The 57671-nt window shown below is 36.8% G+C and carries 58 protein-coding genes, 2 tRNA genes and 1 rRNA gene (1 of these 61 running past the window's edge); 26 read left to right on the top strand and 35 right to left on the bottom strand.

Features of this window, described 5'->3' with window-relative positions:
* Positions 1-620: 620 nt before the first annotated feature.
* The 3 genes from B1R93_RS07900 to comGA all read right to left on the bottom strand — a co-directional run bounded on the left by B1R93_RS07900 (position 621) and on the right by comGA (position 4504).
* A 16S ribosomal RNA gene (locus B1R93_RS07900) occupies positions 621-2171 on the bottom strand.
* Positions 2172-2447: 276 nt separating this feature from the next.
* Positions 2448-3488: a competence type IV pilus assembly protein ComGB gene (gene comGB / locus B1R93_RS07905; RefSeq protein WP_088103446.1), complete on the bottom strand. Its 1041-nt coding sequence runs from the start codon at positions 3486-3488 to the stop codon at positions 2448-2450.
* Positions 3488-4504 carry a competence type IV pilus ATPase ComGA gene (gene comGA, locus B1R93_RS07910; RefSeq protein WP_088103447.1) on the bottom strand — a complete coding sequence of 339 codons (1017 nt, stop codon included), beginning with the start codon at positions 4502-4504 and terminating at the stop codon, positions 3488-3490. The genes comGB and comGA overlap by 1 nt, the downstream gene beginning before the upstream one ends.
* Positions 4505-4621: 117 nt before the next feature.
* Between comGA and B1R93_RS07915 the strand changes: the two genes are divergently transcribed.
* The 3 genes from B1R93_RS07915 to mscL all read left to right on the top strand — a co-directional run bounded on the left by B1R93_RS07915 (position 4622) and on the right by mscL (position 5480).
* Positions 4622-4693 (top strand) — tRNA-Gln (locus tag B1R93_RS07915).
* Between the two features lie 106 nt (positions 4694-4799).
* Positions 4800-4871: transfer RNA gene (locus tag B1R93_RS07920), tRNA-Gln, on the top strand.
* Positions 4872-4970: 99 nt separating this feature from the next.
* Entirely contained in the window at positions 4971-5480 is a 510-nt protein-coding gene (gene mscL / locus B1R93_RS07925; protein WP_207634138.1) for a large conductance mechanosensitive channel protein MscL, read from the top strand.
* A 232-nt stretch (positions 5481-5712) separates the two neighbouring features.
* Here mscL and B1R93_RS07930 read toward each other — a convergent pair whose 3' ends face one another.
* A complete protein-coding gene (locus tag B1R93_RS07930; protein WP_088103448.1) occupies positions 5713-6612 on the bottom strand; it encodes an MBL fold metallo-hydrolase in 900 nt (299 codons plus the stop codon).
* Positions 6609-6785, bottom strand: a complete 177-nt coding sequence (locus B1R93_RS22950) for a hypothetical protein (RefSeq protein WP_165763764.1) — start codon at positions 6783-6785, stop codon at positions 6609-6611. The genes B1R93_RS07930 and B1R93_RS22950 overlap by 4 nt, the downstream gene beginning before the upstream one ends.
* Before the next feature lie 150 nt (positions 6786-6935).
* Between B1R93_RS22950 and B1R93_RS07940 the strand changes: the two genes are divergently transcribed.
* Positions 6936-9299: a UvrD-helicase domain-containing protein gene (locus tag B1R93_RS07940; protein WP_088103450.1), complete on the top strand. Its 2364-nt coding sequence runs from the start codon at positions 6936-6938 to the stop codon at positions 9297-9299.
* Complete coding sequence (locus B1R93_RS07945) at positions 9277-9915, top strand: HD domain-containing protein (RefSeq protein WP_088103451.1); 639 nt, start codon at positions 9277-9279, stop codon at positions 9913-9915. Before B1R93_RS07940 ends, B1R93_RS07945 begins: the two co-directional genes overlap by 23 nt.
* Positions 9916-10170: 255 nt before the next feature.
* On the opposite strand, the gene B1R93_RS07950 is transcribed toward B1R93_RS07945, so the two are convergent.
* Both B1R93_RS07950 and B1R93_RS07955 read right to left on the bottom strand, forming a co-directional pair.
* Positions 10171-11574, bottom strand: coding sequence for an N-acetylmuramoyl-L-alanine amidase (locus B1R93_RS07950; protein ID WP_088103452.1), 1404 nt, complete (start codon positions 11572-11574; stop codon positions 10171-10173).
* Positions 11575-12020: 446 nt separating this feature from the next.
* Complete coding sequence (locus B1R93_RS07955; protein ID WP_088103453.1) at positions 12021-12668, bottom strand: hypothetical protein; 648 nt, start codon at positions 12666-12668, stop codon at positions 12021-12023.
* 191 nt (positions 12669-12859) lie between these two features.
* Here B1R93_RS07955 and B1R93_RS07960 point away from each other — a divergent pair, with 191 nt between their 5' ends.
* The 3 genes from B1R93_RS07960 to B1R93_RS07970 all read left to right on the top strand — a co-directional run bounded on the left by B1R93_RS07960 (position 12860) and on the right by B1R93_RS07970 (position 15338).
* Complete coding sequence (locus B1R93_RS07960) at positions 12860-13537, top strand: BMQ_0737 family morphogenetic spore coat protein (protein WP_088103454.1); 678 nt, start codon at positions 12860-12862, stop codon at positions 13535-13537.
* A 113-nt stretch (positions 13538-13650) separates the two neighbouring features.
* Complete coding sequence (locus B1R93_RS07965) at positions 13651-14346, top strand: hypothetical protein (RefSeq protein WP_088103455.1); 696 nt, start codon at positions 13651-13653, stop codon at positions 14344-14346.
* A gap of 26 nt (positions 14347-14372) precedes the next feature.
* On the top strand, positions 14373-15338 hold the full coding sequence (locus B1R93_RS07970) for a CgeB family protein (RefSeq protein ID WP_088103456.1): 966 nt from the start codon (positions 14373-14375) through the stop codon (positions 15336-15338).
* Between the two features lie 353 nt (positions 15339-15691).
* On the opposite strand, the gene B1R93_RS07975 is transcribed toward B1R93_RS07970, so the two are convergent.
* Positions 15692-16987, bottom strand: a complete 1296-nt coding sequence (locus B1R93_RS07975) for a glycosyltransferase (RefSeq protein WP_088103457.1) — start codon at positions 16985-16987, stop codon at positions 15692-15694.
* Between the two features lie 181 nt (positions 16988-17168).
* Between B1R93_RS07975 and B1R93_RS07980 the strand changes: the two genes are divergently transcribed.
* On the top strand, positions 17169-18245 hold the full coding sequence (locus tag B1R93_RS07980; protein ID WP_088103458.1) for a glycosyltransferase family 4 protein: 1077 nt from the start codon (positions 17169-17171) through the stop codon (positions 18243-18245).
* 23 nt (positions 18246-18268) lie between these two features.
* Complete coding sequence (locus tag B1R93_RS07985; protein ID WP_088103459.1) at positions 18269-18988, top strand: sulfotransferase domain-containing protein; 720 nt, start codon at positions 18269-18271, stop codon at positions 18986-18988.
* Positions 18989-19040: 52 nt separating this feature from the next.
* Here B1R93_RS07985 and B1R93_RS07990 read toward each other — a convergent pair whose 3' ends face one another.
* The 11 genes from B1R93_RS07990 to wecB form a co-directional block, all read right to left on the bottom strand.
* Entirely contained in the window at positions 19041-19895 is an 855-nt protein-coding gene (locus tag B1R93_RS07990) for a sulfotransferase family 2 domain-containing protein (protein WP_245308240.1), read from the bottom strand.
* Between the two features lie 41 nt (positions 19896-19936).
* Positions 19937-20686: a sulfotransferase family 2 domain-containing protein gene (locus B1R93_RS07995; RefSeq protein ID WP_088103460.1), complete on the bottom strand. Its 750-nt coding sequence runs from the start codon at positions 20684-20686 to the stop codon at positions 19937-19939.
* Positions 20687-20715: 29 nt separating this feature from the next.
* Complete coding sequence (locus B1R93_RS08000) at positions 20716-22314, bottom strand: S8 family serine peptidase (RefSeq protein ID WP_165763765.1); 1599 nt, start codon at positions 22312-22314, stop codon at positions 20716-20718.
* Positions 22315-22444: 130 nt separating this feature from the next.
* Entirely contained in the window at positions 22445-23197 is a 753-nt protein-coding gene (locus tag B1R93_RS08005) for a sulfotransferase domain-containing protein (protein WP_088103462.1), read from the bottom strand.
* A 17-nt stretch (positions 23198-23214) separates the two neighbouring features.
* Complete coding sequence (locus tag B1R93_RS08010; protein WP_088103463.1) at positions 23215-23979, bottom strand: sulfotransferase domain-containing protein; 765 nt, start codon at positions 23977-23979, stop codon at positions 23215-23217.
* A gap of 5 nt (positions 23980-23984) precedes the next feature.
* Positions 23985-25199, bottom strand: coding sequence for a glycosyltransferase family 2 protein (locus B1R93_RS08015; RefSeq protein WP_088103464.1), 1215 nt, complete (start codon positions 25197-25199; stop codon positions 23985-23987).
* Between the two features lie 27 nt (positions 25200-25226).
* Positions 25227-25937, bottom strand: a complete 711-nt coding sequence (locus B1R93_RS08020) for a glycosyltransferase (protein WP_088103465.1) — start codon at positions 25935-25937, stop codon at positions 25227-25229.
* A gap of 4 nt (positions 25938-25941) precedes the next feature.
* Complete coding sequence (locus B1R93_RS08025; RefSeq protein WP_088103466.1) at positions 25942-26847, bottom strand: NAD-dependent epimerase/dehydratase family protein; 906 nt, start codon at positions 26845-26847, stop codon at positions 25942-25944.
* Positions 26837-27670 carry an SDR family oxidoreductase gene (locus B1R93_RS08030; protein ID WP_088103467.1) on the bottom strand — a complete coding sequence of 278 codons (834 nt, stop codon included), beginning with the start codon at positions 27668-27670 and terminating at the stop codon, positions 26837-26839. The genes B1R93_RS08025 and B1R93_RS08030 overlap by 11 nt, the downstream gene beginning before the upstream one ends.
* Positions 27670-28656, bottom strand: a complete 987-nt coding sequence (locus tag B1R93_RS08035; RefSeq protein ID WP_088103468.1) for a polysaccharide biosynthesis protein — start codon at positions 28654-28656, stop codon at positions 27670-27672. The genes B1R93_RS08030 and B1R93_RS08035 overlap by 1 nt, the downstream gene beginning before the upstream one ends.
* Complete coding sequence (gene wecB, locus B1R93_RS08040; protein ID WP_088103469.1) at positions 28643-29740, bottom strand: non-hydrolyzing UDP-N-acetylglucosamine 2-epimerase; 1098 nt, start codon at positions 29738-29740, stop codon at positions 28643-28645. Before wecB ends, B1R93_RS08035 begins: the two co-directional genes overlap by 14 nt.
* Positions 29741-30039: 299 nt before the next feature.
* Between wecB and B1R93_RS08045 the strand changes: the two genes are divergently transcribed.
* From B1R93_RS08045 to B1R93_RS08075, 8 genes are all read left to right on the top strand, one after another.
* A complete protein-coding gene (locus B1R93_RS08045; RefSeq protein WP_088103470.1) occupies positions 30040-31101 on the top strand; it encodes a glycosyltransferase family 4 protein in 1062 nt (353 codons plus the stop codon).
* Between the two features lie 186 nt (positions 31102-31287).
* A complete protein-coding gene (locus B1R93_RS22955) occupies positions 31288-31434 on the top strand; it encodes a hypothetical protein (RefSeq protein WP_165763766.1) in 147 nt (48 codons plus the stop codon).
* 36 nt (positions 31435-31470) lie between these two features.
* The gene (locus B1R93_RS08050; RefSeq protein ID WP_088103471.1) at positions 31471-31662 is read left to right on the top strand and encodes a hypothetical protein; all 192 of its coding nucleotides are present in this window, start codon (positions 31471-31473) and stop codon (positions 31660-31662) included.
* Positions 31663-32025: 363 nt separating this feature from the next.
* Positions 32026-33789: an SLC13 family permease gene (locus B1R93_RS08055; protein WP_088103472.1), complete on the top strand. Its 1764-nt coding sequence runs from the start codon at positions 32026-32028 to the stop codon at positions 33787-33789.
* 104 nt (positions 33790-33893) lie between these two features.
* Complete coding sequence (gene sat / locus B1R93_RS08060; RefSeq protein WP_088103473.1) at positions 33894-35024, top strand: sulfate adenylyltransferase; 1131 nt, start codon at positions 33894-33896, stop codon at positions 35022-35024.
* Between the two features lie 129 nt (positions 35025-35153).
* A complete protein-coding gene (locus tag B1R93_RS08065; protein ID WP_088103474.1) occupies positions 35154-35915 on the top strand; it encodes a sulfotransferase family 2 domain-containing protein in 762 nt (253 codons plus the stop codon).
* A 16-nt stretch (positions 35916-35931) separates the two neighbouring features.
* Positions 35932-36705 carry a sulfotransferase family 2 domain-containing protein gene (locus B1R93_RS08070; RefSeq protein WP_165763767.1) on the top strand — a complete coding sequence of 258 codons (774 nt, stop codon included), beginning with the start codon at positions 35932-35934 and terminating at the stop codon, positions 36703-36705.
* Between the two features lie 314 nt (positions 36706-37019).
* Positions 37020-37589, top strand: a complete 570-nt coding sequence (locus tag B1R93_RS08075; RefSeq protein ID WP_088103476.1) for a sulfotransferase family protein — start codon at positions 37020-37022, stop codon at positions 37587-37589.
* Between the two features lie 119 nt (positions 37590-37708).
* On the opposite strand, the gene B1R93_RS08080 is transcribed toward B1R93_RS08075, so the two are convergent.
* The 6 genes from B1R93_RS08080 to B1R93_RS08105 all read right to left on the bottom strand — a co-directional run bounded on the left by B1R93_RS08080 (position 37709) and on the right by B1R93_RS08105 (position 41474).
* A complete protein-coding gene (locus tag B1R93_RS08080; protein WP_088103477.1) occupies positions 37709-38164 on the bottom strand; it encodes a dTDP-4-dehydrorhamnose 3,5-epimerase family protein in 456 nt (151 codons plus the stop codon).
* Positions 38161-39012 (bottom strand): dTDP-4-dehydrorhamnose reductase, encoded by an 852-nt coding sequence (rfbD, locus tag B1R93_RS08085; protein WP_088103478.1) that lies wholly within the window; start codon positions 39010-39012, stop codon positions 38161-38163. The genes B1R93_RS08080 and rfbD overlap by 4 nt, the downstream gene beginning before the upstream one ends.
* Positions 39009-39965 carry a dTDP-glucose 4,6-dehydratase gene (gene rfbB, locus B1R93_RS08090; RefSeq protein WP_088103479.1) on the bottom strand — a complete coding sequence of 319 codons (957 nt, stop codon included), beginning with the start codon at positions 39963-39965 and terminating at the stop codon, positions 39009-39011. The genes rfbD and rfbB overlap by 4 nt, the downstream gene beginning before the upstream one ends.
* On the bottom strand, positions 39966-40706 hold the full coding sequence (locus B1R93_RS08095) for a sugar phosphate nucleotidyltransferase (RefSeq protein WP_088103480.1): 741 nt from the start codon (positions 40704-40706) through the stop codon (positions 39966-39968). It lies immediately after the preceding gene.
* A gap of 16 nt (positions 40707-40722) precedes the next feature.
* Positions 40723-41073, bottom strand: coding sequence for a DUF1360 domain-containing protein (locus B1R93_RS08100; protein WP_088103481.1), 351 nt, complete (start codon positions 41071-41073; stop codon positions 40723-40725).
* Positions 41074-41258: 185 nt separating this feature from the next.
* Positions 41259-41474: a hypothetical protein gene (locus B1R93_RS08105; RefSeq protein ID WP_088103482.1), complete on the bottom strand. Its 216-nt coding sequence runs from the start codon at positions 41472-41474 to the stop codon at positions 41259-41261.
* Between the two features lie 174 nt (positions 41475-41648).
* Between B1R93_RS08105 and B1R93_RS08110 the strand changes: the two genes are divergently transcribed.
* Entirely contained in the window at positions 41649-41981 is a 333-nt protein-coding gene (locus tag B1R93_RS08110) for a hypothetical protein (protein ID WP_088103483.1), read from the top strand.
* Positions 41982-42135: 154 nt separating this feature from the next.
* The gene (locus B1R93_RS23915) at positions 42136-42516 is read left to right on the top strand and encodes a hypothetical protein (protein ID WP_088103484.1); all 381 of its coding nucleotides are present in this window, start codon (positions 42136-42138) and stop codon (positions 42514-42516) included.
* Positions 42517-42570: 54 nt separating this feature from the next.
* Here B1R93_RS23915 and fabI read toward each other — a convergent pair whose 3' ends face one another.
* From fabI to B1R93_RS08135, 4 genes are all read right to left on the bottom strand, one after another.
* Positions 42571-43350, bottom strand: a complete 780-nt coding sequence (gene fabI, locus B1R93_RS08120) for an enoyl-ACP reductase FabI (protein ID WP_165763823.1) — start codon at positions 43348-43350, stop codon at positions 42571-42573.
* 108 nt (positions 43351-43458) lie between these two features.
* The gene (locus tag B1R93_RS22960) at positions 43459-43602 is read right to left on the bottom strand and encodes a hypothetical protein (RefSeq protein WP_088103486.1); all 144 of its coding nucleotides are present in this window, start codon (positions 43600-43602) and stop codon (positions 43459-43461) included.
* Between the two features lie 64 nt (positions 43603-43666).
* Positions 43667-45730 (bottom strand): cation:proton antiporter, encoded by a 2064-nt coding sequence (locus B1R93_RS08130; RefSeq protein ID WP_088103487.1) that lies wholly within the window; start codon positions 45728-45730, stop codon positions 43667-43669.
* Between the two features lie 94 nt (positions 45731-45824).
* Complete coding sequence (locus B1R93_RS08135; RefSeq protein ID WP_088103488.1) at positions 45825-47666, bottom strand: monovalent cation:proton antiporter family protein; 1842 nt, start codon at positions 47664-47666, stop codon at positions 45825-45827.
* A gap of 119 nt (positions 47667-47785) precedes the next feature.
* Between B1R93_RS08135 and prpE the strand changes: the two genes are divergently transcribed.
* Positions 47786-48523 (top strand): bis(5'-nucleosyl)-tetraphosphatase PrpE, encoded by a 738-nt coding sequence (prpE, locus tag B1R93_RS08140; protein WP_088103489.1) that lies wholly within the window; start codon positions 47786-47788, stop codon positions 48521-48523.
* Positions 48524-48544: 21 nt separating this feature from the next.
* Here prpE and B1R93_RS08145 read toward each other — a convergent pair whose 3' ends face one another.
* Genes B1R93_RS08145 through B1R93_RS08160 form a run of 4 tightly spaced genes read right to left on the bottom strand, consistent with a single transcriptional unit; the run spans position 48545 to position 51314 of the window.
* Positions 48545-49462, bottom strand: a complete 918-nt coding sequence (locus B1R93_RS08145; protein ID WP_088103490.1) for an RluA family pseudouridine synthase — start codon at positions 49460-49462, stop codon at positions 48545-48547.
* Positions 49452-50252 (bottom strand): NAD kinase, encoded by an 801-nt coding sequence (locus tag B1R93_RS08150; protein WP_088104622.1) that lies wholly within the window; start codon positions 50250-50252, stop codon positions 49452-49454. Before B1R93_RS08150 ends, B1R93_RS08145 begins: the two co-directional genes overlap by 11 nt.
* Positions 50253-50271: 19 nt before the next feature.
* Entirely contained in the window at positions 50272-50904 is a 633-nt protein-coding gene (yjbM, locus tag B1R93_RS08155) for a GTP diphosphokinase (protein WP_088103491.1), read from the bottom strand.
* A gap of 32 nt (positions 50905-50936) precedes the next feature.
* Entirely contained in the window at positions 50937-51314 is a 378-nt protein-coding gene (locus B1R93_RS08160) for a UPF0738 family protein (RefSeq protein WP_088103492.1), read from the bottom strand.
* Between the two features lie 305 nt (positions 51315-51619).
* On the opposite strand from B1R93_RS08160, the gene B1R93_RS08165 reads away from it, so the two are divergent.
* The 5 genes from B1R93_RS08165 (at position 51620) to B1R93_RS08185 (ending at position 54777) form a co-directional block, all read left to right on the top strand.
* Positions 51620-52195 (top strand): CYTH domain-containing protein, encoded by a 576-nt coding sequence (locus tag B1R93_RS08165; protein ID WP_088103493.1) that lies wholly within the window; start codon positions 51620-51622, stop codon positions 52193-52195.
* Between the two features lie 84 nt (positions 52196-52279).
* A complete protein-coding gene (locus tag B1R93_RS23640; protein WP_088103494.1) occupies positions 52280-52942 on the top strand; it encodes a lytic transglycosylase domain-containing protein in 663 nt (220 codons plus the stop codon).
* Between the two features lie 209 nt (positions 52943-53151).
* Complete coding sequence (locus B1R93_RS08175; RefSeq protein ID WP_088103495.1) at positions 53152-53541, top strand: globin domain-containing protein; 390 nt, start codon at positions 53152-53154, stop codon at positions 53539-53541.
* Between the two features lie 18 nt (positions 53542-53559).
* Positions 53560-54477: a ClpXP adapter SpxH family protein gene (locus B1R93_RS08180; RefSeq protein WP_088103496.1), complete on the top strand. Its 918-nt coding sequence runs from the start codon at positions 53560-53562 to the stop codon at positions 54475-54477.
* A 105-nt stretch (positions 54478-54582) separates the two neighbouring features.
* Positions 54583-54777, top strand: coding sequence for a hypothetical protein (locus B1R93_RS08185; protein ID WP_088103497.1), 195 nt, complete (start codon positions 54583-54585; stop codon positions 54775-54777).
* A 70-nt stretch (positions 54778-54847) separates the two neighbouring features.
* Here B1R93_RS08185 and pepF read toward each other — a convergent pair whose 3' ends face one another.
* Entirely contained in the window at positions 54848-56653 is a 1806-nt protein-coding gene (gene pepF / locus B1R93_RS08190; RefSeq protein ID WP_088103498.1) for an oligoendopeptidase F, read from the bottom strand.
* A gap of 100 nt (positions 56654-56753) precedes the next feature.
* On the bottom strand, positions 56754-57671 hold the 3' portion of the coding sequence (locus B1R93_RS08195) for a competence protein CoiA (protein WP_088103499.1). The gene runs 285 nt beyond the window's last position; the window shows 918 of its 1203 coding nt (coding positions 286-1203); its start codon lies beyond the right edge, outside the window; its stop codon occupies positions 56754-56756.

Below are 57671 nucleotides of genomic sequence, written 5' to 3' on the forward strand. Positions count from 1 at the left end.
CGGATGTACGCTCCATTCCTCGAACACTTGCTTCCTCGATTTACTCGGTTCTCTTTGCAATTACTTTTGGCTTCAGATAACCTTCGAATTTCTTCGTCAACTGCATGTTCTTCGGTCATGTCACGTATGAAATACGCTCCATTCCTCAGCCACTTGTTTCCTCGAACTTCTCGGTTCTCTTTGCCAAAAACGTCTTATTTAAAAAAGTCGTTTTTGAATTCTTGACATGCTCGTTCAAACAAAGTCAGTTAAGACTCCGGTGAACAAAACATTGTTTACATTCATTATCTAGTTTTCAAAGAACCATATTTACGGCTAGGTTATTTACTATAACAGTAGACACAAATTATTGAAAGGAGTAAATCCTTCCAATTAATATTGAGAGTTTTGAGTTCTCTCAAAACTGAACAAGGCTACTGATTTCAATTACATCATGTAACACTTCTCAGTGATGCTTCACGCTGCCTTGCGACGAGGAATCATGCTTCGTAGCATAGCTCGTAGACGCAGGAGCAAAAGCATTTATTATAATTGAGAGTTTTGAGTTCTCTCAAAACTGAACAAATAGCACAAGCGTCAAACAACCGAAGTTGTCTGTCGACTAGAGTTAAACTCCATAGAAAGGAGGTGATCCAGCCGCACCTTCCGATACGGCTACCTTGTTACGACTTCACCCCAATCATCTGTCCCACCTTAGGCGGCTGGCTCCAAAAGGTTACCCCACCGACTTCGGGTGTTACAAACTCTCGTGGTGTGACGGGCGGTGTGTACAAGGCCCGGGAACGTATTCACCGCGGCATGCTGATCCGCGATTACTAGCAATTCCGGCTTCATGTAGGCGAGTTGCAGCCTACAATCCGAACTGAGAATGGCTTTATGGGATTGGCTCCACCTCGCGGCTTCGCTACCCTTTGTACCATCCATTGTAGCACGTGTGTAGCCCAGGTCATAAGGGGCATGATGATTTGACGTCATCCCCACCTTCCTCCGGTTTGTCACCGGCAGTCACCTTAGAGTGCCCAACTAAATGCTGGCAACTAAGATCAAGGGTTGCGCTCGTTGCGGGACTTAACCCAACATCTCACGACACGAGCTGACGACAACCATGCACCACCTGTCACTTATGTCCCCGAAGGGAAATCCCTATCTCTAGGGAGGGCATAAGGATGTCAAGACCTGGTAAGGTTCTTCGCGTTGCTTCGAATTAAACCACATGCTCCACTGCTTGTGCGGGCCCCCGTCAATTCCTTTGAGTTTCAGCCTTGCGGCCGTACTCCCCAGGCGGAGTGCTTAATGTGTTAACGTCGGCACTAAGGGCATCGAAACCCCTAACACCTAGCACTCATCGTTTACGGCGTGGACTACCAGGGTATCTAATCCTGTTTGCTCCCCACGCTTTCGCGCCTCAGCGTCAGTTACAGACCAGAGAGTCGCCTTCGCCACTGGTGTTCCTCCACATATCTACGCATTTCACCGCTACACGTGGAATTCCACTCTCCTCTTCTGCACTCAAGTCTCCCAGTTTCCAATGACCCTCCCCGGTTGAGCCGGGGGCTTTCACATCAGACTTAAAAGACCGCCTGCGCGCGCTTTACGCCCAATAATTCCGGACAACGCTTGCCACCTACGTATTACCGCGGCTGCTGGCACGTAGTTAGCCGTGGCTTTCTGGTTAGGTACCGTCAAGGTGCCGCCCTATTCGAACGGCACGTGTTCTTCCCTAACAACAGAGTTTTACGAACCGAAATCCTTCATCACTCACGCGGCGTTGCTCCGTCAGACTTTCGTCCATTGCGGAAGATTCCCTACTGCTGCCTCCCGTAGGAGTCTGGGCCGTGTCTCAGTCCCAGTGTGGCCGATCACCCTCTCAGGTCGGCTACGCATCGTCGCCTTGGTAAGCCGTTACCTTACCAACTAGCTAATGCGCCGCGGGCCCATCCTGTAGTGATAGCCGAAGCCATCTTTTATCCTAACGTCATGAGACCTTAGAAATTATCCGGTATTAGCACCGATTTCTCGATGTTATCCCGATCTACAGGGCAGGTTGCCCACGTGTTACTCACCCGTCCGCCGCTAACTTCCAGGAGCAAGCTCCCTTCAGTCCGCTCGACTTGCATGTATTAGGCACGCCGCCAGCGTTCGTCCTGAGCCAGGATCAAACTCTCCATAAAAATGGTGAGCTGATTAGCTCGAATAAATAATAAATTGACGAGATTGGTTTAAATGAAAAGAACATTTAAACTGTATCTCTTTTCGCTTGGCTTTTGTTCAGTTTTCAAAGAACTCGTTGTCGCTCAGCGGCGACGTTTAATAATATAACATACTCTTTTTATTTAACGCAAGCCTTTTTACAAAAAAAATTATTGGATTGTTTTACCTTATAAAAAAATCGTTCAAAACATTAAGGATTAAGGATAATATACGTTTTGAACGATTCTTCATTAATTTTAATGTAAAGATCCTATCATCTGAAACATCGGGAGCATCACAGTCAAAAACAAAATAAATATAGCTACACCCATTAAAAGAAAAAAAAGTGGCTGAAACAAAGTAATCATCTTTTGAATGGACTCCTCCACCTCTGTAAATAACATTTCACTATAGTATTGCAAATCCCCTCCCAAATTTCCAGTTCGTTCACCATTCTCTATCACAAATACAAGCTGCTTAAGAAAATAGTTCCCTTCATTCACAACTTGATGCAAAGACTCACCCTCAATAAGTTCTTTTTTTAGACGGGTTGCCTCCAATTGAAAGAAGCTTAAGTATTCTTGTTGTTCAAAAATAGATAACGCATATTGTAAAGACATTCCAGCACCAAGTAATCGACCAAACTGTAATGAAAAATAATAAGTAAGAACTTGTCTCGTTAACTTTTTACATATTGGAATTCCTAAAAGAATGTTGATTTTTCGTTTCGTTTCCCACTGTTTAATAACTAGTAAATAGTAAAAAGCGCAAAGAATGAATAGAACGAAAATACTAATTGAGAGATAAGGTAAGTAATACAGAAAACTGAAAACGAAATTTGTTAAGAAAGGAGGAGAAGTTTTGAGTGTATCGAAGAGGGCATTAAAATGTGGAACAATAAATTGATGCAATAAAATTAACAACATGACACAAAACCAAGTTAATACAATGGGATAACGAAGTACTTTTCGAATTTCTTTTTTCGTCATTTCCTTTTTTTCGTAGAGATACCCCGCGTGGACAAATCCCAATGCTACTTCACCACGTTGTTCATAAAAATAAAGAAACGATAATATATCATTTGAGATGTTTGTATAAGAAAAAGCTTCATGAACCCCTTTTCCATTTCTTAATTCTGACTGAACGATGCTTAACTTTTCATTAATAGGAACATCTACATGGAGTTTAATAAAATCGAGAGCTGAATCCATCGTATAGCCTTGCTCAAGTAATTGACCAAATGTACCTAAATACCTTTCAAGATTCGTATCTTTTTTTATAAACTTAATCACGTTCATTATTCAAACTCCTTTAGAGAATCTGTTGTAATAAATCCTAGACACCAAGCTTTTCTCGCTTCATCAAAAAGAGTTCGATATTTAATACGCTCACTTGTTAAAATAGCTCGGCTTAATTGTTCGCCTACTAACCACTCAAATAGTGCTGAACGATTACGTTTTATAATATCCATTTCGTAATATCTAGGTGTGTGTACAAGTCTTTGAGAAACTATCATTTGGCACGCTTCGTTTAAATCAAATTTTGAAACACCATAATCCAGCATTCTTAAAACCGCTTGATAGCAATTTTTAGAATGTAGGGTTGCAAGTACAAGATGTCCTGTTAGCGAAGCTCGGATGGCAAGAGCAGCTGTTTCTTCATCCCTTATTTCACCAACCATAATGACATCTGGATCATGTCTCAGAGCTGCACGTAAACAATTTGCAAAAGTAAGCCCAGCTTTATGATTTATTTCTACTTGAATGGTTCTTTCAATTGTACGTTCAATTGGATCTTCAATCGTAATAATCGTTCGATTTTTTTCCTCAAGGATTTTTTCTAACATGGCGTATAGGGTTGTCGTTTTCCCCGATCCGGTTGGTCCTGTAATAAGACAAAGGCCTTGCGTTAATTGGGTACTCGTCTCTAATTGGTGAAGGTGTTTCATAAATAAAGGGAGCTCTTCAAGAGAATTATACTGATTTTGAGGTATTATGCGAATAGCTAAACTTTCCATCAGGCGAGTAGGAAGTGTTGAGATTCGAAGGTCATAACGAACATTATTGAGATCGATTTTCATCGAAGTGCTTTGGGGCTTTCTTCGTTCGCTTATATCCATTCCGGATTGATACTTAAAATGACTGACTAGCCTTTCTGCAATATAAGAATCAAGCTTCTCCTGATGACTTGTGTTTCCCATTATCCGATACTGAATAAAATAACCACTTTCATCCGGAATAAAATGAACATCAGTTGCACCATGTCCGATAGCATCTGCAATCATACTTTTACTTTTTGATTCAATTTCGTACAAATTCCTATCCCCCTTTAATCGTGTTAAATAAATAATTCGACAGTTTCATTTCGAATTCCTTTCAAATTTATTTGAATAAAAATAACTCAAGCGGTTATAGTAATGTGTGTAGCGCGATGGGCTATAGCCAAGCGGTAAGGCAACGGACTTTGACTCCGTTATGCGTTGGTTCGAATCCAGCTAGCCCAGTCTTGTCTTGAGTCTGAATCACATTCATTTATTCAGACTCCCTATTAAAAATCCTAAATCATTTGAATAATATCCATGAACTTGGTTATTATAAGTTTATTATCGATGGGCTATAGCCAAGCGGTAAGGCAACGGACTTTGACTCCGTCATGCGTTGGTTCGAATCCAGCTAGCCCAGTTCTAACCTGAGTGAATGATCACTCAGGTTTTTTTATTCATATAAACTAATTGTTTACGCATAGGCTTGTATAGATATTATGAATAAGCGGGTGTTCTTTTGAAAATACTTGAGGAGTTTAAAACATTTGCGGTCCGTGGTAATGTGATTGATATGAGTATTGGTGTAATTATTGGCACAACGTTTGCCAAAATTGTCGAGTCGCTAGTTGATGATATTCTCATGCCTCCCTTTGGTTTGATGTTTGGCCAAGTTGATTTTTCAAACTTATATTTAAATCTATCCAATCGGAAGTTCGAGACATTCTCTGATGCTGAACAAGCAGGCATTCCGATGATTAATTACGGAATGTTCCTCAACCATCTCGTTCATTTTTTAATTATTGCTTTCGTTTTATTTTTATTTGTGAGACAGATGAATCGAATTCGCAGCCCAGGAGAAGATCCTTTAATTGAAATGAAAACGAAGACATGTCCATATTGTTTTAAAAGCATCGCTTATAAAGCAACAAGATGCCCACATTGCACTTCAACCATCATTCAAAACAATGACGAAAAAACATCAAACAACAAGGACACAGTCATTCGTTTTAGAGAAAAATCATCTTGATGGCTTTCCTCCTCCTTTGATTTCTTTGTTTGAACCATCGTTTGCGCCGGTTGCTTGCGAATTCATTTAATAAAGGAGTTAATCTTGCATCCTGGCGTAAACCCTCTAGTAGTTTAAATGAATCGCTAAGGTGCACACTTCCTTTATTCTCTACTTCATGACGGCCACAAAATTCACATCGTGATGGCACTGAAAATGGGTGGGTTTCCCTTTTTCAGTGCCCTCTTTTCCTTCATAATCCTACAATGAACATTTGATTATTATCTACTATTAAACTTGCCTTCTGTTCATCCACTAGTTGTTTGACAAAGGCCATTATAGCTGTTCGGTATAATAGATAGGATCCTAGATTTTTCGTACGAATTCCCCGTTCATCACAAATAACCTTAATGAGGGTCTCAACTGGTACCTTATAACCAAACCGTTTTAAACAGACCATTAACTCTTGAATCAGTTGCTCATGATGTTGAAGTTGAAACTGTACAGTCGTCTGAAACCTCTCTTCGTAATGCCCATGTCCGGGAACTGCCCCCTTAAGCTTCATACTTAGTAATTTTTCTAGCGTTTTTTTCGTCTGAGTAGCGTCAACTTGAAACGGAATACTATGTTTTTTTACCGTCTCTATTGAGAAATAGCTATCTGAAGCAAATAAAATCCCTTCCCACTCAAGACCATATTGCTCATGACTATGACCTGGAAATGAATGCAAGATAACCTCAATTGAATCAATTTCTTGTCTACCTTCTGTCAGGATTTCATTTACCTCAATGGAGCGACCTTCTAAAAATTTCGTACGTAATTCATCTAAAGGTTCATTTCCTTGAAATAAGTAGATTGGTTCAAGCTTTGGATATTTCATGATAGCTTCCTCAAATGGAGGAGCGTACGTTTTAAGCTGCGGGATTTGATTTTGCAAGTAAGCTGCACCACCAAAGTGATCAGCATGAGCATGTGTTATAAACAATGAAGTTAACGGCAATTCGTGCTTCACTAAAAATTGATAAACCTTCTTGGCCGCAGCTTGGTCAATTCCGCTATCAATTAAGATTCCTGATTTTCCTTGATGAATATAACCGATATTCACCGCCCCAGAAAAATAGCCACACTGTTCTGTAATCGGTTGATAGGTCAAGTTGCTTCCTCCCTTTCCTGTTTTAGACGAGCAAAGGCAATAAAAATAAAATTAATTCCGATTACCGTTGCGATAAATGGACCGAACAAAAATTCACCTTTTATAAATCCGTAAACAAACACGACAAGTGCACTTATTGTAATAATAATCCCTAATGTGATAAATGATTTCATAGTAAACACCTCTAATTTCTTTAATAGCTTTTCAATCCCCTCTTTTTCACACGACATTTTATTTATTTATCAAAAAAATCTCATCATATTTAAGAAAATCTGATACGATAGAATTTGATAATTTTCGAGCGTGTGAACGGAGGAACAAACGTGCAAACAGCGATTCATCGAGAAAAAATCATCTATTTACCAAAGCACGAACGAAGTGAATGGCAAACCCTATACACTGCTAGTATTCGCGAAGAGGTTACATGTATGCACTGTGGTGAAGCTGTTCGACTTCAGTTAGGCATTCATCAGCCTCCTTATTTTGTTCATCCCCCTACAACATTTGATTGTGTTTCAATCATTGATGCTTACGAAAAAAAAATGGTTCAAGAAAAAAAGAAAGTAAGACTAGATGAACCGGTCTCAACAGAAGGTTTTCGACTTCCAAAAGGAAGAGCAATTGAATCGAATCCAGCGGAAGATATATATTGGAAAGAACCTGAGATGGCAAGAGCTATACCCACTTTCAAACCTTTAACAAAAACTGAGGCTCAAAATAGTGAAAGGTACCGTGACATCTTAAAAGATAACGGAATTTATTTAGATGACTCACAATGGTCTGCTGTTAAAACAACAGAAGGTCCTCTCCTTTTACTCGCCGGGGCAGGAAGCGGAAAAACGAGAGTGTTGACAGCAAGAGCCGCTTACATGCTTACAGAGAAAGAAATACCTGAACAAGAAATGATTCTCGTTACATTTACTGCGAAGGCGGCTCGAGAAATGAAGGAACGAATGAAAATATATCCTGGCATTCACGAAAAAACCCTTCAAAGACTTATGATTGGAACGTTCCATAGTATTTTTTACAAAATGCTTCTTCACCATGAACCGGATCGTTGGAATGGTGAAAACCTATTAAAGTGGGATTGGCAACGGGAGCAAATGATTAAAGAAGCAGGACGTGAAATTGACTTAGATGAAAAGGAATTTGCATACGACCAAGCGTTAACCCAAATTAGCTGGTGGAAAAACCACCTCCTCTTCCCTCATCATTTAAAGGCAAAGGATGTGTGGGAAGAAAGAGTCGCTTATTTATACAAACGCTACGAGGAAATGCGGCTGCAAAAAGGAATGTTTGATTTTGATGATATGTTAATCGGTTGTTACGAGTTTTTACTTAATCACCCGCAATTATTGAAAAAATATCAACAACGATTTAAATATGTGTCAATTGATGAGTTTCAGGATATTAATAAAGTACAGGTCGAGCTAATCTCAATGCTAACTGACAAATCTAGAAACCTCTGTGTTGTTGGCGATGATGACCAGTCAATATATGCCTTTCGCGGAAGTGATCCGGAGTATATTTTACATTTTAATAAGACGTACCCTGAAGCAGCGACGATTGTTTTAAATCAAAATTATCGTTCGAATCATTCAATTGTTTCAGTCGCGAACAATGTCATTGCTTCAAATCGGACACGCTTTCCAAAGCAACTAGAAGCTCAATATGCATCAGAGAACATTCCTTTTCTCTTTTTTCCATATGATGAGGAAGAAGAAGCGACAATGATAATTACGGATATAAAGGAACAAATCAAAGCTGGGGCTACCCCTTCCGATTTTGCGATACTTTATCGCACAAATGTTACGGCACGAGCATTATTTGAACGATTTGTTGCCTCAAATATCCCTTTTGTTTATGACCAGGACGGTGAATCCTTTTATCGTCGAAAAACCGTTCGTAAAGTAATCGCTTATTTGCGATTAGCTTTGCAACCAGACGATATCCAAGCAATTAAGGATCTAATAGGAGCATTGTTTTTAAAACAAACAATCATTCAAGACCTAAAGGCATTAAGCATTACGATGGATTGTGCCCTTGTTGAAACGTTGCAGCATATTAATGGCTTACAACCATTTCAGGTACGTAAACTGAAGGCATTACCGGAACAGTTTAAGAAGCTAAAAGTGTTCACACCTGAACAAGCAATAACGTTTATTGAGCAGGAAATGGGTTTAAAGGATTATCTTAAAAAACAAGGAAATGAAGGAAATAAAATGGATCGTGGATCAGATGACGTCCGTGATTTAAAGGTCGCAGCTAGGCAGTACCAAACGATAGAGGATTTTCTAAATCACATTGACCATATCATTGCAAAGCAAGATGAATTACGAAGGCTCCCGTCCACTAAAGAGGCCGTCCAATTGATGACCATTCATCGTTCTAAGGGTTTGGAATATAAGCATGTTTATATTCTTGGAGGTGTCGAAGGAAGTCTCCCTCATGATTATGCATTAGATGCATGGCGAGAAGGAGATGACAAGCCGCTAGAAGAAGAACGACGCCTCATGTATGTTGCGATGACTAGAGCACAGGAGACGCTGGCCATTTCTGTACCATTAATGAGAAGAGGTAAACGAGTACAACGCTCAAGGTTTGTGCGTGAAATGAATAGATTAGCTCCACAACGAGCGGCTACACTATCAACTGGAGGAAACGATGAATCAAAAAGGAATCATTGAAGCGACAGAAAAATGGGTTAAAGACCAATTAGAACACGAAAGCTCAGGACATGATTGGTATCATATCGCTCGTGTAACGAAGCAAGCGAGAGAAATCGCGCAAATAGAGGGAGCAGATCTCTTTATCGTCACATTAGCCGCTTTATTACATGATTTAGCTGATGACAAGGTCGTGGAAAACGAGCAAGAAGGGCTGCAGCGTATCAGCGATTGGCTTAAATCGCATCAAGTAGATGACCGTTTAATTAATCATATTCTAATGATTATTCAAACTATGTCGTATAAAGGGGGTACCAACACACCTGTTGAAACTCTTGAAGGACAAGTTGTACAAGATGCAGATCGTTTAGATTCTTTAGGTGCAATCGGAATTGCCCGGACGTTTGTATACTCTGGGAGCAAAGGTCAGCCGATGTATAACCCATCATTGCCCGTTCGTGAAAAGATGACCTTGGCTGAATATCGTAAAGGAGAGTCATCTGCTATACATCATTTTTATGAGAAATTGCTAAAGCTTAAAGACCTGATGAATACTGAAACAGCAAAAGCTCGTGCAGCAGAACGGCATGCATTTATGGAATCCTTCCTAGAACAATTTTATAATGAATGGGGATAAACGGCATTCCTTCTAACAGATATAATCACAAAACGTGCGGAGCCATTGCTACTGAATAAGAGGCACAGAAAAAGGGTGGGTTTCCCTTTTTCTGTGCCCTTTAAGTAATGTGCGAAGCCGTTGCCCGATTTTTAAAGCCTTGCTACGAGTGGGTTTTTCGTAGCAAGGCGCGCAACGTGTGGAGCCATTGCTTCTTCTTTGAGTTACTTAAGAAGGTTTTTCAGTGGCTTGCCATTATATAGGGAGTTTTTTTGTTTATTTTAAATTGTTTAACTTCTCTTCAATGCTTGCTACTAATCGTTTCAGTTCAACTAAATCCTGTTCAATTGCTTTAATTGCTTCTTGATTTGAATTGTTGTCCTCTTGCTCCTTTGCAAACATAATCATTTTTAAATAGATGCTGAGGATTTTTTGACCGTAATCAAGACCCGGTACAGCCCATTTACCATTTAGCTGCTCCCATGTAGGCGCGCTCCCACGTTCGACCATATTAAATCTAGGATCAACAAGTTTTTCATTTGGAGGTAATGGTTGTTTAGAGGCGTAGGCATACAAATGTTGTAAATGTGCAATAACCCCCTCTCGTGGCGTATCAAAGCTTGCACCTGACTCACCACCGTTTGTTGCTCCTATCCCGGCAAAATTGTTTTGCTCCTTCCTTACTTGCCCTCCAAAACGAAAATATCCCGTTTCATGAATGGCTTGAGCGAAAGCAACATCACCTCTAATACCATATCGCTTTCCTTCTGTTTCATATAAACTTCCAAGCAAAGGTGCTTCTGGGTTTACTTTTTTAACAAAAGCATTCATCTCTTCTCCTGATAAAAGGCTAGCCCCCATAATAGGCTCTCCTGCCTTTTCTTGATTTGTCTCACCATCGTCTCTAACAATAAAGACATCGTTGACTCCATCATTCTTAAGCTTTTCAACTAAATTATTTGCGTTATCTTCATTCGTAAATGCACCAACCTGAACCCGATAGTAGGTTTCATTTGAAACTACAGCTTGAATAATGTGAGTGTCATAACCTAAATGTTGTAGATGTTGTTCTCTTGCTAATGCATTCTCTTTCATTTTGTAAGAACCAGCAATAACTCGAAAAATGGTTTTACTTTTTAAATTAAATGCTTTTACTAATCCGTTAACATGCCCTTCGGCCACCCTTTGACGCCAATCTGGATCTTTGAGTTTTTCAGCGTCATTATTATTATCAATAAACCCGTTTTCCGTCAAAAGCGCCGGCATTTTTGTTTCGCGTAAAACATGAAAGTTTGCTTTCTTTTTACCACGATTATTAAGGTTAGCAACCTTGATAATCTCTTCATGCATAATATCTCGATACTTTGCTGTTTCTGAAGTATCTGATAGGCTACTGTGGATATAATCCTCATATCCACGAACATTGCCATCAAAGCTATTTACATGAATCGATAAAAAGTAATGAGCTCCCCAATTGTTTGCTTCGGTTGTACGTTCATTTAAACTCACAGTAGTATCGCTCGTTCTACTCATTTTCACTTCTATATCTTGATAATTATTTATTAAAATTGTACGGATTCGCCGGGCAATATCTAACACAAGGTTTTTCTCCTGCATTCCATTCGCTACGGCACCAGGATCCGATCCACCGTGGCCTGGGTCGAGGTAAAGTTTAAACATTTTTTTGCACCTCCTTAATCTATTATGTATTCGATTATGGTTTAACTTGTATAGATGGATTACTGAATTTTTCTAATTTTAGGTTCAAGTTACACATACAAAGAAGGGCTGTCTCAAAAGCTTAAAGCGCGTGCACAGCAAGGCTCCGTTCGCTACGCTTATTATATAAAAGGCTGTGCCCAAATTGGCACAGCCTCTTCTTAATCATTATTTATTTCCGCAACACTTTCGAACGACTCGACGCCCTGAACCATTAGACGAATTGGTCGCCGTTCTTCCCTTTCTTACTCTTTTTGGTCGCGTTGAAAAGGTTGATGATGCATTAGAATTGATTCTCTTTTTTTCTTTCATTCTAGATTCCACCTTTAACTTGAAGTTAGTAATACTGTATGTCCTTCTATAAGTTAAGGTGACAAATCTGAAAATAATTCAATGATTACCTACTCTCACTCTTTATCTACATTTGTACGTTTATCAAGTGTTGTCCTATTACTACGTTTGGGAGGATTCATTGCATTTTTCTCTAGTAAATTTTGAAAAAACCATGATTCTGGTTGACTTGTATCATTTTGTTCCTGTTCCACCTCTTTTTCTTTTAATGACTCTTTCAACTTTACTGCCTCTTGCCTCAGTGAATTTAATTCATTATCTTTATTCTCAATTATTTCTTTTAATTCTGAAACCAATTGTGATAATTCTTTATTTTGGGCAATATAATTGTCTACGTTTTCCTGTGATTTTATACTACTTTCTCTTTCTTGATTTAATTGTTCTTTCATTTTGACATTTTCATTAACGGTACCGTTTAGTTCATGTTTGACTTGTTCTAATTCTTGTTTAACTTGTTCCAACTCTTCAGTTAATTGTTGGTTATTCATTTCCTTGCCTTCTAACGCTTCATTTAATCTTTCAAGCTCAGTTTGTAACTCGATATTTTTTTCCTTTAATTCATCCAATTGACGATAATGGTAATCTTCTTGGTATTCCTTTAATTGTTCTTTACAACGAGTTAGCTCAGATTGAACATGTATTAATTTTTGTTTCAACAAAAAAGGATTGTTCATGTTTCGTCTTTGATTTTCGTCCTTATTCATTTATACCCCTCCAAAAAATTAGTTATCTTTATATCCTTATGGAATAGTTTCTTGTCCTATTTCTAGGCATATGCCAATTAGTAAAAAACCCTATTACAACCTGCACACTTAACCAAGAATGTCATAGGATACATTAGATTAAAACCCGGTAATTAATAATTTTCACGGGTAAAATTTAAGGAGGTACTATAATGAGCCACAATAAGCATAAAGTTTGTATTAAAGTTCCAAAGGTTTATGACTGGGTAACAAGACAAATTGATTTACCACTTATTAGCTTTAATGGTGAAGCATTAGATGACATTTTTGAATGTGTAAACAATGGAATCACACCGCCGGAGGAGCTTTGTGAATTTTTAGCAGCACACCCTGGTTACACTGTACATTGTGATCTGTTAGAAAACTCTATTCTCTGCCAAGAAATCGCGCAGCACAATGGCAGACAGCAAGTGAATGTTACGCTTCCTTCTGGGGAAACTGTAACACTTGAAAAAGTTAAAGTCCTTGTTAAGGGCTTAGTGCAAGTCACAATTAGAGACAATAACGGAAACGTTATTTGCCGAACTGATGACATTCAATTCGCAACAGCACAAACATTCTTCTTATGTGCTCCAGAAGGAACGGAAGTAGATTGTCACATAACATACTTCCAGTGCGATGCAGATGTTATTTGTGACGAAAACTTCCAACAGCTTGATATTTCAATATTAATTTGCTTAGACGTCCAAATGGAAGCAAATGTAAAATTAGAGGTTGAAGCAGCAATTTGCCGTCCACGTCAAGAGCTTCCAGCAGAAGACGTCCTTTGCCCAGTAGGTGTATTTCCACCACAATGTCCTGAAATTTTCCCAGGAACATCTAGAAAATAACTAGCTAACGAGGGGGAGACGACTAACTCTCCCCTTTTTTTATGATCTTTTATTAATTGTTTTCACATCTAGACATACATATCTATATAGAACATGTAAGGAGGAGCTGCTCTATGGAAAAAAGTAGACATCTACGGTCGCTTAAACATGATTCACCTATACAACTTCAACAAAAAATTATTCATTACCGTTCTGAAGTGACTCGCCATAAGAACTTGCTTGAAGATGTTGAAAAGGAATTAGAATATTATAAAAGGCTTTATGCCCACCTAAAGGAATCAGTTAACACGAACGAAAAGGACTCTCGTAAACAAATCGTTGAAGAGGCGATCGCAGCACAAGCACATTTTACTTATTCAACTATTCTCCCGCAGCTTGAAGAAGATGAAAAGAATGTTGATGTAATCGGAAATTTAGTGTTAAAAAATATCGGTAACAAAGCTTTAACCACGCCTATAATTTGTCTTCGAGTTACACCTAGTGAAAGTGGAAATCTTAGCGGGAAAATCAAGCTATATCCTAGTAAACGAGAGAACGAAGGAGAACAAATTGTAGAAGAAATAGCTTCTGAGGACTGGCAATATGTTCATGATAATTGGAGAGAACGTGTAAAAGAAGATGGAGAGCATTGGCTAAGACCTCTACATCAAACTCAGATTGATCCAGGTGATCAAATTAGCTTTTCGAATTTTAATTTAACGCTCTCACCATCTGAAGCAGGAAATTCAATTGTTGTTAATGGATTTGTATATTTTCAGGAGCTACAAGAAGGGGTCCCTGCTTTGAATCAAATCATTATCAACTATTAGTAGCTAGTAATGTAAAGGAGTGGGATATGAATATATTATACATTCCTTCAGGTTACTCAAAAATCTATCACTTTTTTGATAAATGCATTGTTCGAGAACTAAATAAATTAACCGATGTGAACGCAATAAAAATTCCAATTCCAACGGGATTATCTCGTTTAAAATCTGAATCTTTTCGTTTCAAGCCCAACCTCGCATTAACTTTAGTAGGAGATAAGCTTCCACTAGAAATGCTCCAATGGTTTAAAAAGAAGAATATTAAAACGGCCTTATGGTTAACTGAGGACCCCTATTTTATTGATAGAGCTGTCAAACTCATACCTAATTATGACTATGCTTTCACTATTGATATTGGAGCATATCTCTATTATCAAAAATTAGGCTATACCAACGTGCATCATCTTCCTTTAGGAACGGATCCACATACATTTTCACCAAAAATTAAGAAAGCTAAATATGAAAGTGATCTTTGTATGATTGGGTACCCGTATCCTAGCAGGATCAAACTAATCGAAAAACTACTTAATGAAACCTCCTTTCACATTACGGTTTCGGGTGGATGGCACGGGCTGATTACGGAAACGAAACATCTAACCATTTTAAAGGGATGGCTTCCTCCGAGAAAGGTTGCTAGCTACTATTCAAATGCAAAAATCGTTTTAAATACACATCGCGCTTATGACGAGAAAAAGAACGAAAATAGTCTGGCCATCCTTAATCAAAGTGTAAATAATCGAACCTTTGATATTGCTGCATGTGAGAGCTTCCAATTAATTGATCAAAAAGACGATCTTGGAATGCATTTTGTAGAGGGGCAAGAAATAATTTCATTTAAAAATAATGAGGATGCAGTAAATAAGATTCTTTTTTATTTAGCGGAAGAAAAACAGAGAAAAGAAATAGCGAAAAAAGCAAGAGAGCGGGTGCTAAAGTCTCACACTTTTTCTCAGCGATTAACGACACTCATTCGAATAATTCATGATTCTGACTAAGTCGTTCATCGAAGAACGACTCTTTTTTTGTAGTTTTAGAAGTTTATAATAAGAATACGGTAATCCCAGTTATACAAATAGATACACCCACCCTACTAGAAATGAATTCTATGGCTACCCTGGAAAGATGACTTCTCTCTTTATTGAAATAATGCTAAAGCTTTTAAAAAAGTGAAGCCATTTAATGAAGAGAACTGAATACCGCCTTTCAACGCAGCTCTCTGAAGCGCATTGGCTTCGCTCATTGCTAAAAAGGCCACTGAAAAGGTAAAAATCAGAGGGCATTGAAAAAGGGTAAAGCACCCTTTTTTCAGCGCCCTCGAAAATCAACCTTTTTCAGTGGCCTTCAATTATTACCTCCACTTTTTAAGCTTCCATTCAAGCGCCTTTCCTTTTTTATATAATCGGCATTCTTGTTGATTTAAAATGGCAAACTTTTGAGCACGAAGATGTAATTTATCGAGTACTTTTGGGTGAACTGGATATAAAATATTGTTCTCACTAATATACTTTTGTGAACCACATTTAAATACAACTCCTCCCGGTAAAGGGAAACGCTCATTTATCTCAGTAGTAATCGGATCCCCATCCGGGAAGCTTTCTAAAAATGATTGGTTTACCTTAATAATTTCATGCTTATTAAAATGATATTTTCTAAATGCTCTTAAATTTAGAATATGCCGTTTTTTATGATTCTCTATAAAATAAATATGAGGCTGACTATCCCCTTTTAATAATCGATAACTTGGAAAATACTCCGGTATAGTAAATATTGACGAATCGATAGGTTGCCCTTCTTCATATTTAAATAAAACAGGATCAGGGATACTCACAACCTTTTGTTGATTATATTTTAATAATTTAAAGACTTTATTTGTAACGACTCTTCTCTTCTGATCCTCAATTAAATAAACAGTCGGGGCCAATCCCTTAACGAGAGTTCCTGAAGGGATCTTTTCAGGTAGAAACGCATTTAACGATTGGAAAGACGTAGGTCCTTTTATCGCAATATCCAAGACCTCGTCAATTGGATGAAAAGGTTGGAATTCCGTCAACCGACTCCAGAAAGCAGCATCTGCATTATGCCAGTTTGATGGATGATCATCCCAATAACTATTAAATTTTCCGTATATCTTTTTTAATAAACTACGTCGATGCATAATCGAACAATGGTCAACAATGTTCTGAGGATGCGACAGTACCCCCCTCGTATTTCTTATATAATCTGATAAAACTTTTCCATTTGAATCTACAATTTCTACCTTTTGTTTCGTATAAACAATGTCTATGTGAGAATGAGTATCTAAATAATTAGCCAACGTTGAAAGTCTTCTAGGATAAAAGAAATTATCATCAGTTAAGTAAGTAAGATATTTACCTGAAGATAAAGCTATTGCTTCATTAATTAATGTTGCATATCTCGTCGTTTTATAACGTTCTTCATTTCTAATTTTACTATTAAAATAGTTTATTCGAGGATCACCTAAATAACTTTTAATTTTATTTACGGTCTCATCATTTGAAGCATCATCCATAATAAAAAGTTCCCAATTATGAAATGTTTGATCCAATACACTTTCAATCGCTCTTCCCACTGTTTCTGGTTTATTATAACTAGTCAAAATAACCGTAACTATTGGTTTCACCATTTCACCTTCTCTTTTAAATATTGCATTAGTAATATATGTAAGGGAGGTTTTCTTGTTGATTTAATCCTCTTCACTAATTGATGGGTTGAAAGCATCATTTATTCAGATTTTTATACGATACGCACTTGGTAATGACTTAATGCATAAAATAATATGTACGCTTTACAAAAGGGAGGCCATTATGAATATTTTATTTGTCTTTTATGTTCCTAGTGGCGGGGTTGAAACATTAAACCGTCAACGATTTATAGCTTTACAAAGAATAGGTATTAATTGCCATTTCTTATATCTCCAAAAAGGCTCCGGATTACAAAATAAAATGGACACTACTATTTTTGTTACAAAAGACGAAAGTGAAATCAAGCGTATTATTAACGAAGGAAACTATAAAGCTATCGTCGTTTGTTCTGACATCCCTTTACTTGGTAAAATAAGGAACCTCGGTTATAAGGGAAAGCTTATTTATGAAAATCAAGGTTTAGGTAAAAATAAAGAACATGCCAAGACCATCCTTACACAACATGCATTTCCCTATATCAATAAGTATTGTGATGGAATCCTTATCCCTAAAACACCGCATCTAATGGAACTGATTTACACATACTTTCCTTCAATAAAGAAGTTTTGTTTTCATAACTGTTTTGATACAGTAGGCTTCTCATACAAAGGCTTACCGATTCACCCGAGTCCAATTATTGCCTGGGTTGGGCGAATAGAAGAAAATAAGAATTGGCGAGACTTTTTGCGTATAGGTAATAAGCTAATTCGTTGGAATAATAATATTCATTTATGGATGTTTGAGGATGAAACACTGTCAGACCCAAATGAGCGAATTAAATTTGGTAATATGATAAACCAATTAGGATTAAAAGAAAAATTAACAATTAAATCAAATATCCCACATCAAAAAATGGCTGATTATTTTTCAATAGTCGGTGATTCTGGCGGATTTCTTTGTTCAACATCCAAAATTGAAGGTTTTGGATATGCTGTGCTTGAAGCAATGAACTGTCGCTGCCCTGTATTATCTACAGATTCAGATGGAGTTAGAAGCTTTATCACCCATAACGAAACTGGTAAATTTTTCGAGAGTGGTTTAATTAAACATGCCTTAACGGAAGCAAAAGAATTAATGACAAATTCATCTTTACGTGAAAAGATTCGTACAAATGCAGTAAATCACATTCAAAGTAATTTTTCTCTTGAACAATACGCTACTAATTTCCTACAAATGTTAAACACTCTAGATAACCAATAAGAAACAAGTTGGAGTGAATACTGTTGAGCAGTTCTTCTCTCGAATTACCTAAATTGCTTCTAAATACTGTACCTAAGAGTGGTTCAAACCTATTACTGCAAATTGTCGAAGGAATTCCTGAAATGAGTAGGGAAGTTAAATCGAACGTGTATCATATAAAACCCGGAAAATTTATTATTGGTCATTTCCAATATAATAAACATTTCTCAGAGGTTTTGTACCAAAAATCAATTAAACAACTATTTATATATCGAGATTTACGAGATGTTTCAATTTCATTAGTACATTTTATTAATGAAAGATTTCATGGTCATGTCCTTTATCCTGTTTTTAAGACCGAACTAAAAACATTTGATGAACAACTTTCTGCTGTGATAAATGGTGTTAAACCTCTAAACTGGCCAGGGGTTTATGAAAAATATAGAGGTATCTATGATTGGATAAAAAAAGATGCTTTGATATGTCCCATTAAATATGAAGACTTAGTTTCTAGCGAAAAGTCCAGAAACCAAGTAATTTATCAAATTATTGATTATTTATTTCCACAATTAGATAATAAAAGAAGGCATAACCTTTTTTTAAAAATGACAAGAAATATTAATCCAGAAATATCTTGGACGTTCCGAGAAGGGAAAACTGGTAGCTGGCGTACTACATTCACACAATACCACAAACAATCCTTTAAGAGACATGCTGGTAACTTTCTAATTGAATTAGGTTATGAAAAAGATCTTAACTGGTAAACTAAACAACCTAAAAAGGGCACCATTTTTGGCCGCCCTTTGATTTCATTATTCAAAAAGGAATTTTATAATTGTAACATTCAATATCTTTTTTAAAAATGTCTTCCACTAATCCGACAGCTTCTTTATCATAAAAACTTTTATATGTTGGTAATTGTTTTTCTAACTTTTTAAATTTCGTATCTGCAAAATTCCCTGTTAAATTCATTAGTGATGTTCGGTGATGTTTAGATTTCGTTATTAAACTTAAAGGCGATGCTTCCAACCCATAATACTCTTCAATTTCTTGAATATGCTCATCGAAATTTTCTAGATAAATATACTTATCAACAATAAGCTCTTCCCCCTCAATATATTGCTGAGCTAGATGACCATTCAACACCTCTACATTCGTGCCAGTATTCTTCAAATAATATAAAAAGTCTTTAAATGAAATTCCTTCCTCACTATGACGATTTTTATAAACCAACTCCCTTATATCTTCCCATTCCTTTTTATATCTATCTTTATCTTGCAATAAAGTAAAAAAGGAGCTTATGACTCGTTTATAAGGATTTCGCACAAGCTTAATTACATCCTTCTCCTTATTTAACAATTGGTTAAAAACATCTTCCCGATACTCTTTTTTCTTTTTATATACATCAAATTCATACTTGTGAATCCATGGGTGATACTTAATTGCTTGATCAAGCTCTCCTATCTGATAAAAAAACCATTTAACAAGAGAGGTACATCCACTTTTTTCACTCCACAACAGGATAATTGGCATATTTTTATGGTAATGAGGAGTTCTATATTTCACAATGTTATCTAATTGTTCTTTATTTGTTTTTTTACATTCCTCCGAAAATCGAAGTGGATTTAACATTTTTCCAACAGAATTTTTTAATTGATTATACAAAGTCAATGATGATCGCCTCCCTTTTCATTAATACTCAAATTTACGCTCTACGTTCGTTTATTTTGACTATATCCATATGCTTTAAAATCATTTTGATACAATGTTTTTACTAACTCTACCGTCTCTTGGTTATAAAAACTGTCGTAACTTGGTATTGTTTCTCGGAGCGATGCTCGTGTAAATTTTTTTTCAACTATCTCTCCGCTCTCTTTCATTTTCGTAGAATGATGATGAGGTGATTTGGTAATTCGATTTAGAGGAGAAGTTTTTAAATGAAACTGTTTTTCGATTTTTCTAATTGATTGGTTAAAGTGTTCAAGATAGATATATTCTTGAATAAGGTTTTCTTCTCCTTTGATATATTGTTCAGCAAAATGCGGGTTAATAGATTTGATATCCACTCCAACTTCTTTTAAACCATACAGAAACTGTTTAAAGGATAATCCTTCATTTATTTCTACTCCTATTTCGCTCTTTAATTGTGGATTGCTAATAGTATGCAAGAAAGAGCTTACTGCTCTGGTGTATGGGTTACGAACAAGTTTGTAGCTAGCTTTCGTTGAGTTAAGCATATGCTTTTCCAGTTTTTCTTTATAGTTTTGCTGTTGGAGAAAAATTTTCCCTCGATATTTATGAATCCAAGGGTGATAAGCTTCAGCTTCTTCTAACAATCCGATTTGGAAAAAGAACCACTTTGTTAACGAAGTACATCCACTTTTAGGACTCCAATATAGAATTAATGGAAAATCATTATGATATAAAGGCAGTTTCACCTTCAAAAATTCTTTTACATTCATACTTACTTATCTCCTCTCATCACAAAGGATCATCCACCACTAATATCAAGATAATAACTTCCTTTTCCTTGATAACTGTACACGACAATTAAATAATCCCCAGTAAACCTCGGTAAAAAGGATAGCTTTTCTTGGCGCTCATTGGAATATGAAGAGGCTACTAAATTTCGGTTTGGATTATAAACATAAACATCGAAATCTGCATCTTCATTCTCTAAAAGAAGGGTTAATGCAACCGGGTAATTAAGATTGCTAACTTGATACTCTAACAATTGATAATCATCGGTGGACTTAAGGTATCCTTCTTGTGTAAAATGATTTGGACGATTTTGAGGGGGATGGCCAGATAAGTTTCCTGCTTCACTAATGGCTTGGTATGCTTGTAGTCGGCCTGCTCCATAATCGATATCCTTGCCTAAATCTCCCCAATCTTCTGAAGTTCTTATAAGAATTTGTTTTATTTGTTGGGGAGTTAATGAAGGATTCGCATTTAACATCAACGCAATAGTCCCTGCAATAAATGGTGCAGCCATACTCGTACCGCTTTGAGTAATGTATTCACTAATTGTATTAGCTTTTGCTGCTGTAATTAAATAGCCAGGGGCCACTATGTCGGGTTTGATACGTTCATCAAGAGTGGGACCACGTGATGAGAATCTGTTTAGAAAATACCCTCCCTCCTTTACATCTGCCATTGATCCAACTGTAATCGCTCTTGCTGCTGCCCCTGGAGTCCCAATCGTGTATTTGTCTGGACCTTCATTACCTGCCGCAACTGCAAAGACGATTCCTTGACGTGTTGCTCGATTTACAGCTAGTGATAAAGCATCCCGACCATCCGATGCCGTTTGGGATCCGAAACTTAAATTAGCAACTCTTATATTGAATGTCTCTTTGTTTGCTACAATCCAGTCGATTCCAGAGAGAATTTGGCTCATGGAACCTGATCCGTTAGCATCTAGGATTTTAACTCCAACTAGTGAAGCTTTCGGAGCGACACCACTTAAACGAGTATTTCCATCTCCAGTCCCTGCGATAATACTTGAAACATGCGTACCGTGTCCGTTATCATCATATGGCTGGGTTCTGTTATTTATAAAATCACTCCACCCTATCACCTTATTTTCATCTAAATCAATATGCTGATTATCAATTCCTGTATCTAAAACGGCAACAGTTATTCCTGATCCATCAACATTGAAATTTCGATGAGCTTTATTAACACCGAACCAAGCAGTAGAACTATTAAGATTTATTTTAATCGTAATATCTTCCTCTATATACGTAATATCTTTATGCTTACTAAGAGCCTGAATTTGTTTTTTCGTTAATCTCGCTGAGAAGGCATCAATTGTTTCAAAAACTAAGTCAGCTTTATAATCATCACCTATAATTGCTTGAAATGTTGAGAGATTTTTTTTGCAATGTGGTTTAATATGAATAATTACTTGATGAACCTCATCATTTTTCCCTTTTGTTAATATTTCTGCAAATGAGCTCTGAACCTTAGATTTTTTCTGTTTCGGAGGTATATTACTAGAATGACGTTTACTCATTGGTTTGTTCTTCTTGTAATATCCTGAAGATACAAGTTTTTCAATAAACTGATTGTTCTTTTTATCTTTCATTTTATCCCCCCTGACTGAGTTGCTATGATATATTATGAAAATGCTCGTCATATTGAGTGGACTTGTATTCTAATACAAATAAACATTCTAAATGGCAACCAAGAATTGCCTTTTAGAATGTTTGACGATTTTACCAATTGTGATTTTCTTCATAACCCAACTGAATTAAAAAATCCCCTGCAATTGCTTTAAACGCTTCCTTATGCTGTTTTGAAAACTCATTTTTCCATGAACCTATTTTACCTTTTCTAAACGTGCCTGATTCTTTAGGTTTAATACTATTGAACATGACCTCCATGATCTCATCCTTAGACATTCGCAGTATTTTTAAATCATTCCACAAGTAATTGACGATTTTTAATAAAGCCTGCTCTCTTGATTGTTCATTCTTCATCAACTCTTCAAAAGTCACGCATAAAACATTTGATGCACCTAACCACCCATATCTTGATTGAGTAAATTCCAAGATATTCGGCCATTTTATACCGTTTGAAGAATATCCTTTAATGACGACCATTAATCTTTCCTCATCGGTTTGAAATTTTGTTAATATTGGATGAAGGGGATGCTTTCCAAACCTATTCTCCAATGCAAAATGATATAGGGATACAGCAATATCACGTAAATCTCTACTAATAAAAATGGTTCTTATTCCTAAGTTATTTAAACGGTCAGCGACCTCCTTTGAATAAGGAAGGTGAGCAGGGGTAACCGTTCCACTATCAAACTTTATTAATTCATCAAGATTTTGCTCATAAACCCAGCTAGGGGCTATTTTCATTCCTTGTATCCCTAACAAAATCTGAATTAATAAATGGGTACCACTTTTCGGAACGGAATTGACTAAAATTTTCGGCATAGAATTCGGTTGTGTTTTCTCCATTGTCGATAACACTCCTTTTACCAATTGAGGTGTTCCTCATAGCCTAATTTTATTAAGAAATCCCCTGCAACTTGCTTAAAGGACTCCTTGTTTTTCTGTGAAAACTCTTGTTTCCAGTTTCCAATTTCTCCTTTACGATAGGTCCAAGCTTTCTTCGGATTAATGTTTTTTTCAATTGAAGTGTACAATTCCTCTTTTGTCATTCCTATTTGCTTGAGATCATCCCATAAATAATTAATTATTTTGTTTAAAGCTGCTGTTTTTGTTTCTTTTGATTTAATAAAATCCTCATACCTTACAACACAAGCACCAGGGGCATGTACCCATTCATAAATCATCTTAAATTCTTGATAAAGTCCCGGATGTGGGTTGAAACTGTCCTGTTTTTGGATTTCTTCATTAACAAATTGTGTCCCTTGAATTAACGCCTCTAGCTGTTCCTCTTGTGTTAATAAATGAGAGTTAAACGTAGAACGTAATGGATGAGAAGGTAGCTTACCTAAAATAAAATACCTCATTGAAACGATAATGTCGCGAAGATCTCTGTAAATAAAAACATGTTTAATATTTTTTTCTTCTAGTTTCTTTGAAAATGTCTCGTCATAATCAATATGACTTGTGACAAATTCTCCATTTCTTAAATTTAACACCTTCTCACGATTTCCCTTATAATAAAATTCATACTGTTCATTAAACATTCCAGGAATACCATTTATAATTTGTACCAATAAGTTCGTCCCGCTTTTCGGCACTGAATTAATTAAAACCTTTGGAAGCTCCATCCCTATCACTCCTTATCTCCTAAAAGGCTTGTAAGTTTGCTTGTTTTATATAATTCTCCTAGTACAGGCTCATTACTAACAGAATCTACTCGAACTTGAACTTGGCCAGACTTCTCCTGAATCGAAACAAAATCGATAGTTGATTGCGGATTTAAAAATTGTCTGATCAAAAGAACCATACTATACAGAATATATCCTGTTACAGGAAATCTCCCTTCCCCACAAACTAGTGTATATGGGGTATTTACTGCTTTTAAACCTGCTTTAATGGCCTCATTAATCGTTAATCCTGGTAGCTTACTATATTTAATGCGAGGATCAAGGATATTTTTGAATGCTTCAATTTCAGTAGAACCTTCAGAGATATCAATAATCATCAACTCATAATTACTGTAGCTTTGTTCCAAAACTGACTCAAGCTTATTTACTACATCCTCTGTAGCTTTACTTACCGGAAACAAAATTGTCACTTCTGGTGGTATATTCCGTCTTTGTCTAGTTTTATACTTCGCTAGTTGCATAGCATGACGATAGCGTCGGTGCTCTGATTGAGAATTTTGAAGTTTTGCTGAAATGCTAAGTGGTGAATTTTTACGATATTCCATTAACACAGATGGGACAAATTTAATATCACAATAATCTGTTAAACGTAGCCAATAATCGTAATCCTCTACTGGCTCTAGCTCATAGTCGCCTGCTTTTACTGCATATTCCTTTCGATACATAAACGAAACACCTATGAAGCATGCATCCAACAAATTTTCCTTCGGCTGTTCCTGATATTTTTTGAAGTTTTCAAGTACGACATCATAAATACGATCACCTTTTTCATCAATATGAATAAAGCTAGAATACACAAGTCCTACGTCTTGTGGACTTTGCGCTAAAGCATTTCGTAATTTTTCAATAAATTGCGGGTAATAGATGTTATCACTTGAAACCCACGTAAAATACTTCACGTCCTTTTTTTTCTTTAGAAGTTCAAAGCCGAAATTTAAAGCTGCTGCTACTCCTCGATTTACTTTTTTAATTATGATTCTGACACGAGGATCATTTTTTGTTTCTTCTTTAATTACATTTATTGTGTCATCTGGAGCACCATCAACGACTATAACTAACCGAAAATCTACATAGCTTTGATTTAAAACAGACCGTAGTGCAGTCTGAAGATAAACCGGATCCTGCTTGTAAACCGGCATAACGATACCTACATCTGCCACACTTCACACCTCCAGCTCTTTTAATTGTTACGAAGTAGTTAAAGATTCTATTAATCTTTTTAGCTTCTTTTTATACTTTCTTTGCACCATTTTCTTTTCATATATTATTTTCGAATTATATTGATTTGTGGACATTTGATTGTGAACACGATAGTAAACAAGTGATTCATCTAGATGGTAAAAATGAAAATTCCCCATGATTCTTAACCAATAATCATAGTCATTTGCGAACCTAAGTGTTTCATCAAATAATCCAACTTCGGTTAAGACTCGTTTGCTCAGTAGAATAGTTGAGCCATTTACTACACACTCTCGCTGCATCCTTTTATAAAAGGTTAATGGGGCAAAGGTTTTTCCTATTTTCCCACTTATCACTTCATTAAGAGCATTTATAAATGTAAAAGAGGTATAACATACATCCCCTCCTACCTGTTTTAATAGTGCTAGTTGTTTTTCAATTTTTTCAGGAACAAACTCGTCATCTGAACTAAGCCATGCGATATAATCTCCAGTTGCTTTCTGAATTCCTTTATTTAAAGCACTAGCTGTACCACCATTTTTTTTCTCAATTAATTTTATTTTTTTTTGAAAGGGATGAAGCTTCCACTTGAATTTTGTGGAACCATCATCCACAACGATAATTTCAATATTTTGATGTGTTTGATTTAATACACTGTTAATTGCTTTATCTACATACTGACAATTAAAAAAAGGTATAACGACCGTAACTTTATCCATATTGTCACCTTTTAAGTTGTTCTGAACGAAAGAAATTTAAACTGTCCTGTACCGAATCGTTAAAGGAAATCCTAGGTTTCCAACCAAGTTCACTTATTTTTTTCGTATTTATCCTTACGGGGTCACCTTTCTTACTATTATCTTGGTAGTCAACTTGAACCACAATCGGTGTTAATTGCTTTAACGTGTCTATTAACTCTTTCAATGTCCTACTATTCCCTGATGCAATGTCATAAACTTCACCTTTACTGCCTTTCTCAAATAGAAAACCATATGCGTCTACCGCATCTCTCACGTCTAGGAAGTCCCTTTCTGCATTTGGGTTTGAGACTTGTAATGGCTCTTTTGAATTTCCTTGTTCCATTTTTGCGATTTTTTCAGCAAATAATCCACATACACCGTTCGAGCGGCCCGGCCCTATTAAATTTGACGGTTTTACAATTGTAATATCAAGTGAGAATAGTTTTTCCCACGAACGTGATATGACTATTTGCATTGTTTTTGTTAAACTATAAGGATGAGGCAATGCATGTAATTTGGATAAATCACTTTGGAGAGCAGACCCGACAATCACTATTTTTGTAGCTGGGTGATGTTTTCTTAGAGCTTCTAATAAATATAAGGTAGAAAAAGTATTAATTTCGAACGACTCAATCGGATTTTCCCATGAAGCCTTTACTTCGTTTTGTCCAGCTAGGTGGAGGAGATAGTGGGGTTTTATATCTTTTATGACAGTTTCAATCGCTTCCTTATCTGATAAGTCACATCTAATTTCATGAACGTCCTTTGTCTCAATTTTCCCATTGTTAACGACTCCATAAACCTCCATACCCATTGTTTTGAAGTACTCACACGCATGTTGACCCGTAAAACCTGAAGCGCCTGTTATTAACATACGTTTAGTGCCCATCAGGCTTCACCCATTCCTTCATCTCAACCAATTGCTCTTGATAAGAAGGAGTTGAATAATCGAAATCCGTTCTCGTATTTTTTAACGTCCGATCAAGCTTTATTTCATCATCTGGTTCAATGACTACATCCGTTTTGTGAAATACCGACTGTATTTGTTTCAATAATTCATATTTTGATATTTTATCATGCGTACATAAATGATATAATCCAGTGATATTTTGTTCGATAAATTGCTCAATCGCCTTTGCTAGCTCCAAAGTAGTAACACCGTTCCATAATACATTTCGATATCCCTTAATCTTTCCGGATTGTTTCATAAACCATAAAAATAACCCTATTCCGTCATCTTTTAATTCTGGACCAATAATAGACGTTCTAATAGTTAAATGTCGGTCACTTTTTACTTCTCCAAGTTCCTTCGTTTTTGCATACATAGTCGTTCCATCAGGTAGATCGTTTTCCTTATAGTTTCCTTCTTTTCCAGAAAACACACAATCTGTACTAATTTGAATTAGTTTTCCACCGTAGTGTTCAAGTAGATTCGCGGTTTGATGAGGTAATACCCCGTTAACTAAAATTGATTGTTCACTATTTTCATTTGCTGCTTTATTTAAAATTCCGATGGCATTAATAACGATATCTGGTTTAAGCTCCTCAATGACATTTCGAACATTTTCTTGATTCCTAACATCAAGAAAAATCGCATCAACATCATTTCGGTCTCTTGACGTATAGTAAACGTTATACTTTGTTTTTTTTTCTAAATACTGCTTTAACATGTGACCAGCCATGCCTTTACCACCGAGAATTAAAATATCCATTATATAAAGCCTCCCTTCTGAAGCATCTTTTTAATTTCATCCATAGACATGAGGGATTGGCTTGAATTATAGTTTTCCATATTTACAAGCTCATACTTTGAGTAATGCTCTTGTAAGCCATCGATATAAATGGCAGGGAGAATAACAAAATACTCTTTATCATAGTGAACGGCGTATTGGCTTTCATACTCTGTAAATAAAATTTCATGCAATTTTTCACCAGGACGTACACCTAGTTCTTCAATTTCAACATTCTTTTTTCCCGAAGCCTCTATTAATACATGAGCTAAGTCTAGAATTTTACACGTAGGCATTTTCATGACAAAGATTTCCCCACCATAGCTCTCATACGTTGCTTTGAATAAAAGTTTAATTGCATCTTGAATCGTTAAAAAGAATCGCGTCATTTGTTTGTCTGTAATACCAATTTTTGAATCTCTTTCAATTTGACTTTTAAAGACATGTATAACACTCCCATTTGTTCCTAGTACGTTTCCACCCCTTACGCAAACGAATCGCGTTTTTGTCGGAAGTGAATTTGCGTGAATAATTAACCGTTCTCCTAATGCCTTTGTAAACCCATAAAAATTTGATGGATTTGCCGCTTTGTCAGTCGAAATATAAATCACTTTTTTTACTTTATTTTCAATCGCCGCTTCAATCACATTTTGTGTTCCTGTTACATTCGTTTTTAAAGCCTCATACGGCTGTTCTTCACATACTGGCACATGCTTTAGGGCTGCAAGATGAAAAATATAGTCAGAACCTCTACTTGCTTCTACTAAAGCCTCTTTATCTCTCACATCACCAATAACAAACTGTAACCGTTTATTATTGAGAAATGCCCGATTCATCGCCACTTGATTTGACTCATTTCTTGTAAAAATAATCACAGCTTTCGGCTGCTGTTGAAGAAGTTGGCTTACTAACTCATACCCCCAAGATCCTGTTCCACCAGTAACTAGAATTTTTTTATCCTTGAACAAAATCTGCACCTCCTAAAATAAATTTAATGACTTTATCAGAAACATTTAAATCGGAATACCCTTCTGGACAAGACCAATTTGCACTCTGATTAACCATGACATCCACACTCCGTACGATATTCTCTCTATCTAATCCAGAAACAATATTGCTTCCACATTCAACTGTCTCAGGTCTTTCAGTTGTTTTTCGAACTGTTACAGTTGGAATATGAAAAAGACAACACTCCTCTTGAACGGTTCCACTATCTGTTAACACACAAAACGCATGTTTCTCTAGCTTTACAAAGTCAAAAAATCCAAATGGTTCATGAAATTCGACTAGTTCATGTCTTTGAAAATTCTTTAAATTTGTGTTCAGTTTAGTTTTTGTTCTTGGATGAATACTGCATATTAGTCTTTTGTTATATTTTTCTGCAATAGAATTTAACCCACTTAATATTTCAACCAAATGTATGGAATTATCGACATTTTCTGCTCGGTGAATTGTAACTAAGAAGTAATCTTTTTCTTTCACTCTTAAGTTATCTAACACGTTACTTTTATTGATCTGTTCTTCATAGTTCATTAGTACTTCATAAATCGGATTACCTGAAACAAAGATTCGATTTTGCTCCATGCCTTCTTTAATTAGATTTTCCTTACTCCTTTTTGTATAGGGCAAATTATAGGTTGAAACTGTATCGATCACATGTCTATTTACTTCCTCAGGTACATCCCAATCAAAGCATCGGTTACCAGCTTCCATATGAATGACTGGAATTCCCATTCTTCTTGCTAAAACAGAGCTTAGTCCACTATTGGTATCACCTAACACAAGGAGTTTGTCTGGTTTTTCTTTTTTAAAAATCTCTTCTAATTCTTTAAACATCGTAGACAGTTGTTCCCCAAGTGTTTGCTGTCTTGTTGATAGAACATAGTCTGGTTTACGAACGTTTAACTGTTCAAAAAAAATGTCACTTAAGCTTTTCGTGAAATTTTGACCAGTATGGACGATAATATGGTCAGAATATCGGTCAAGTTTTTCAATAATTAAACTGAGACGAATGATTTCAGGTCTCGTTCCTAATACGGTTAAAACTTTCATAGTCCCCTCCTTTATTTAAAGGAAAACTTTCCTCCAAACTAGTATGTGCGAGGAAAGTTTCTCTGCTTGTATAGTTGACCATAAAATTGAAAATCTAATTAAATTTTCAAGAGAATCAGTTTCTCTTGTTCGCTACACTATATGTTTATAGTTGAAATGTGTATAGACAAAATTATCAATCATAGAAACTTAATCTAAGATGGGCAACATAGTCTGTGTAAACATATTGTCAATTGAATACATAGTTTATAAAAAATGAACTATTTAAGTCATTAAAAGAAAGGGATGGTGACTGTATTTTGAAAATACTATTCACATTTTATATGGCGAATGGTGGGGTTGTAACATTAAACCAACAAAGGTTTGAGGCATTACAGAGTGAGGATCTCGATTGCCATTTTTTGTATTTAATGAAAGGGCCTGCTCTAAAAAACATGACTGCCCCAAATACGTTTGCAACAAACAAGGATCATGAAATTCAAGAATTAATTGAAAAAGAAAAGTATGATCTCATTGTTGTCACACTTGACTATATATTCGTTTCTCGATTACGCGGGTTAGGATATAAAGGGAAAATCATCTACGATGTTCAAGGGTTTGGAACAAATATTAACGAACTATTAACCAATGCAAGGGAACAAATCCCAACTGAAGTAATCGGGATTTTATCTCCAAATACTCCTTATTTAAAAAATCTAATCGAGCACACCTTTCCTATGTTAAAAACGTTTTACTTTCATAATTGTATAAATCCTCATACCTTTTCTTTTCATGAAACTGCTAAATATCATAAGAAAATTATCGGGTGGGTCGGTCGAATTGATCAAAATAAGAATTGGAAGTATTTCTTAGAAATTGGTGCGGAGGTTACTAAAAGAGATCCGACAGTTGAATTATGGATGTTTGAAGATCCTCGATCATCAATCCCTAAACAAAGGAAACAATTTAAAAAATGGGTTAATGATTTAAAGTTAGAAAAGAAGTTAAAGCTATATTCCAATGTTCCCCACAGAAAAATGGCAAATTACTATTCAATCATTGGAGAATCAGGTGGTTTTCTTTGTTCTACTTCAAAAAGAGAAGGTTTTGGATACGTAGTGCTTGAAGCAATGTGTTGTCGCTGTCCAGTTTTATGTACAGATTCAGGTGGAGTTAAAAGCTTTGTCTTTCATAATAAAACCGGTAAAATGATTCCACTAAAAAATCTTCCATTAGCAGTTAACGAGGCTGTACATCTTTTATCAGACGAGAAGCTACGCAATGAGTTAAAGACAAATGCATTGAATTATATTAATAAGCACTTTACACCGGAACAGTATAGACAAAATTTCCTATCAATGATGAAATCAATCGGGTTCTAAAATTGTACTTTATACCAGATTAAAATACCTAGTAATGATTATAGGTAGATGAAAAATTTAAAAATGTTTTAATTTTTTTTTTCAAAATTGTATAGTAGTCTACTCATTTTCGCTATTGTTGAATATAAAAATCTTAGAAAGGATAATTACTCCTTTCTATTTTTCTTAGAAGGAGGGATTAACAATATGGCTCATACTAGATTGCATGAGTGTCGTCAAAAAGTAAATGAAGTTCCCCAAAAAATTGAAGAATGTCGTACTTTTCGCGCCGAAGTACGAGAAGATCTTCGACAATGTCGTGCAGCTTTAAGAGAATGTCGTGAACAAAGATAATTTATTCAAATAAACTTTCTAGAAAGGAGTGGTACGATGCCACACACTACCGATGAATTTCAGGAGTTTCGTGAATGTCGTGAAGAGCTTAGACGAAGAAGAGCAATACTAAGAGAATGTCGTCAGGAGCTTTCAGAAGCTCGTGCAGAAAGAAGAGAATGTCGTCAGGAATTAAGAGAATGTCGTGACCCATATTCTGTTACAACCATCCAAAATATTAACGCTTAAATCAAAAAGAGGCTGTGCCAAAAGGTTGTTTTTTAACCTATTGGCACAGCCTTCATGCAATGAGCGGTTTTCTCCTAGCAAGGCGCGCAACGTGCGGAGCCACTACTTCCTCTTTGAGTTACAAGAAGTAGTTTTTCAGTGCCCTCACGATGAGTGGGGTTTTCATCGTAAGGCGCGTAGCGGATGAAGCCATTACTGTGCACGCTTTATGTGAGACACCCCCTTTTTATTCAAATATATAGTTATACATACATTTCCAAAAAAAGTATAAAAATTAAGGCGGATATCATGTACATACAATGATAAATTACATAAACAGATTGTATGTGTTATTATCCGGTTTTAGTCAGGGAGAGAGGATAGATGAGTCTAGAAGTCATTGTTCTATGTAGCCTTATTTTAATTATGTTTGTTGTCTTAATAAATGAATGGCTAGTGCCTGAATTAACTGTATTTCTAGCATTATCAACATTAGTTCTTTCAGGTATCTTAACTCCAGCTGAAGCGTTAATCGGTTTTTCTAATACAGGTGTCCATACCATTGCCTTGCTTTTTATAATTGCATCAGCTGTTTCTAAAACTGGTATGCTCAATGAATTAATAGATAAAGTGTTAAGTAAAAAAAAACCACTTTCTTCTATACTTTTAAGGCTCATGCTACCTGTTAGCACCCTCTCAGCTTTTATGAATAATACACCTATCGTTACTATGCTAATCCCCACTATTCAGAACTGGGGTATCACTAATCGCATAAAACCTTCAAAGCTACTAATCCCCTTATCATATGCGACTATTCTTGGAGGAACCATTACATTGATTGGTACCTCGGCAAACTTAATTATTAAAGGATTATTAGTGGAGAAGGGCTTTGATGGGCTATCAATGTTTGATTTTGCTTATTTTGGAATTCCATTAACGATAATTGGGGTTATATATATGGTCTTCATTGGTCAACGTTTGTTACCTAATCGAGATCATAATCGAAAAATGTTCCAAGATACACAACGTAACTATATATTTCAATTTATTATTGAGCGAGATTCATCGTTAATAGGTAAAACAATTAAAAACGCAATGCTGCGGGAGCTTCATCAACTCTTTCTCATTCAGGTTATAAGGAATAACCAAAAGATTATCCCAGATCCAAATGATGAAATTCTTCAAGCCGGGGATATTCTCATTTTTTCTGGAAGAGCTGATGGATTAATACAACTTCAAAACATTTCCGGTTTTAAGCTTTATACAGGTCATAAACAACATTTATTAACTGAGGAAAATTCTCTAGTTGAAGTCGTCATTTCTAGCACGTCTTCACTTATATCAAAGAAAATTAAACAAAGTAATTTTCGCTCTAAATACAATGCTGCAATTGTTGCTGTACAACGAAATAGTAAACAAATCACATCTGGTATTGGAAACATTGTTATTAAGCCGGGAGATACACTACTATTATTGACCGGAAAAGGCTTTAACACAACATGGTCGGATTCTGAAGATTTTTATTTTATATCACCAGTTAAACAAATAAAAAAAAACTCCACGTACGAAAATATGATTATAGTAGGAGTTTTGATATTTTTTATCTTAGCTTCAATTCTTCAGTTATTGTCTATCTACAAATTAGCATTAATTGGGGCAGCTATTTTGCTTTTAACAAACGTACTAAGCATTTCTGATGCAAAGAAAGCCATTAACTGGAGCGTCATTATCTTAATGGCAAGCTCCATCGGTGTTGGTAGTGCTGTAGAAAAAACGGGTCTAGCTAATATCCTTGCTTCATTATTCACGAAGTCTCAATCAATGCTTGGACTATTGGGGATTATGATTATTTTTTATTTCAGTACTCTCATTCTTACTGAGATCATTAATAATCTCGCAACCGCTGCCTTAATGTTCCCTATAGGATATTCTATTTCGGTTCAACTAAATATTGACCCAACAATGTTCGCTATGCTAACTGCAATTGCCTGTTCGTGTAGTTTCCTATCACCTATTGGTTATCAAACAAATTTACTTGTCTATGGACCAGGTGGTTATAAATTCACTGATTATTTAAAGGTAGGTCTACCACTAAGTATGATTTGCATGCTAGTTACAATTCTTTTAGCAATAATCAAGTGGTTATAATTTATCAACTATCTAGAATAATTGGAGAAGGTTTGTTTTTGATAAGATAATTTGATTTTCAGGGCTTTCAGAAATGTTGTAAAAAGCAAAAAGGAGTGATTATTTTGTCCTTAAGTATTCCTCACGGTGGAAGATTAGTGAATCGAATAAATACTGAATGTAATCATTCATCAATCAACAAAGAAATCGAAATCGATTCAACAGCCCTATCAGACTTAGAATTAATTGCAAACGGGGCATATAGCCCTTTAACTGGCTTTATGAACAAACAAGATTATGAATCTGTATTAAAGGATATGCGATTAACAAATAACTTGATATGGAGTATCCCGATTACTTTACCTGTAACAAAAACAACGGCAGAAACATTAAAAATCGGAGAAAAAATTAAGCTATCTTATAAAAAGGTTGTTTATGGTATTTTACAGCTTCAAGAAGTGTTTAAACCAGATAAAGAGTTTGAAGCCCAACAAGTGTACCAAACAATGGATACGAAACATCCTGGAGTTAAAAGGATTTTTAACCGTCCAGATTATTGTGTAGCAGGTGACATTACGTTAGTTAAAATGCCACCAAAAAAGAAAGAGTTTTCTCACTTTTATAAAACTCCTTTTGAAACCAGAAATGAATTTAAACAACGAAATTGGAATACAATTGTTGGCTTTCAAACTAGAAATCCAGTTCATCGTGCACATGAATATATTCAGAAGTGTGCTCTTGAAATGGTTGATGGATTACTTTTGCATCCACTTGTTGGAGAAACCAAATCTGATGATATTCCTGCAAGTATTAGAATGGAGAGCTACGAAGTCTTACTAAAAAACTATTATTCAAAAGAAAGAGTTTCTTTATCAGTATTTCCAGCTACTATGAGATACGCAGGTCCAAGAGAAGCAATCTTTCACGCACTTGTAAGAAAAAATTACGGTTGTACCCATTTCATTGTAGGAAGAGATCATGCAGGGGTTGGAGATTATTATGGAACATATGATGCACAAAAGATCTTTTCACAGTTTCAACCTGAAGATATCGGAATTGATATTCTTTGTTATGAGCACTGCTTCTATTGTAAAAAATGCGAGAACATGGCTTCAAGCAAAACATGTCCACATCCTAAGGAACATCACGTCCATTTATCAGGAACAAAAGTACGTGAGATGCTTAGAAAAGGACAGCAGCTCCCACCCGAATTTAGTCGGGCTGAAGTGGTAGAAGTCTTAAAAAAACAATTTTAAAATAGTGATTTAATTAAGCCCCTTACATATTAGGGGCCCAAGGTAAATATCCCTAATTAATGAATCTTTATGTAGACGATGTAGAACGAACCCCTTAATGAAAAAGAGACTTATGATAGAGGTGTTTATATGATTTCATTTAACCAACATCAAAATCTTATTATCTTCATGCATATTCCAAAAACAGGTGGGATTACCTTAAGGAATATTATTGATAAGCAATATGCCCAAGAACAAATTATGAAATTACCCCAAAAACGAAAATTAGCACAAGTTTTAAACCAGCCTAAAAGAAACTTTGAAAACCTCCAGTGTATTTATGGCCATCACCGATTTGGTATACACGAGCATTTTCAAAAACCATTCTCTTATATTACAATGCTCAGGCACCCGGTTGAACGCATTATCTCTACCTATTTTTTTATTTTACAAAATGAAAGAAATCGAATGCATGAAAAAGTAAAAAATATGACTTTTGAAGAATTTATCCTTTCTCCAGATCCGAATATACAAGTTCCTCTTTCAAACCATCAAACGAGATTTATTTCTGGAGAAAAAAATCCTGACTTTCAAAAAGCCCAATTAAATATTAAGCAACATTTTTCTGCTATCGGTATTACTGAAATGTATAATGAGTCCCTTTTCATCATGAAAAAAAAGCTAGGATGGAACGATATTTCCTATACGAAAAAAAATATAACTAAAATCAGAAGTAAGAAAGACGATATCCCAGAAGATTTGCTTCAAGTGATAAAAGAAAAAAATGAGCTTGATATACAGCTTTATGATGATGCAAAAGCTATGCTCTTAAAAGAAATCGAGTCATTGGACCAACCTTCTAAAAATGACCTAAACGAGTTCATTCAACACCAAGCAGTAAAGAATGTCTAGGAGAGGAGAGAAGAACATGAAAAATCCAACTCTTAATCGCCAGGAGCAAATCGTCATTCACCTCCATATGCCTAAAACGGGCGGGACTACATTAAAAAAGATTATAAAAAAAAATTATGAACCAAGTACGTCATTTGATGTTTATGTTGATCGTCAGCACTTACCAAACGTCTTAGAAGACTTATCAAAAAATCAGATTCACTGCATTCAAGGGCATATTCCTTTTGGGATTCATGAATACCTTAATAGAACTTCTACTTATATCACCATGTTACGTGAACCAATAAGTAGGATCATTTCGGAATATTATTTTATTAGAAATATCCCTTGGCACACCTTACATCAACAAGTAATTGAAATGAGCTTACAAGAGTATCAGGAACTCCCCCATAACCATAATTTGCAAACTCATTATATTTTAGGTAATAAGTTTGGAGAAGAATTAACAGAGGATGACCTTGAACAAGCAAAAAAAATTCTCACTGAGCATTTTTCAGTAGTAGGTATTACTGAAATGTTTGATCAATCATTATTTTTAATGAAAGAAACCTTTGGCTGGAACCATATTTACTATAAAAAGGCCAATGTTACAAAAAGGAAATTAACCAAAGAACAACTTTCCCCTACTATCCTTCAGGAAATAGCTAAAAATAACAATATTGACATGCAACTATATACGTTTGCCAAAGCTTTATTACAAGATAAACTTAGTAATCTTGATCTAAACACTAAATTTAGAATTAAACAATTCTGCAAAAAAAATAAAAAAAAGGGAGTTCGGAAGTGGTGAGCTGTTGATAAGAAGAAGACTAAAAGGACATTTTCCATTAAGGAGATGACTTCAGTAACAGACTGGCTGAAGTCATTATTCTATTGTAGAAATAAGGCTCTAGTTTCGAGGGCACTGAAAAAGGGGGCTTTTCCCTTCTTTTATTTCTTATAAAGTCTAATCTAGTACACCTTGTACACACAATTGTTTATCTTTGCATAAACTATTAAAAGAAAGGGGGTGAATATATCCGCACAAAACTGTTCCTAGTACTATGCCTTCATCGTTCAGGATCAAGTGCAACAGCAGGTGTAATGCACCAAGTAGGAATTCATATGGGTGAACAATTATTACGTGGAAATAGAGGTAACCCCAAGGGACATTTTGAAAATGTAGAATTTGTTAATCTCAATGAGCAAATATTAGCAAAGGCTAGTGGAAGCTGGAAGAATCCACCTTCCCCCAAAAGGCTGAGGACACTTAATTTTCCCGAAAACGATATTCAACGTTTCTTAGCAAAACATGCAAAGGAAGTATGGGGAATAAAAGATCCAAGAATGATGATAACGATTGACTATTGGAAAGAACATTTACAAAGACATTCCGATATTAGTTATGTTTTCGTCCATCGCCCGTTTCGCGAATCCGTTCTTTCCCTTGCTCGCCGCGATCATCTTACAAGAGCACAAGCTAGAAGCATTTTAAAGCCTTATCTAGAAAATAAGCAGCGCATAAAACAACTCTTACTAAAGGAACAAGCGGATGTGATAGATATACACTTTCATGATCTTTTACATGCACCAGAACATTTTGTCTCTGAACTAAATAAAAGATTAGGACATGCACCCACACAGCATCTTGAAGAAGTAAAGAAATTCCTAGATAAGTCCTTTAAAAACTTTTAAAAAGACTTGCCAAAACATAAATGTGTTCCCGCCTCATATTAGGAGAAACACATTTATGTTTACATTGTATTATTATTTATTGCTATTACCCTCCTTTTTACAGAGCGTTTATTATGAAGTTAACGATTCTCTGTCTTCCAATCAAATCCAATGCTTGGATCATTCCATGGAATTCGTTTCTCATCAGGGTTTTCCCGGTTATATGCCTCTGTTGTAAAATAAACAATGGTTGCTGGCTGTTGACCAAGCACACGATACCCGTGGGCAACTCCCTTAGGAATTAATAATAATATTGGATTTTCTACTCCCATATAATAAACGTCTGTTGCCCCTTTTGTCTTAGAATGTTCTCGTAAGTCATGAAGAACAACCTGGGCATTTCCTGAAGGGAAAAACCACAAATCATCTTGGTAATCATGATAATGAAAGGCTTTAATCACACCTGGATAGCTCATTGAGATCGATGCCTGCCCGAAACGTGTGAGTAACGCTTCATCCTCACGAACAAGTTCAGCAAAAAAACCACGATCGTCACAATACTTTGTGAGCTGTTTAACTTTAACCCCTTCTATCATTGTTGATTTTCCCCCTTTATAAAGTAATCATCTAAAGCTAGTTCCCATTTTCTTGGTAGCTCTAACCCTACTCTGATTAATTGTTGATGACTCATGACAGAATATGATGGACGTATAGCTAATGCGCCAAACCTCTCTGTCGTTGTCGGTCTTACTAGGGTTGAATCATAGCCTGCTTTTTCAAAAATTTTTCTTGCAAAGTCGAACCAACTACAAGCACCTGAATTACTTATATGATAGAGATGATTGGGTTTATCAATTAATTTCAGTACATAATCTGCCAAATCAGCTGTATAGGTCGGACTTCCAATTTGATCAGCAACGACATTAATCGGCTCGCCTTTTTTTGCTAAGCGTAGCATTGTTTTAACAAAATTCTGACCATGATGACCATAAAGCCATGACGTTCGAATAATCGAACAGTTTTCAGCCTTTGTTAAAACAAGCCGTTCCCCAAGCCATTTACTAAGTCCATACGAACTTAATGGATTCGGCTCATCCTCTACTTGATATGGACTAGTTTTTTTTCCATCGAAAACAAAATCAGTACTGAAATAAATAAGTTTTGCTCCAACTACATTTGCAGCCTCTGCTATATACGAGGAGCCTAGTGCATTTATCTCATAGGCTGCCATTTTTTCAATTTCACATTGATCAACTGCCGTATACGCAGCTGTGTGTAGAATAATGTCAGGTTTTAGCTGTTTCATTGTTTCCGTAACTAATTCATAGTCTGTTATATCTAAATCCTCTTTACGTAATGGCATGACAGTAAAGTTCTCACTAGCTTTTTCCGTTAGTTCTTTACCAAGCTGCCCATTCGCACCTGTTATGAGAATACGCTTCATGTTGGATCACCATTTTTTTTATACCATTCAATCGTACGTTTAAGCCCTTCCTCAAAGGAGACCGCCGGCTTCCAGCCAAGCTCACTATTAATCTTATTCCAGTTAATTGCGTATCGTTGGTCATGCCCCTTTCTATCTTCAACAAACTCAACGAGTGTATCACTCTTTCCCAAGCTATTTAACACTTGTTTAACGACGTCAAGATTTGTTTGCTCATTCCCTCCACCTATATTATAAACCTCCCCAACCTTGCCATTTTGTAAGACAGCAGAAAGAGCCTTGCAATGATCTTCGACAAACAACCAATCTCTTATTTGCATACCATCTCCATAAATCGGTATTTTTTCGTCATTGAATGCTTTTGCAATCGTTTTAGATATTAATTTCTCTTTGTCTTGTCTCGGTCCATAATTATTACTACACCTCGTTGTTATAACCGGGGCGCTGTACGTTTTATGAAAAGCCCGCACTAATAAATCAGCCCCAGCCTTGCTAGCGGAATATGGATTGTTTGCAGCGAGTGGAGATTTTTCGGTAAAAGGTGGTTCCCCCTCACGTAAAGAGCCGTAAACTTCATCAGTTGAAACATAGATCATTTTTTCAGCATAGCCATTTACTACTGCTGAAAGTAAGTTATTTGTTCCGATAATATTCGTTTGCAAAAAAATACTTGGTTCAAGAATACTTCTGTCAACATGAGACTCCGCTGCAAAATGAACAATTGCGTCATAGTTTTGATCGAATACCTTATTTAATTCCTCCCTATTAGCAATATCAATAGGGAAAAATCGATAGTTAGGATGTTGTACAAAGCTATGCATATTTTCCATTTTTCCTGCATAGGTCAATACATCAATATTTGTTACACTGAATGAATCATCCTGTAATAACAGGTCGATAAAATTAGAACCGATAAATCCTGCTCCCCCAGTAACGAGTATTTTTTTTGTCATTTAGCTTCTCCTACCTTTTAGATCATTATCAAACATGTAAAAATTTGCTTGAAATAGAGATTCGTGCGTTCCTGCATCAATCCACCAATCTTTCAATATATTAAACCCCATTGTTCCTTGCTGGACATAAAAATTATTTACATCTGTTATTTCCAGTTCGCCTCGTTTAGATGGGTTTATTTTTTTTATATAGGAAAAAACGGTCTTATCGTACATATATATACCAGTTACACAATAAGCAGGTCCCTTCATGTTAGGTTTTTCGATAAGTTTAGAAACGGTTTGAGTTTGTTTATCTATTAAAGCAATTCCATATCTATTCGCTTCCGGCACTTCCTTTAATAGAATAAATGCCCCTTCTTTTTGCTGATAAAATTGTTCGACAAAAGGGGATAAATCTTCAACGAACAAATTATCACCTAATAGAACTAGAAATTTTTCTTCCCCAACAAAATCTTCCGCTAATGATAATGCATCAGCTATTCCACTTGCCTGCTCTTGTATAGCAAAATGCAGACAGACACCAAGCTCTTTCCCATCACCTAATAATTGAATAAATGAACTTAAGTGTTCTCGTGAAGTTAAAATAAGAATATCCGTGATTCCTGCCTCCTTTACCTTTAGTATAGGCCAATAAATCATCGGATACTTTCCAACTGGAAGTAAATGTTTATTTATGATACGAGTGATCGGAGATAATCGTGAGCCAGTTCCTCCTGCAAGAATAACAGCTTTTCTCATTTCTTTTCACCCCTTGCTATGATAAGCGTTGAACAACGACCTCAATGAACGAGGCAGCTCCTGCAACTGAGAGGACAATGATGATTGGAATAAAAAAAGAAGGAAAGAACCAATACCCACCAACTAGCACTACAGCACTCCATATCCCCGTGCACCAAAAGCAGCTTAATAATTCACCGATCCAGCGTCTTAGTCCATTTCCTTTAATGTTTACATAAATTTCAATCGTTCCATCTGGCCTTTGTTCTTCTACTTCATCAATAAATGGATTTCTTAGCCATTGGGTTATTTGATCAAACACGATTAATCGTGTTAAGCGATAACACGCCAATGTTAAAAGTAATAATTGGAGTAAGTCGATGTACAACGTCTCCCTCCCCTTTACTTTAAAATAAATTTCCTCTATACCTTATGTACTTCAATATATATCGGTTCAAAAAAAATGTTATAAGCTCCTCTCGAAATTTATCATTCAATTTATGGGAACTTTTTTTTCAACATAATAAAGCCCAAGGAAACTTTCATTTCCTTGGGCTTTATCATGTTTGGATGTTACTCTTTATCTTTGTTCTCTTCTTCATTTGCTTCTATTTTGTGGAGATTTAACTGATATTGTACTTCTGAACGCTTCATTTCCTTCTTATTCTGTTCCGGAGAGTTCACCTTGTCTGTAAAATGTTTTTTATAAATAAATGGTTGATTTTGGAGTTCTATTTTAGGTTCGTTGGGCTGTTGAATATAAAGTAATGGCCCTGAATGTTTAGTCATTGTCATCCTCCTCTTCATCCACTTGTTTAATTAAATATATATGGATTGAACTTCAGCTATATGTCTATGTTTAATTACTACTGAAGAAGACTAAAATATTGGATTAGCTCATATAGATACCGTTAAGAAGCTTAATCATATTATTTTATTATAAACAGTGAAAGGGCGATGACAATGGAATTGAAAAAACAGGAAGAACAAGCCTTTCGTAATCTTGAACAGGCATTAAATGAATACGAAGAGCTGGTCAACAATAAAGGTGAACCTACGCTTGAATCAGTACCTAATACTAACAACTCAACCGTACGAACTATTCGAATCTATCTCCAAGAAAGGAAAGTAACGTTTAACCATATAAATGAAGAGAATCAAGCTTATGAAGAGATTATTTTGACACCTGGGCATAATATTAATCTATTTTACAAAAGAAAACCAATTAAACAATATCAGTGGTACCGTAGTGAGCCTCATCACCCGAAGCCTTGGCTCTCTCTGCCGAATGACTAATTCAATGTTACTAGCTACTTGAGGCCATCTTTAATATCCTTGCTGTTTCGATTTGAACTAGCCTTCTACACTTCTAACATCATTCTAATTATTCACCCATTTATACGCTTTGACATACAGTATAAAGAATTTAATCTAAGGAGGCTTTTTCATCATGTATCAGCAACCATCTGTACAATTCCTACCACCAAACGTTATTAGGCAGTATGTTGGTCAATGGATTACTACGTCAATTCCTAATTATGGGCAGGTCGTTGCCTATGTTATTGACTACAGTCGTAGAACAGGAATGGTATCATTATTTATGTACACAAGTTACGCTTATCAACCTCAATATATTCAAGTCCACCACAGTGATTTAGTAGGGATAAGTCCATACTATGGCCCAATTCCACCGCAACCTTCCCCACGTCCACGTCCTCCGTACTCACCATGGTATCCAGGTGGCGGCCAGTTCGGTGGCGGTGGCTTTTGGCCTTGGCTCGGTGGTCAAGTAGGCACATTATTAGGAGGCCAACAGCAACCACCTCGCTAATCAACAAGGGGATACCCCAAAAGGTTCGACCTTTTAGGATATCCCCGTTCTAAATTATGACAATGATAAAATATTATATCCACTATCCACGTGTAATAATTCACCTGTCATACCACGAGAAAGGTCACTCATTAAAAATAGAGCTGTGTCACCAACTTCTTCTTGCGTTGTTGTACGGCGTAGAGGAGAACGCTCTTCAATTTCTTTTAATACATCATTGAAGCCACCAATTCCTTTCGCTGCTAAAGTACGAATTGGACCAGCAGAAATAGCGTTCACGCGAATATTATCTTTACCTAGGTCATTAGCCAAGTATTTTACACTTGCATCAAGAGACGCTTTTGCCACACCCATAACATTATAATTACGAACAACTCTTTCTCCGCCTAAATATGTAAGGGTCACAATGCTAGCTCCTTCTGTCATTAAAGGACGTGCAGCTTTTGCTACTGCTGTAAGAGAGTACGCACTAATATTTTGAGCTAGTAAAAACCCTTCTCTCGTCGTATTTAAGTACTCCCCTTCAAGCTCATCTTTATTTGCAAACGCAATACAATGAGCTATTCCATGGATTGTACCGACCTGCTCTTTAATTGAAGAAAAGGTTTTGTCAATTTCTTCGTCATTCGTCACATCACATGGAAGAATGAGATGGTCATCACGTTCTAAAGTCTCCATTAAATCACGAACGTTTTTTTCTAGTCTTTCCCCAGCAAATGTGAAAATGAGTCTTGCACCAGCTTTTGCCAATGATTGAGCAATTCCCCATGCGATACTACGCTTATTCGCAACTCCCATAACAACATATGTACGATCTTGCAATGATAATTGAATCATGATTTCTCCTCCATTGTGGGTAGTTATTAGTACCAAGTACTAAATATTATAGCATAACTCTCTCGATGTGGACAGGTCTCTAGTATTTTTCAACATAAATCCTTGCTATCCCTTCTTCGTCGGGATATTCCTTTGTTCATAATGACATTTCTTACATTGATAGATAACATTTTGATTCGATTGTGCAGTTAGCAGATTCGAAATCGGTCGCTCATCGTGACAAGATGGACAAATAATGATCGGTTCCACTAGTAATCACTCCTTTATATGAATAGGTTCACCAAAAAAGCGACAACGTAAACCGTTGTCGGCTCTAACCATCATATGACTTTCTCGTGAGCACCGTTCTTGGTACATCCGTCCCTCTCGACCCTCTTAAATCAACTTCTTCCTTTTCTGGGGAGTAGACGATAATAAAGCTTTCAGGAATCGATTTAGCTAAAACGCGTGGAAGTCTTTCCAGCTGTGGATGCCATGCTAACGTTCCTCTTCTCGCACTTAACACAACAACTAAATCATCCTTTGTCAAAGCAGGCATATACTCTTCATGTAATTCATTCCACGATTCAACCGTAATAAAGGTGCTAGTATATTCAGGTTTTACATCCTTGAATGCTTTTTCATAAGATCCTAATTCATCCTTAATGATATAACAAACGAGCATTGCGCCTAGCTGAGAAGCTAACTGCTTCACTAATCTTATTGCATCATAAAAACCTGATTTATGATCAAATCCAGGAGGAATAACAACAACCAATCGTTTCGTCGTATTTAATGGGTGTCCAAGCTTAGATACAAGGATCATCTGTGTCGTTCGTTCTAGCAATTGATCCAAGATCCCCCCAAAAATCCGTTGTGGTGTCGACAGCCTTCCATTCCAGCCTATGACTATTGTTGTGATACGAGAATCTTCTATCGCACGTTTAATTGCCGATGTGATATTCGGAACAACCCTCGTTAACTTTTGTAACGGGACTTCCGCTCCGGCTGCATGTTCTGCTGCTCGGTCTAATACCTTTTCTGCTTGAATAAGGCGATGATCCGAATCCTCAAGCCCACGTTGTGCAACAGACAATGCATACAACGGCTCAGGAGATGTACCTCTTACGATAAACGCCAAGTCCAAGAGCGATTCCATCGTCTTAGGATTTGCGACAGGTACCATAACCCGTTCTGGTGCAAGAGAGGGTTCATATGGCTTTTGCTCCTCTTGTAACGCAATTTTTCGTGAATACGTTTCAACCATATATGGGCCAACAATACAAGTAACTAAAATCATCACAATAACTGCATTAACGGTTGACTGATTAAATAAACCAAGGTCAAAGCCTACTAATGTTGCTGCTAACGTTGCAGCAGCTTGCGGGATTGATAATCCAAACATTAGCTTAATTTCTTCTGTTGAATAACCGTAGATTTTCCCACTAATCCATGCAGCAAGAAATTTCCCTGCATTTACGAGAACCACAACAAGTGCAGCCAAAACCCAAGCAGAGGGCTCTGATAATAACACTCGTATGTCCATTAACATCCCAACAGATAATAAGAAAAAAGGAATAAACAATGCATTTCCAACAAATTTAATACGGTTCATCAATGTACTTTGTTCAGTAATGAAACGATTTAAAGCTAGACCTGCTAGGAAGGCACCAATTATTGGTTCAAGGCCTGCCATCGTAGCAAGGTATGCCGACACAAACAGTACAGCCATCACAAAAATAAATTCTAATGCACCCTCACTCCCTAGGATCCTAAAAAAGAACCTTGCTAACAGTGGTACGATTAAGAAGACAGCTGCCACATAGATAATAAGGGAACTAACGAGTACCATCCAAAAAGAAGTGGAGAGCTCACCAGTAGCTGCACCGGCAACAATCGCAAGTACAAGAAGAGCAATGGTATCAGTCATAATTGTTCCACCAACAGTTGTGGTGACGGCTTTATTTTTTGCTATTCCTAAGCGACTTGCAATTGGATATGCAAGTAGCGTATGCGAACCTAATAAAGAACCTAACAAAATAGCAGCAGCCATTGAATAGCCTAGAAAATAAGTCGCTACCGTCCCAAAAATAAAAGGAACAGTAAAAGAAAGTGTCCCAAATGTCAAACTTCTAGAACGGTATTTTTTAAAGCCTTCTAGATCAATCTCAAGTCCTGCAATAAAAATAATATAAAGTAAGCCTACTGTCCCTAGTAACACAATTGTTGGATCACGGTCGATTAAGCCGAGACCATTTGGTCCAATGATGACTCCAGCAAAAATAAGGCCGATCAAACCTGGAATTCGTAACCTCGCCATAATAAGCGGGGCAATTAAAAACACGACCATTGCAATCGCAAAAATAAGCACCGGATTTGTCACTGGTTGCTGTAGCAAACGGCCTCACCTCTTTTCCATTTAATTCAAGATAAAAATATCCCCTTTTATGTCAATAAAAAGACAGTAGAACGGTTTAATGTCGCAAAACCTTTCAGGAAAAAATCTCTCTTAGCTTCCGAACGTGCTCTTTACCACCAGTAACAATAATATGGTCACCGACCTGTAATTCTGTATCACCATGTGGTACAAGTGATTCATTTCCTCGAAAGATACGAACAAATACTGTATCTCCTAAATGCGGAAAGTCGCGTAGCTTTCTTCCTTGATACACCCTATTTTTCATTTGAATTTGATATAACCCATTCTCTTTTTTTTCAAATAAATCAACAACATTTGGCGATTGAATCATCGCACGGAGTACTGCCTGATTGGAAAAGAAAACAGAAAACACACTAACACCACAAGCCTCTAAACGTGACTGATACAAGTTAGATTCTACTCTTGCGATAACCCGTTCTGTACCAAAAGTCTCTTTTGCTTCAATCGCTAGTTTAAAGTTTGTTTTTTCATCTCCTGTAGCAAGTACAAGAATATCTGCGTCAAATGCTTCTACTCGCTCCAATTCTCCCTTAGTAAAAGCAGCTAATTCCTCGATATGAAATGAGCTCTCAATCCCCTCTTGCTCCTGCTTTTTCGTATGAAATAATCTAGTTTCATATGCTTCGCTATCTATTTGCAAGGTTATAGGTAACGTTAGTTGGTTTGCTCCAATAATAAAAAGCTTTTTCTTTTCATGCCCCGTTTCCTGTTTAGGGAAGAGCTTTTTGAAAGCAATCGGTGTCACAATGCAGGAAATGACTGCAACAAGGATCAGTGCCGATGATAATTCTTCGGTAATCACTCCAATTCTTTCTCCGATGGATGCAGCCGCAATGACTAGTGATAATGTCGAAGTTAATAAGAAACCAGCACCAACCGCCGTTTTCCAATCATACCAGCGAAGGAGTAATAACGATGGCAATAATTTCGACATTAAGAGTGCGATAAATAACAAAGGAATGAGCAGTAATACTTCACGATTTTCAAAAAGAGCCCAAATGTCTAACTCGACCCCGACCATTACAAAAAAGATCGGAATCAAAAACCCATAACCAAACGAATCTAATTTATGTACCATTTCCGGATTAGGAGATAATAGACTAACGAGTACCCCCGCCAAAAACGCACCTAATATATTTTCCGCACCAACCGATTCAGATAGGGCAACTAACAAAATAATTAATGTGAAAATAGCGCGAGTATCTAATTGAATAGTCCCTTTTGTCATTGTTTCTAAATACGTTTGGTCTCTAAATTTCTTACCAACAAAGTATAGTAAAACCCCCGCTGCAAAAAGGATAAGTAGTAACCACATGTTCCCGCTATCTTCGGCATATATAGAGACAAACACCGCTAACAAAATCATCGTAACCAAATCTGCTATAACTGCCACTAATAATATGACTTGACCAACAGCTGTTTTCATCAAATGCTCTTCTTTCAAAGTTGGTACAACGACACCTAATGAAATGGTTGAAATGATTAATGTCATTAAAAAAGCATTTTCCAAAAATCCAATAGCGACAAACAATAACGAAAGTGCATACGAGAGGCCAAAAATCAGCACAAAAACAAGCGTTGCGGCTATAAATGTATTAGGCTCCTTAATCCCATTTTGTAGCAATCGCTTCCTTCCTTTACCTGCGAATGCGGAAAAATCGATTTCAAGTCCACTCAAAAACATTAAAAAAATGAAACCAAGTAGGGACAATGTTTCTAACCAAATATCTTGAGACACTAGATTAAACCCACTCCTACCAATAACCATTCCAGCAATAATTTCAGCAACAACAACTGGAATAATACGGAGCTTTAGCTTATGTAGTAAGACAGGGATTAAAAAAGCCACTAATACGACAACAACGAGCGAAGTCACGGCAACATGTTCTTCCACTTGTGATCCCCCCTTGTTCGAATTTGATAAAAAGGTAGTATAGCATGTATGATCTTAGTATGTAAGGTTAAATATAGGCTTTATATGTGATACTAGTGTAAAAATCAGGAGTGAGAAACATGCAAATCGACTGTATTGGTGATATCCATGGCTGTTTTGATGAATTATCCTTATTAGTTGAAAAGCTTGGTTATGTGAAAAAGGATGACCTTTATCTTCATCCAGATGGCAGAAAGCTTGCTTTTATCGGAGACTTAACGGATAGGGGGCCACGTTCTTTAGATGTCATTGAACTCGTTTCCAAACTCGTTGAAGCCGGTCATGCCTTTTACGTCCCGGGCAATCATTGTGATAAGCTCTATCGTTACTTTCTTGGACGAAAAGTCCAACAAACGCATGGTCTTGAAACAACAGTAGCTGAGCTGCAAGCAGTTGACAATAGACGGTATAAAAAAATAAAAGCAGCCTTTATGAAGCTAATCGAGACGTCTCCACTTTATCAAGTTCTTGACCATAAACAGCTCGTAGTTGCCCATGCAGGGATTCAAGCGAAGGATATTGGTCAAACAACAAAGCGAGTCAAAACCTTTGTCTTGTATGGTGATATTACAGGTGAAACAAATCCTGATGGGACACCGGTTAGAAGAGATTGGGCTCAACATTATCAAGGAGATGCGTGGGTCGTTTATGGACATACTCCAGTTAAAGAAGCTCGCTTCGTTCACCGTACCGTCAACATTGATACAGGCTGCGTATTTGGCGGAAAACTATCCGCTTTACGTTACCCAGAGATGACCGTCGTTGATGTACCTTCAAGTCTGCCATATGTAGAAGAAAAATTCCGCAGTTTTGATTAATTTTTATACAGAAAAAGCCACTTATTGAAAAACCAATGAGTGGCTTTTTAGAACCTTCACCATATCATCTGGTAGGTCAGCTTGAAAGTGTAGTACTTCTCCCGTAAAAGGGTGGACAAATTTTACTTGGTGACAGTGTAAAGCATGCCTCTTAATAAAGGTTCTCTCTCCTCCATACAAATCATCTCCACATAGTGGATGTCCAATGTATGCAAAATGAACACGTATTTGATGTGTTCGGCCAGTTTCAAGTTTAACCGATACAAAACTCACCTGTTCTCCCTCGGCTACTACTTCGCAATGAGTAATAGCCCGTTTACCATCTTCTCTTACCTCACGTTCAATGATACTTTCTTCATTTCTCCCAATCGGTGCGTCAATGGTAAAGGTTTGACTTTCAAGTTTTCCGTGGACAATGGTTTGATAATAACGACTCAAATTTCCCTTTTTCTGTATTTTCGAAAGCCGATCATGAGCAAGTCGATGTTTGGCAACAACAAGTAAACCCGATGTGTCCTTATCTAGTCTATTCACCGCATGGAATGTTGATGAAATTCCTTCTCTGTTAAAATAACCAATCACCGCATTTGCTAATGTGTTCGTCCGATGTTCACGTGAAGGAATCGTGGCCATACCTGGTGGTTTATTAATGACCATTACATGCTCATCTTCATAAACAATAGTTAATGGAATATCCTCAGGAATAATTGAGTCACTAGGTATTTCTGGAGGTAAAGTAATAGAAACTACATCCGACGTATGTAAGATGGTTCGAACGGTTGCTTCTTTTCCGTTTACTTTAATTGTCCCTCCACCAAACTTAATATCAGCTAATGCTTTCTTAGAGATCTGTTGCTCTTCACGAAGATAACTCCTTAAAACATTCCCAGCATATGATTCATCCACTTGCCAATGGAGTTCAACAATCTTATGATCCACCGATAAATGACTCCTTTACTCGTTTCCAGAACGGAAACGGACGAAAACGTGCAAATCGTACCTTTTCCTCAGCTACTCGGCATTGAATCGATTTTACACGACGATGTTCTAATGTATAATGATCAATGGTTACCTGAACTTCCCTTTCATTTAACGGTTTTAGTAGACACGTATGATGCTGTGGAAGAACAAGTGGTGAACCGACTGTACGATACACACGATTATTAATTGACGCCATTTCTGCTACTTGAATTGATGCCAGTGACGGGTGTAAAATGGCACCTCCCAAAGCTTTATTATAAGCCGTGCTTCCTGAAGGTGTAGAGATACAAAGCCCATCCCCTCGAAAAATCTCAAACGTATCACCTTTAATTTCAACACTGCTGACCAGTGAACCCTCCATACTCTTTATCGTACACTCATTAAGTGCTAACAGACGTTCCGGTTCCTTTTGATCAATATGACGAATCACGACTTCTAGCAACGGGTATTCAACGATTTGATAAGGTGTTTTGGCAATATGAATAACCAGCTTTTCTACTTCATCTGGTACCCAATCGGCATAAAAGCCAAGATGACCTGTATGAATCCCAACAAATGCCGTATCCTCTAAACGATCGCTGTAATCATGAAATGCTTGTAATAGCGTACCGTCACCACCGATTGTAATTACCATCTCAGGGTCCTTCTCATCGTGGATTAGTCCGAAATCCAATAAATAACTCATCACTCGTTGCTGTAATGTATTAGAGAAATCATCTCCCCGAGATTTCACTGTGAACTTCATCAACATTCAATCCTTCCTAGACTTAAAGGTTTCGTCCTTGTTCTTGCTTTTGAATGATAATGGACTGTGCTTCACGAACCTCATCCCTGATAATCGATACTTCTTCGTCAAGCTTAAAAGCAGCTTCAGCAGCACGTAGTAAACGTGCCTTAATATCAACAGGAATTTCTCCACTATACTTATAATTAAGAGAGTGCTCAATTGTTGCCCAAAAATTCATTGCTAACGTACGTACTTGCAGCTCAACAAGAATTTTCTTTTCCCCTTCAATCGTCTGAACCGGATAACGAAGAACGAGATGGTAGGAACGATATCCACTTGGCTTTTTTTGATTTATATAATCGCGTTCTTCAATAATCTCAAAGTCACGACGTGTTCGAATTAGTTCTACAACTGTCTCAATATCTTCAACGAATTGCGTAACAATACGAAGACCAGCTAAATCCTGCATATCCTCAGCAAGACGATCAAGCGGAATATTTTTCCGTTTCGCTTTATCTAGAATACTAGATACTGGTTTTACCCGCCCCGTAACAAACTCAATCGGGGTATGCATAGAAGACTTCTGATATTGCTCGCGAATGCCTTTTAATTTTACTTTTAATTCTTCTACTGCCTGTTTATAAGGCGTTAGAAAAATGTCCCAATTGCTCATCTTACCACCATCCGTATTTTCTCTACTCTCTACTATTGAAATACTTCTCGAACGGCTTCCTCCATCACTTCTCCATAATTTCCATTACCTTCAATATTCTCAAGAAGAAAATCAAGTTCTTCATGAATATTTGTTAAAGGAAGCGTTACTTTTTTATTTAACACTAGCTTAAGATCACTCTTTTCCTTGTACGCCTGATATAGCACATTCCACGTCTCTTTCGGAAAACTCAAATAGTAAAAAGCCTTATCGTCTTCTAATATATAAACAAAAGCTAATCCATCTGAATCAACGAGCATCCGCTCCCCAGCTCTTAAAGAATCAGCTTGTTCATTCATAAGTTCTTCATCAACTGAAACAATATATTGTTCTTCTCGTTTTACGATTTTTGTCACGTTCAACTTTTGCATAATAACCTCCATCTTTCACTGAAAACCTATTACCTGAGGGCCCTAAAAAACCCCTTGAAAGTCACGCTAGGAAGCAGCAATGGCTCCACACGTTGCTTAGAGGGCACTGAAATAGGGAAAAGCACCCTTTTTCAGTGCCCTCTGTTACCTTTCTTTCTTTATATTACCATACTTTCCTCAAAGAGATATCACTGACAGTTAAAATCAATGAACACCTTCATTACTTTCTAATGGATCATTAAAGATTGAGGAGCGACTCACACTATGACATAATATGCAATAAAGTTAAATAGGAGGACGAAAAAATGGCACAAGAAATTGAAATTGAAGTAAAAACACTAATTAGTGAAGAAGCTTATAATAGATTCCTTCGCTCATTTAATTTCAGGAGTGATGATGCCGTTGTTCAGCATAATCACTATTTTGAAACAAAGAGCTTCTTATTAAAAGAAGCTCAAGCCGCATTACGTATCCGTGAGAAAAACGAGACCTTTACACTTACACTTAAACAACCTCATGAAACCGGACTATTAGAAACCCATCAATCATTGTCATCTGCGGAAGCCAAACGAGCCTTAAACGAAGCTCATTTGCCTTCTGGGGAAGTAGTACGTGCACTTAAAGAATTGAACATCCCTGTTGAGGAGCTTTCGCATCTTGGAACACTTACAACAAGTCGGATTGAATTTCCATATAAAGGCGGGAGTCTTTGCTTTGATAAAAGCGCGTATTTTGATGTCATTGATTATGAAGTTGAATTTGAGGGAACTTCACCAGAGCATGCTGAGACAACGCTAACAAGCTTATTACAAGAATTCAACCTTAAAACGCAACCAACTCCAAACAAAGTGAGACGCTTTTTCTCAAGAAAATTTCGTTAAAGATGAAGTGTGAAAATATACCGATTGTTGTTTGTTTTCCACTCTGTTATATTGGATCTAAGATATTCAGTATGAGGTGACATCATGGATTTATCATTTTTACAAAAAATTAATGGGTTTTCTTCCTTGCAAACTAGTTATCAGCCTCTGTCTCAGCAATCTGCGATGTTTCAAAACATGTTTTCCTCTTTCTTGCAGGAGCAAATGAGTACATTGCAGCTTGGGACAACCTCGTCTGAAAGAAGGATGGATTTATTTCTTGACCCATCTATCAAACAACGTATCGATGCCTTACAGGATTCTCTTAAGCTACCAGTGACAAGTTCTAATGCCTCAAGTAGTTGGCACACTGCTTTATCCGACCGTGAGTCTCGATTTCAACCGTTGATTCAAGCAGCAGCTAAAAAATATAATTTAGACCCTAAACTTATTTATTCCGTCATTAAACATGAATCCAATTTTAATCCAACAGCTAGGAGCCATGCTGGCGCAACTGGACTTATGCAATTAATGCCTGCGACCGCCCGAAGCTTAAATGTTCAAAATATTTTTGACCCCCAACAAAACATTGACGGTGGCGCAAAATATTTAAAACAAATGCTTGAGCGATATAACGGGGATATTAAGCTTGCACTTGCAGCCTATAATGCAGGCCCTGGGAATGTGGATAAATATGGTGGGATTCCTCCATTCAAGGAAACTCAAAATTATGTACCTAAAGTGTATAATACGTACTTAAATGCTTAAAGAAAAAACACTAAAGCCCCAGCTTAACAATCGGTAGATGTTAAGTTGGGGCTTTTTTTATTGGATTTTGCGTTCCTCAAAGCAGGTCTACTCTTCCCTAATATTACCAAATATTATAAGAGCTTAATTTTGGATCGTTCAGAATATTTGCTGTTAACGTGCTTGATTGCTACAATATGAACATAGAATGAAATACGAAGGAGATACATATGAGTCAATCGTCCCAAACCCCTTTTGACGTCCTCGGTGGTGAAGCTGTCTTATCACGGCTTGTAGATACGTTTTACAGCTACGTCTCAGAGCACCCTGAGTTATCACCTTTATTTCCAGAGGATTTAACTGAAACAGCTCGAAAACAAAAACAATTTTTAACCCAGTTTTTAGGTGGGCCTCCTCTATATACTGAGGAGCATGGTCACCCCATGCTCCGAGCTCGACACATGCCTTTTGTGATTACACCTCGTCACGCTGAAGCTTGGCTGAGCTGTATGAAGCAGGCAATGGATACAGTAGGAATCGAAGGGGTCATTCGCGACTATATATTAGAAAGATTAACAATGACAGCACACCATATGGTTAATCATCAAGAACATTCGTAAGAGAAAGGAGAATGACCATTGGAACCAAGGAAACCTCGTACATCTTGTGATAACGAAATTGGCGTTTGTGGTCTAGATCCTGAACATCCATTTGAACCGAAAAAACAAAAACCTCTTGAAATATATACATTTATTGACCCTCTTTGTGCAGAATGTTGGTCTTTTGAACCTTTATTAAAAAAGCTTCAAGTTGAATATGGCTCTTATTTTCGGATTCGAGTGATTATAGCTGGAAGACTTAAATCATGGAATTTCTGTCAAGAAACAAAAAAAGGCGTTGCCCGTAAAAGCGAACTTGCTATGGTCTGGGAGAAAATCGCATCTCAAACCGGAATGTCTTGTGATGGTGACGTATGGTTTGAAAATCAATGGTCCTCTCCGTACTTAGCATCGATTGCCATTAAGGCTGCTGAGCTGCAGGGCCCGCATGCAGGTGCAAGGTTTTTAAGAAAAATGAGGGAATTTCTATTTCTTGATAAACAAAATATTACAGACGAAGATATTATCGTTCAATGTGCGGAAGCAGCTAACCTTGACATGGAAGAGTTTAAAAAAGATCTTGAGTCACCATTGGCTGAAAAAGCATTAAAGTGCGACTTAAAAACAACAAATGAAATGGATGTAAACATGGTTCCGACATTTGTGTTCTTTAATGATAACGTTGAAGAGGAAGGTGTAAAGGTAACCGGCTTTTACCCATACCATGTTTATGTTGATTTAATCAAAGAGATGCTCGGATTCGAGCCTAAGCGAGCTCCCCGAATTACACTTGAAGCCTTTTTAAAACGTTATTTATTTGTTGCAACAATCGAAGTAGCGGTTGTTTTTGATATGAGTGAAGAAGAAGCTGAAAAGGAGCTAAAAACACTTGTATTACAACAAAAGGTTGAAGCCGTTCCTGTTAAATACGGTACTTTTTGGCGTTATTTAGGATAAGCATTATTATAAGAAGAGCCCTCCTGTATGGTGCTCTTTTTTTAGTTGTCTTAATTGTAGATGTTTGGTCATATACATCATAAAAAAGTCTAGGAGTTGACGAAGATGATTCGTGTGAGAACATTCATTGGTATTTGTTTCATTCTTGTCTCCATTTATTTTTATCTGCTCGCTCTCATGCACATGTTTCCTCTTTATTTTGCAGGTCCTCTCCTGTTCTTCTCGATCCTGTTTACGTTAAAGCCATTGTCGAACCGTAAGCGGTTTAAGGGCTTTAAAGGGTTTAATGGAAGAGCTTAACTATGTAAAGAGGTTGTAACAAAGGTCTATTTTTGCCTTTGCTACAACCTCAAAGCAAAAGAAACACTTTTTATCGTTCGTTTAGGAGCTCTTCCATCTCTACTAACGTCTGTTCAAAAAGCGACATTGCTTGCTCAATAGGCTCAGACGACGTCATATCAACCCCGGCATGCTTTAACACCTCAATAGGATAATCAGAGCTACCAGCCTTTAAGAAGTCAAGATAACGCTGAACTGCAGGTTCTCCTTCTTCGAGTATTTTTTTCGATAGAGCCGCTGCTGCACTGTAACCAGTTGCATATTGATAGACATAGAAATTGTAATAAAAGTGCGGAATTCTCGCCCATTCTAAACCAATTTCTTCATCGATAACAAGCTCTTCCCCAAAATATTTCTTATTAAGACCATAATAGATTTCTGTTAATAGTTCAGGAGTCAGTGCTTCACCATCAGCAGCCTTCTCATGAATCGCTTGCTCAAATTCAGCAAACATCGTTTGACGGAATACTGTCCCTCTAAACCCTTCTAAGAAATGATTAAGTAAGTATAATTTCTCTTTCGGATCTTCTGTCTGTTTCACCATATAATCGTTTAATAATGATTCATTTAGCGTTGAAGCTACTTCTGCCACGAAAATCGTATAATCTCCATATAAATATGGTTGGTGTTTGCGAGTATAATAGCTATGCAAACTATGACCAAATTCATGAGCAAGTGTAAATAGATTATTCACATTATCTTGCCAATTCATTAGAATATATGGCATCGTTCCATAAGCACCTGATGAATAAGCACCGCTACGTTTTCCGACGTTTTCTTCAACATCAACCCAGCGCTTCTCAAATCCAGATTTGAGTGTGTCTACATATTCTTTCCCAAGAGGCTCTACCCCTTTTATAACAAGTTCCTGTGCCTTTTCATATGGGATTTCCATCTTTACATCCTTGACTAGAGGTGTATACAAGTCATAAAAATGAAGTTCATCTACACCGAGAACCTTTTTACGAAGCTTGATATAACGTTGTAACAAATGTAAATTGTCATTAACCGTTTTAACGAGCTGATCATAGACGACTTCAGGAATATGATTTTTACTTAGAGCTGCTTGACGGGCTGAATCGTATTTGCGTACCTTTGCATAAAATAAATCACGCTTCACTTGCCCACTTAACGTTGAAGCAAAAGTATTTTTATATTTATCATACGTACTGTAAACTGCTTTAAAGGCATCTTCACGAACTCGACGGTCATCGCTTTCTAAAAAACGAATAAAACGTCCGTGTGTCACTTCAACCTCTTCTCCGTTTTCATCTTTTATCGTTGGAAACTTTAAGTCGGCATTGTTCAGCATTCCAAAAGTATTGCTTGGCGTGCTCATGACTTCACTAGCTTGAGCTAAAATGGCTTCCTCAGCCTCTGATAAGACATGTGCTCTCTCTTCATTTAGCTCTGCGAACATTTGTTTATAAAGTTTGAGCCCTTCATGTTCTTCTAGATAACGATTAATCGTTTTTTCCTCAATTGCTAGCAGTTCCGGAACAATAAAAGAAGCTGCTTGACCGACCTGGGAAGCTAGGCTTGCTGCTCGGTCATTAATGCCTTGATAGTAAGAGTGAGTCGTATCCTGATCATAGCGCATATGTGCATATGTATAGAGACGCCCCAGTCTCTCTGTTATTTCATTTTGCTTTTCTAAAGCGTTGTATAACGTGTCTGCTGATTCAGCTAATTTCCCTTTAAAAGGTTCGAGCTCAGGGATGAGTTCACGAATCATTTGAAATTCTTTTTCCCAATCTGCATTTGTTGCAAAAATCGCCTCTAAATCCCATGTCTTTTCAACGGGTATGTCTTGACGCTTTGGCACTTGAGTTGCCATATAGACGAACACCTCCAAAAATCATTCAATACAGTATATCTTTTAACTTACCTATTTATACATTCTACCTCCTTCCTTAAATCCCTTTATTTAGATTACTTCACTCATCTATCACGACAGGTACATTCTTTTGATTAAATATAATCATTAAGTTTTCATCTTTTTTTTGAGCATCTTCTAAAGATACAGGTACTTTCAATTCACATTTTCGATAAAATTGATGGTCAGTCAATGAATAATCCAAAAAGTCAATTGATACGAGCCAAAACAAATAAGCTTCTAACGTATGTTCAAGTGAAACTTGAGTTTTTCTAAGCGTAATTATATTCCTTCTTATGAATGGTTGAATCCAGTTAAGGAGCAGTCGAATTGAGAATGGTGCGTGGAGAGGACGAGAACCAAGACATTCAAGGAGAAGAATTGTTTGCCATAGGTAAGGTGCTGTTTCAAGATAATCATAATATCGAGTCGGCCAGCCTGCTTCACTTGGATAGTGGCCAAGTGGTATGTTTTTCTTGTAAAGCAACTGTTGGAAATATTTTTGTGCTTTTGATGGATATAAGTGGGGGGTATTATAACGCCAATGTTTTTTCTGTACAAGCCAGAGGTCTTTAGGTAAGGGTTTTGATTCGCCAGGTGAGAACAATTGTGTAAGCGTGAATTTATCGAAGGGAATTTCTTGAAGTCTTCCTAGAGATTGAACGGAAGAGTACGGAGTTATTTGCTGAAGAATATTCCATTTTGTAGAGTTTGGACAATAGAAAAATAGTTGCTTTTCGTTTAGCTCTGTATAACGTAAGGCTAACCACTCAAATGCCTTAATTGAGAATGCATAAGGCCCGACTCTATTTAAGCGTGTTCCACCTAATATCCAAATCGGGTTTATGCCAATTTGAGAATACCCATTTGTTCTTTTTTCAATGAGTTCTGGTGAAATTACTGAGCATTGAAATTCAATCGCATATAATTGCTTTTGGTGCTTAATTAGTAAATCCGGTCGTTGCCGAATAAGTGGTAA

It is taken from the genome of Halalkalibacter urbisdiaboli (assembly GCF_002156385.1).
Lineage (GTDB): Bacteria > Bacillota > Bacilli > Bacillales > Bacillaceae_D > Halalkalibacter_A > Halalkalibacter_A urbisdiaboli.

Bases quoted from the DNA above. Each gene is read 5' to 3' on its own strand.
- comGB (WP_088103446.1), bottom strand. From the start codon at position 3,488: ATGAACGTGATTAAGTTTATAAAAAAAGATACGAATCTTGAAAGGTAT.
- B1R93_RS22950 (WP_165763764.1), bottom strand. From the start codon at position 6,785: ATGAAATCATTTATCACATTAGGGATTATTATTACAATAAGTGCACTT.
- B1R93_RS07945 (WP_088103451.1), top strand. From the start codon at position 9,277: ATGAATCAAAAAGGAATCATTGAAGCGACAGAAAAATGGGTTAAAGAC.
- B1R93_RS07950 (WP_088103452.1), bottom strand. From the start codon at position 11,574: ATGTTTAAACTTTACCTCGACCCAGGCCACGGTGGATCGGATCCTGGT.
- B1R93_RS07955 (WP_088103453.1), bottom strand. From the start codon at position 12,668: ATGAATAAGGACGAAAATCAAAGACGAAACATGAACAATCCTTTTTTG.
- B1R93_RS07960 (WP_088103454.1), top strand. From the start codon at position 12,860: ATGAGCCACAATAAGCATAAAGTTTGTATTAAAGTTCCAAAGGTTTAT.
- B1R93_RS07965 (WP_088103455.1), top strand. From the start codon at position 13,651: ATGGAAAAAAGTAGACATCTACGGTCGCTTAAACATGATTCACCTATA.
- B1R93_RS07970 (WP_088103456.1), top strand. From the start codon at position 14,373: ATGAATATATTATACATTCCTTCAGGTTACTCAAAAATCTATCACTTT.
- B1R93_RS07975 (WP_088103457.1), bottom strand. From the start codon at position 16,987: ATGGTGAAACCAATAGTTACGGTTATTTTGACTAGTTATAATAAACCA.
- B1R93_RS07980 (WP_088103458.1), top strand. From the start codon at position 17,169: ATGAATATTTTATTTGTCTTTTATGTTCCTAGTGGCGGGGTTGAAACA.
- B1R93_RS07995 (WP_088103460.1), bottom strand. From the start codon at position 20,686: ATGAATGTAAAAGAATTTTTGAAGGTGAAACTGCCTTTATATCATAAT.
- B1R93_RS08000 (WP_165763765.1), bottom strand. From the start codon at position 22,314: ATGAAAGATAAAAAGAACAATCAGTTTATTGAAAAACTTGTATCTTCA.
- B1R93_RS08005 (WP_088103462.1), bottom strand. From the start codon at position 23,197: ATGGAGAAAACACAACCGAATTCTATGCCGAAAATTTTAGTCAATTCC.
- B1R93_RS08010 (WP_088103463.1), bottom strand. From the start codon at position 23,979: ATGGAGCTTCCAAAGGTTTTAATTAATTCAGTGCCGAAAAGCGGGACG.
- B1R93_RS08020 (WP_088103465.1), bottom strand. From the start codon at position 25,937: ATGGATAAAGTTACGGTCGTTATACCTTTTTTTAATTGTCAGTATGTA.
- B1R93_RS08025 (WP_088103466.1), bottom strand. From the start codon at position 26,847: ATGGGCACTAAACGTATGTTAATAACAGGCGCTTCAGGTTTTACGGGT.
- B1R93_RS08030 (WP_088103467.1), bottom strand. From the start codon at position 27,670: ATGGATATTTTAATTCTCGGTGGTAAAGGCATGGCTGGTCACATGTTA.
- wecB (WP_088103469.1), bottom strand. From the start codon at position 29,740: ATGAAAGTTTTAACCGTATTAGGAACGAGACCTGAAATCATTCGTCTC.
- B1R93_RS22955 (WP_165763766.1), top strand. From the start codon at position 31,288: ATGGCTCATACTAGATTGCATGAGTGTCGTCAAAAAGTAAATGAAGTT.
- B1R93_RS08050 (WP_088103471.1), top strand. From the start codon at position 31,471: ATGCCACACACTACCGATGAATTTCAGGAGTTTCGTGAATGTCGTGAA.
- B1R93_RS08055 (WP_088103472.1), top strand. From the start codon at position 32,026: ATGAGTCTAGAAGTCATTGTTCTATGTAGCCTTATTTTAATTATGTTT.
- B1R93_RS08065 (WP_088103474.1), top strand. From the start codon at position 35,154: ATGATTTCATTTAACCAACATCAAAATCTTATTATCTTCATGCATATT.
- B1R93_RS08070 (WP_165763767.1), top strand. From the start codon at position 35,932: ATGAAAAATCCAACTCTTAATCGCCAGGAGCAAATCGTCATTCACCTC.
- B1R93_RS08075 (WP_088103476.1), top strand. From the start codon at position 37,020: ATGGGTGAACAATTATTACGTGGAAATAGAGGTAACCCCAAGGGACAT.
- B1R93_RS08080 (WP_088103477.1), bottom strand. From the start codon at position 38,164: ATGATAGAAGGGGTTAAAGTTAAACAGCTCACAAAGTATTGTGACGAT.
- rfbD (WP_088103478.1), bottom strand. From the start codon at position 39,012: ATGAAGCGTATTCTCATAACAGGTGCGAATGGGCAGCTTGGTAAAGAA.
- rfbB (WP_088103479.1), bottom strand. From the start codon at position 39,965: ATGACAAAAAAAATACTCGTTACTGGGGGAGCAGGATTTATCGGTTCT.
- B1R93_RS08095 (WP_088103480.1), bottom strand. From the start codon at position 40,706: ATGAGAAAAGCTGTTATTCTTGCAGGAGGAACTGGCTCACGATTATCT.
- B1R93_RS08105 (WP_088103482.1), bottom strand. From the start codon at position 41,474: ATGACTAAACATTCAGGGCCATTACTTTATATTCAACAGCCCAACGAA.
- B1R93_RS08110 (WP_088103483.1), top strand. From the start codon at position 41,649: ATGGAATTGAAAAAACAGGAAGAACAAGCCTTTCGTAATCTTGAACAG.
- B1R93_RS23915 (WP_088103484.1), top strand. From the start codon at position 42,136: ATGTATCAGCAACCATCTGTACAATTCCTACCACCAAACGTTATTAGG.
- prpE (WP_088103489.1), top strand. From the start codon at position 47,786: ATGCAAATCGACTGTATTGGTGATATCCATGGCTGTTTTGATGAATTA.
- yjbM (WP_088103491.1), bottom strand. From the start codon at position 50,904: ATGAGCAATTGGGACATTTTTCTAACGCCTTATAAACAGGCAGTAGAA.
- B1R93_RS08160 (WP_088103492.1), bottom strand. From the start codon at position 51,314: ATGCAAAAGTTGAACGTGACAAAAATCGTAAAACGAGAAGAACAATAT.
- B1R93_RS08165 (WP_088103493.1), top strand. From the start codon at position 51,620: ATGGCACAAGAAATTGAAATTGAAGTAAAAACACTAATTAGTGAAGAA.
- B1R93_RS23640 (WP_088103494.1), top strand. From the start codon at position 52,280: ATGGATTTATCATTTTTACAAAAAATTAATGGGTTTTCTTCCTTGCAA.
- B1R93_RS08175 (WP_088103495.1), top strand. From the start codon at position 53,152: ATGAGTCAATCGTCCCAAACCCCTTTTGACGTCCTCGGTGGTGAAGCT.
- B1R93_RS08185 (WP_088103497.1), top strand. From the start codon at position 54,583: ATGATTCGTGTGAGAACATTCATTGGTATTTGTTTCATTCTTGTCTCC.
- pepF (WP_088103498.1), bottom strand. From the start codon at position 56,653: ATGGCAACTCAAGTGCCAAAGCGTCAAGACATACCCGTTGAAAAGACA.